Annotated in this window: 57 protein-coding genes and 3 pseudogenes (2 of these 60 running past the window's edge); 24 read left to right on the forward strand and 36 right to left on the reverse strand. The window is 71.0% G+C overall.

The features are described from left to right. On the reverse strand, window positions 1–620 hold the 5' portion of the coding sequence (locus NGB36_RS22600) for a phosphotransferase family protein (protein WP_255922230.1). The gene continues 403 nt to the left of window position 1, outside the view; only the first 620 of its 1,023 coding nucleotides appear in the window; its start codon is at window positions 618–620; its stop codon lies off the left edge, out of view. Between the two features lie 134 nt (window positions 621–754). Here NGB36_RS22600 and NGB36_RS22605 point away from each other — a divergent pair, with 134 nt between their 5' ends. Next, the gene (locus NGB36_RS22605; RefSeq protein WP_255922231.1) at window positions 755–2,065 is read left to right on the forward strand and encodes a glucarate dehydratase family protein; all 1,311 of its coding nucleotides are present in this window, start codon (window positions 755–757) and stop codon (window positions 2,063–2,065) included. Between the two features lie 76 nt (window positions 2,066–2,141). Here NGB36_RS22605 and NGB36_RS22610 read toward each other — a convergent pair whose 3' ends face one another. Together NGB36_RS22610 and NGB36_RS22615 are read right to left on the reverse strand one after the other, a co-directional pair. Continuing rightward, window positions 2,142–3,548: a GntT/GntP/DsdX family permease gene (locus NGB36_RS22610; protein WP_255922233.1), complete on the reverse strand. Its 1,407-nt coding sequence runs from the start codon at window positions 3,546–3,548 to the stop codon at window positions 2,142–2,144. Between the two features lie 112 nt (window positions 3,549–3,660). Next, the gene (locus tag NGB36_RS22615; protein WP_255922235.1) at window positions 3,661–4,173 is read right to left on the reverse strand and encodes a gluconokinase; all 513 of its coding nucleotides are present in this window, start codon (window positions 4,171–4,173) and stop codon (window positions 3,661–3,663) included. A 129-nt stretch (window positions 4,174–4,302) separates the two neighbouring features. Between NGB36_RS22615 and NGB36_RS22620 the strand changes: the two genes are divergently transcribed. Together NGB36_RS22620 and nicT are read left to right on the forward strand one after the other, a co-directional pair. Continuing rightward, entirely contained in the window at window positions 4,303–5,031 is a 729-nt protein-coding gene (locus NGB36_RS22620; RefSeq protein WP_255922236.1) for a FadR/GntR family transcriptional regulator, read from the forward strand. A gap of 100 nt (window positions 5,032–5,131) precedes the next feature. Further along, window positions 5,132–6,253, forward strand: coding sequence for a Nickel transporter NicT (gene nicT, locus NGB36_RS22625; protein ID WP_255922298.1), 1,122 nt, complete (start codon window positions 5,132–5,134; stop codon window positions 6,251–6,253). Here nicT and NGB36_RS22630 read toward each other — a convergent pair. From NGB36_RS22630 to NGB36_RS22645, 4 genes are all read right to left on the reverse strand, one after another. Next, window positions 6,247–6,786 (reverse strand): NUDIX hydrolase, encoded by a 540-nt coding sequence (locus tag NGB36_RS22630; RefSeq protein WP_255922238.1) that lies wholly within the window; start codon window positions 6,784–6,786, stop codon window positions 6,247–6,249. The two genes, nicT and NGB36_RS22630, sit on opposite strands and share 7 nt — an antisense overlap. Before the next feature lie 76 nt (window positions 6,787–6,862). Next, window positions 6,863–7,291 (reverse strand): guanyl-specific ribonuclease, encoded by a 429-nt coding sequence (locus NGB36_RS22635; protein WP_255922239.1) that lies wholly within the window; start codon window positions 7,289–7,291, stop codon window positions 6,863–6,865. 168 nt (window positions 7,292–7,459) lie between these two features. Then, window positions 7,460–8,188 carry a hypothetical protein gene (locus tag NGB36_RS22640; protein ID WP_255922299.1) on the reverse strand — a complete coding sequence of 243 codons (729 nt, stop codon included), beginning with the start codon at window positions 8,186–8,188 and terminating at the stop codon, window positions 7,460–7,462. Between the two features lie 149 nt (window positions 8,189–8,337). Beyond that, the gene (locus tag NGB36_RS22645) at window positions 8,338–8,940 is read right to left on the reverse strand and encodes a class I SAM-dependent methyltransferase (protein WP_255922300.1); all 603 of its coding nucleotides are present in this window, start codon (window positions 8,938–8,940) and stop codon (window positions 8,338–8,340) included. 96 nt (window positions 8,941–9,036) lie between these two features. On the opposite strand from NGB36_RS22645, the gene NGB36_RS22650 reads away from it, so the two are divergent. From NGB36_RS22650 to NGB36_RS22665, 4 genes are all read left to right on the forward strand, one after another. Further along, the gene (locus NGB36_RS22650) at window positions 9,037–9,375 is read left to right on the forward strand and encodes a YnfA family protein (protein WP_255922240.1); all 339 of its coding nucleotides are present in this window, start codon (window positions 9,037–9,039) and stop codon (window positions 9,373–9,375) included. Between the two features lie 125 nt (window positions 9,376–9,500). Next, window positions 9,501–9,980, forward strand: a complete 480-nt coding sequence (locus tag NGB36_RS22655; protein ID WP_255922241.1) for a roadblock/LC7 domain-containing protein — start codon at window positions 9,501–9,503, stop codon at window positions 9,978–9,980. 211 nt (window positions 9,981–10,191) lie between these two features. After that, window positions 10,192–11,046, forward strand: a complete 855-nt coding sequence (locus NGB36_RS22660; RefSeq protein ID WP_255922243.1) for a DUF6397 family protein — start codon at window positions 10,192–10,194, stop codon at window positions 11,044–11,046. 172 nt (window positions 11,047–11,218) lie between these two features. After that, a complete protein-coding gene (locus tag NGB36_RS22665; protein ID WP_255922244.1) occupies window positions 11,219–11,581 on the forward strand; it encodes a hypothetical protein in 363 nt (120 codons plus the stop codon). 18 nt (window positions 11,582–11,599) lie between these two features. Here the strand turns inward: NGB36_RS22665 and NGB36_RS22670 are convergent, their stop codons facing one another. Further along, window positions 11,600–12,466: an acyl-CoA thioesterase gene (locus tag NGB36_RS22670; protein ID WP_255922245.1), complete on the reverse strand. Its 867-nt coding sequence runs from the start codon at window positions 12,464–12,466 to the stop codon at window positions 11,600–11,602. Between the two features lie 55 nt (window positions 12,467–12,521). Continuing rightward, window positions 12,522–15,035: a DEAD/DEAH box helicase gene (locus NGB36_RS22675; RefSeq protein ID WP_255922246.1), complete on the reverse strand. Its 2,514-nt coding sequence runs from the start codon at window positions 15,033–15,035 to the stop codon at window positions 12,522–12,524. Window positions 15,036–15,168: 133 nt separating this feature from the next. Between NGB36_RS22675 and NGB36_RS22680 the strand changes: the two genes are divergently transcribed. Further along, entirely contained in the window at window positions 15,169–15,963 is a 795-nt protein-coding gene (locus tag NGB36_RS22680) for a metal-dependent hydrolase (protein ID WP_255922248.1), read from the forward strand. Between the two features lie 25 nt (window positions 15,964–15,988). On the opposite strand, the gene NGB36_RS22685 is transcribed toward NGB36_RS22680, so the two are convergent. Beyond that, window positions 15,989–16,429 (reverse strand): MarR family winged helix-turn-helix transcriptional regulator, encoded by a 441-nt coding sequence (locus NGB36_RS22685; RefSeq protein ID WP_255922250.1) that lies wholly within the window; start codon window positions 16,427–16,429, stop codon window positions 15,989–15,991. 104 nt (window positions 16,430–16,533) lie between these two features. On the opposite strand from NGB36_RS22685, the gene NGB36_RS22690 reads away from it, so the two are divergent. After that, window positions 16,534–18,375, forward strand: coding sequence for an ABC transporter ATP-binding protein (locus tag NGB36_RS22690; protein WP_255922252.1), 1,842 nt, complete (start codon window positions 16,534–16,536; stop codon window positions 18,373–18,375). A 33-nt stretch (window positions 18,376–18,408) separates the two neighbouring features. On the opposite strand, the gene NGB36_RS22695 is transcribed toward NGB36_RS22690, so the two are convergent. From NGB36_RS22695 to NGB36_RS22740, 10 genes and pseudogenes are all read right to left on the reverse strand, one after another. Beyond that, window positions 18,409–19,065, reverse strand: a complete 657-nt coding sequence (locus NGB36_RS22695; RefSeq protein WP_255922253.1) for a LutC/YkgG family protein — start codon at window positions 19,063–19,065, stop codon at window positions 18,409–18,411. Further along, the gene (locus NGB36_RS22700; protein WP_255922254.1) at window positions 19,062–20,561 is read right to left on the reverse strand and encodes a lactate utilization protein B; all 1,500 of its coding nucleotides are present in this window, start codon (window positions 20,559–20,561) and stop codon (window positions 19,062–19,064) included. The genes NGB36_RS22695 and NGB36_RS22700 overlap by 4 nt, the downstream gene beginning before the upstream one ends. Continuing rightward, on the reverse strand, window positions 20,558–21,310 hold the full coding sequence (locus tag NGB36_RS22705; RefSeq protein WP_255922255.1) for a (Fe-S)-binding protein: 753 nt from the start codon (window positions 21,308–21,310) through the stop codon (window positions 20,558–20,560). Before NGB36_RS22705 ends, NGB36_RS22700 begins: the two co-directional genes overlap by 4 nt. A gap of 90 nt (window positions 21,311–21,400) precedes the next feature. Continuing rightward, window positions 21,401–22,483, reverse strand: a complete 1,083-nt coding sequence (locus NGB36_RS22710; protein WP_255922256.1) for an NAD(P)-binding domain-containing protein — start codon at window positions 22,481–22,483, stop codon at window positions 21,401–21,403. Window positions 22,484–22,568: 85 nt separating this feature from the next. Beyond that, window positions 22,569–22,827 (reverse strand): annotated as a pseudogene (locus NGB36_RS22715) (alkanesulfonate monooxygenase); the annotation flags it as partial. 28 nt (window positions 22,828–22,855) lie between these two features. Then, a complete protein-coding gene (locus NGB36_RS22720; protein WP_255922257.1) occupies window positions 22,856–23,914 on the reverse strand; it encodes an ABC transporter substrate-binding protein in 1,059 nt (352 codons plus the stop codon). Window positions 23,915–23,957: 43 nt separating this feature from the next. After that, window positions 23,958–24,710 (reverse strand): ABC transporter ATP-binding protein, encoded by a 753-nt coding sequence (locus NGB36_RS22725; RefSeq protein WP_255922258.1) that lies wholly within the window; start codon window positions 24,708–24,710, stop codon window positions 23,958–23,960. Beyond that, window positions 24,683–25,575: pseudogene (locus NGB36_RS22730) on the reverse strand (ABC transporter permease). Before NGB36_RS22730 ends, NGB36_RS22725 begins: the two are co-directional and overlap by 28 nt. Window positions 25,576–25,972: 397 nt before the next feature. Then, window positions 25,973–26,647: an HAD family hydrolase gene (locus NGB36_RS22735; RefSeq protein WP_255922259.1), complete on the reverse strand. Its 675-nt coding sequence runs from the start codon at window positions 26,645–26,647 to the stop codon at window positions 25,973–25,975. 38 nt (window positions 26,648–26,685) lie between these two features. Continuing rightward, window positions 26,686–27,171, reverse strand: coding sequence for an Lrp/AsnC family transcriptional regulator (locus tag NGB36_RS22740; protein WP_255922260.1), 486 nt, complete (start codon window positions 27,169–27,171; stop codon window positions 26,686–26,688). 298 nt (window positions 27,172–27,469) lie between these two features. Between NGB36_RS22740 and NGB36_RS22745 the strand changes: the two are divergent. Both NGB36_RS22745 and NGB36_RS22750 read left to right on the forward strand, forming a co-directional pair. Then, a pseudogene (locus NGB36_RS22745) lies at window positions 27,470–28,168 on the forward strand (FUSC family protein); the annotation flags it as partial. Between the two features lie 117 nt (window positions 28,169–28,285). Next, complete coding sequence (locus NGB36_RS22750) at window positions 28,286–29,338, forward strand: lactonase family protein (RefSeq protein ID WP_255922261.1); 1,053 nt, start codon at window positions 28,286–28,288, stop codon at window positions 29,336–29,338. Between the two features lie 61 nt (window positions 29,339–29,399). Here NGB36_RS22750 and NGB36_RS22755 read toward each other — a convergent pair whose 3' ends face one another. The 5 genes from NGB36_RS22755 to NGB36_RS22775 form a co-directional block, all read right to left on the reverse strand. Beyond that, window positions 29,400–30,293 carry a sirohydrochlorin chelatase gene (locus tag NGB36_RS22755; protein WP_255922262.1) on the reverse strand — a complete coding sequence of 298 codons (894 nt, stop codon included), beginning with the start codon at window positions 30,291–30,293 and terminating at the stop codon, window positions 29,400–29,402. 170 nt (window positions 30,294–30,463) lie between these two features. Beyond that, a complete protein-coding gene (locus tag NGB36_RS22760) occupies window positions 30,464–31,453 on the reverse strand; it encodes an N-acetylglucosamine kinase (protein WP_255922263.1) in 990 nt (329 codons plus the stop codon). Between the two features lie 37 nt (window positions 31,454–31,490). Next, window positions 31,491–32,201: a uracil-DNA glycosylase gene (locus tag NGB36_RS22765; RefSeq protein WP_372509504.1), complete on the reverse strand. Its 711-nt coding sequence runs from the start codon at window positions 32,199–32,201 to the stop codon at window positions 31,491–31,493. Between the two features lie 12 nt (window positions 32,202–32,213). After that, a complete protein-coding gene (locus NGB36_RS22770; protein WP_255922264.1) occupies window positions 32,214–33,299 on the reverse strand; it encodes a WD40/YVTN/BNR-like repeat-containing protein in 1,086 nt (361 codons plus the stop codon). Between the two features lie 105 nt (window positions 33,300–33,404). Further along, window positions 33,405–34,499, reverse strand: a complete 1,095-nt coding sequence (locus NGB36_RS22775; RefSeq protein WP_255922266.1) for an NADH:flavin oxidoreductase/NADH oxidase — start codon at window positions 34,497–34,499, stop codon at window positions 33,405–33,407. A gap of 98 nt (window positions 34,500–34,597) precedes the next feature. Here NGB36_RS22775 and NGB36_RS22780 point away from each other — a divergent pair, with 98 nt between their 5' ends. Beyond that, the gene (locus tag NGB36_RS22780) at window positions 34,598–34,963 is read left to right on the forward strand and encodes an ArsR/SmtB family transcription factor (protein ID WP_255922267.1); all 366 of its coding nucleotides are present in this window, start codon (window positions 34,598–34,600) and stop codon (window positions 34,961–34,963) included. A gap of 18 nt (window positions 34,964–34,981) precedes the next feature. Here the strand turns inward: NGB36_RS22780 and NGB36_RS22785 are convergent, their stop codons facing one another. After that, window positions 34,982–35,596 carry a TetR/AcrR family transcriptional regulator gene (locus NGB36_RS22785; protein WP_255922268.1) on the reverse strand — a complete coding sequence of 205 codons (615 nt, stop codon included), beginning with the start codon at window positions 35,594–35,596 and terminating at the stop codon, window positions 34,982–34,984. A gap of 297 nt (window positions 35,597–35,893) precedes the next feature. On the opposite strand from NGB36_RS22785, the gene NGB36_RS22790 reads away from it, so the two are divergent. After that, complete coding sequence (locus NGB36_RS22790) at window positions 35,894–36,928, forward strand: hypothetical protein (protein ID WP_255922269.1); 1,035 nt, start codon at window positions 35,894–35,896, stop codon at window positions 36,926–36,928. Window positions 36,929–37,008: 80 nt separating this feature from the next. On the opposite strand, the gene NGB36_RS22795 is transcribed toward NGB36_RS22790, so the two are convergent. The 6 genes from NGB36_RS22795 to NGB36_RS22820 all read right to left on the reverse strand — a co-directional run bounded on the left by NGB36_RS22795 (window position 37,009) and on the right by NGB36_RS22820 (window position 41,635). Then, window positions 37,009–37,431 carry a secondary thiamine-phosphate synthase enzyme YjbQ gene (locus NGB36_RS22795; protein ID WP_255922271.1) on the reverse strand — a complete coding sequence of 141 codons (423 nt, stop codon included), beginning with the start codon at window positions 37,429–37,431 and terminating at the stop codon, window positions 37,009–37,011. 50 nt (window positions 37,432–37,481) lie between these two features. Next, the gene (locus NGB36_RS22800) at window positions 37,482–38,195 is read right to left on the reverse strand and encodes an HAD family hydrolase (RefSeq protein ID WP_255922272.1); all 714 of its coding nucleotides are present in this window, start codon (window positions 38,193–38,195) and stop codon (window positions 37,482–37,484) included. Further along, on the reverse strand, window positions 38,192–38,935 hold the full coding sequence (locus tag NGB36_RS22805; protein ID WP_255922273.1) for a phosphatase PAP2 family protein: 744 nt from the start codon (window positions 38,933–38,935) through the stop codon (window positions 38,192–38,194). Before NGB36_RS22805 ends, NGB36_RS22800 begins: the two co-directional genes overlap by 4 nt. Window positions 38,936–38,995: 60 nt before the next feature. Next, complete coding sequence (locus NGB36_RS22810) at window positions 38,996–39,937, reverse strand: M56 family metallopeptidase (RefSeq protein WP_255922274.1); 942 nt, start codon at window positions 39,935–39,937, stop codon at window positions 38,996–38,998. Window positions 39,938–40,037: 100 nt separating this feature from the next. After that, complete coding sequence (locus tag NGB36_RS22815) at window positions 40,038–40,643, reverse strand: DUF5134 domain-containing protein (protein WP_255922275.1); 606 nt, start codon at window positions 40,641–40,643, stop codon at window positions 40,038–40,040. A 101-nt stretch (window positions 40,644–40,744) separates the two neighbouring features. Continuing rightward, window positions 40,745–41,635 carry a DMT family transporter gene (locus tag NGB36_RS22820; RefSeq protein ID WP_255922276.1) on the reverse strand — a complete coding sequence of 297 codons (891 nt, stop codon included), beginning with the start codon at window positions 41,633–41,635 and terminating at the stop codon, window positions 40,745–40,747. Between NGB36_RS22820 and NGB36_RS22825 the strand changes: the two genes are divergently transcribed. After that, window positions 41,634–43,073, forward strand: coding sequence for an aminotransferase-like domain-containing protein (locus NGB36_RS22825; RefSeq protein ID WP_255922277.1), 1,440 nt, complete (start codon window positions 41,634–41,636; stop codon window positions 43,071–43,073). The two genes, NGB36_RS22820 and NGB36_RS22825, sit on opposite strands and share 2 nt — an antisense overlap. Window positions 43,074–43,084: 11 nt before the next feature. Here the strand turns inward: NGB36_RS22825 and NGB36_RS22830 are convergent, their stop codons facing one another. Beyond that, a complete protein-coding gene (locus tag NGB36_RS22830) occupies window positions 43,085–43,471 on the reverse strand; it encodes a VOC family protein (RefSeq protein ID WP_255922279.1) in 387 nt (128 codons plus the stop codon). 76 nt (window positions 43,472–43,547) lie between these two features. Here NGB36_RS22830 and NGB36_RS22835 point away from each other — a divergent pair, with 76 nt between their 5' ends. Next, the gene (locus tag NGB36_RS22835; protein WP_255922281.1) at window positions 43,548–44,084 is read left to right on the forward strand and encodes a GNAT family N-acetyltransferase; all 537 of its coding nucleotides are present in this window, start codon (window positions 43,548–43,550) and stop codon (window positions 44,082–44,084) included. 28 nt (window positions 44,085–44,112) lie between these two features. Here NGB36_RS22835 and NGB36_RS22840 read toward each other — a convergent pair whose 3' ends face one another. Beyond that, window positions 44,113–44,799 (reverse strand): glycerophosphodiester phosphodiesterase, encoded by a 687-nt coding sequence (locus NGB36_RS22840; RefSeq protein WP_255922282.1) that lies wholly within the window; start codon window positions 44,797–44,799, stop codon window positions 44,113–44,115. 280 nt (window positions 44,800–45,079) lie between these two features. Between NGB36_RS22840 and NGB36_RS22845 the strand changes: the two genes are divergently transcribed. The 4 genes from NGB36_RS22845 to NGB36_RS22860 all read left to right on the forward strand — a co-directional run bounded on the left by NGB36_RS22845 (window position 45,080) and on the right by NGB36_RS22860 (window position 49,172). Then, window positions 45,080–46,465 (forward strand): DUF6421 family protein, encoded by a 1,386-nt coding sequence (locus NGB36_RS22845; RefSeq protein WP_255922283.1) that lies wholly within the window; start codon window positions 45,080–45,082, stop codon window positions 46,463–46,465. Between the two features lie 29 nt (window positions 46,466–46,494). Next, window positions 46,495–47,253 (forward strand): SDR family oxidoreductase, encoded by a 759-nt coding sequence (locus NGB36_RS22850; RefSeq protein ID WP_255922303.1) that lies wholly within the window; start codon window positions 46,495–46,497, stop codon window positions 47,251–47,253. Beyond that, window positions 47,250–48,326: a threonine aldolase family protein gene (locus tag NGB36_RS22855; RefSeq protein WP_255922284.1), complete on the forward strand. Its 1,077-nt coding sequence runs from the start codon at window positions 47,250–47,252 to the stop codon at window positions 48,324–48,326. Before NGB36_RS22850 ends, NGB36_RS22855 begins: the two co-directional genes overlap by 4 nt. A 141-nt stretch (window positions 48,327–48,467) precedes the next feature. After that, entirely contained in the window at window positions 48,468–49,172 is a 705-nt protein-coding gene (locus tag NGB36_RS22860; RefSeq protein WP_255922304.1) for a B3/B4 domain-containing protein, read from the forward strand. A 6-nt stretch (window positions 49,173–49,178) separates the two neighbouring features. On the opposite strand, the gene NGB36_RS22865 is transcribed toward NGB36_RS22860, so the two are convergent. Next, complete coding sequence (locus tag NGB36_RS22865; RefSeq protein ID WP_255922285.1) at window positions 49,179–49,901, reverse strand: lysophospholipid acyltransferase family protein; 723 nt, start codon at window positions 49,899–49,901, stop codon at window positions 49,179–49,181. 133 nt (window positions 49,902–50,034) lie between these two features. Beyond that, window positions 50,035–50,442: a DUF4395 domain-containing protein gene (locus NGB36_RS22870; RefSeq protein WP_255922286.1), complete on the reverse strand. Its 408-nt coding sequence runs from the start codon at window positions 50,440–50,442 to the stop codon at window positions 50,035–50,037. Window positions 50,443–50,529: 87 nt separating this feature from the next. Here NGB36_RS22870 and NGB36_RS22875 point away from each other — a divergent pair, with 87 nt between their 5' ends. From NGB36_RS22875 to NGB36_RS22895, 5 genes are all read left to right on the forward strand, one after another. Then, entirely contained in the window at window positions 50,530–50,949 is a 420-nt protein-coding gene (locus NGB36_RS22875) for a thioredoxin family protein (protein ID WP_255922287.1), read from the forward strand. 199 nt (window positions 50,950–51,148) lie between these two features. Further along, window positions 51,149–51,700, forward strand: coding sequence for a flavin reductase family protein (locus tag NGB36_RS22880; protein ID WP_255922288.1), 552 nt, complete (start codon window positions 51,149–51,151; stop codon window positions 51,698–51,700). Between the two features lie 240 nt (window positions 51,701–51,940). Next, a complete protein-coding gene (locus NGB36_RS22885; protein ID WP_255922289.1) occupies window positions 51,941–52,726 on the forward strand; it encodes an electron transfer flavoprotein subunit beta/FixA family protein in 786 nt (261 codons plus the stop codon). 50 nt (window positions 52,727–52,776) lie between these two features. Next, window positions 52,777–53,739 (forward strand): electron transfer flavoprotein subunit alpha/FixB family protein, encoded by a 963-nt coding sequence (locus NGB36_RS22890; RefSeq protein ID WP_255922290.1) that lies wholly within the window; start codon window positions 52,777–52,779, stop codon window positions 53,737–53,739. A 137-nt stretch (window positions 53,740–53,876) separates the two neighbouring features. Next, a protein-coding gene (locus NGB36_RS22895; protein WP_443741612.1) for a DUF6986 family protein crosses the window boundary here: on the forward strand, window positions 53,877–54,843 show its 5' portion. The gene runs 305 nt beyond the window's last position; the window shows 967 of its 1,272 coding nt (coding positions 1–967); its start codon is at window positions 53,877–53,879; its stop codon lies beyond the right edge, outside the window.

Below are 54,843 nucleotides of genomic sequence, written 5' to 3' on the forward strand. Positions count from 1 at the left end.
CCGTGGACGACCGTCGGTGCGCCGGAGGCCGGCAGCGATGTGCCGAGCCGCTCCTGGAGGAGGTCGATGCCGGGCAGCTCCCTGCTGCGCGAGGCGGCGAGCTGCTTGGCCCAGCGGCGCAGCTGTCGTTCGAGGAACCCGTCCGGGCGTCCGAACGAGCCGAGCCCGGCCGCCTCGGGGTCGACGGCGTGCAGGTCGACGAGGGTGTCGAGGAGTGCGAGCACCACGCCGCGGGTGCGCTCCGGGCCGATCGCGGCGAGCTGTGCGGCGATGCGGTACGGCGTGCCGTCGACGTGCTCCATGACGTAGAAAGGTGCCCCGATCACGTCGGCGTCGTCGCAGAGCAGCAGTGTTTCGGGGACGGGGACAGGCGTGGGGTGCAGCGCCTTGATCACCGTGAACTCGCGGGCCATGTCGTGCGCGGTGGCGAGGACGTGGCCGAGCGGCGGCCTGCGGACCACCCAGCGTGAACTGCCGTCCGTGACGGTGTAGGTGAGGTTGGACCGGCCGCCCTCGATGAGCGTTGCCTGCAGGGGGCCGCGCACCAGGCCCGGCCGTTCCCGGTCCAGATGGGCGCGCAGCCGCTCCGGGTCGAGGCCGGGTGGGGTGTCGGTGCTCATGGACGGCTCCTCGGGGGCTCGGCGGGCTCTCCGCACCATCATGCCGACCAGTCGGTATGTCGTCCAGTGGGCGGCATTGACGCTTGGCGCGCACGCGCCTAGCCTCTGACTCTATGGGTGAACAAAATTCAGATATGCGAACAGGTGGCCTCCGGCGCGCTTCCCTCGCCATCACGGAGGTCCGGCTCACCCCGGTCCTCGTCGCGGACCCGCCACTCCTCAACGTCCAGGGTGTTCACCAGCCGTACACCCCTCGTCTGATCATCGAGGTCCTCACTGCGGACGGCATCACCGGCATCGGCGAGACCTACGGCGACACCGCCTACCTCGACCTCGCCCGCTCGCTCGCCGATGCCCTGCCCGGACATCTGGTCAGTGAGCTGAACGGGCTGTTCACCCTGGCCGACCGGGTGTGCGGTGAGCCCCAGGACGTCTCCGACGCCGTCGACGTCGGCGGACTGCGCGGCGTGCGCACCGCCGACAAGCTGCGGCTCTCGGTCGTCTCCGGCTTCGAGGTCGCCTGCCTCGATGCCCTCGGCACGTCCCTGGGCCTGCCGGTCCACGCACTGCTCGGCGGCAAGATCCGTGACCACGTCGACTACAGCGCCTACCTCTTCTACCGGTGGGCCACCCACCCCGGCGGTGCGGGCGAGCCCGACGACTGGGGCGCCGCACTCGACCCGGAGGGCGTCGTCGCCCAGGCCCGGCGCTTCGCGCGCACCTACGGGTTCTCCTCGTTCAAGCTCAAGGGCGGCGTCTTCCCGCCCGACGAGGAGATCGCCGCCGTCCGCGCGCTCGCCGAGGCGTTCCCCGGCCGTCCGCTGCGGCTGGACCCCAACGGTGCCTGGTCGGTGGAGACCTCGCTGTATGTCGCGCGCGAACTGGCGGGCGTCCTGGAGTACTTGGAGGACCCGGCGAGCGGCACCGCCCGCATGGCCGAGGTCGCCGCCGCCTGCGACACCCCGCTGGCCACCAACATGTGCGTGACCACCTTCCCGGAGATCAGGGAGGCGTTCACGACCGGTGCCGTCCAGGTGGTGCTCTCGGACCACCACTACTGGGGCGGACTGCGCAACACCCGCGAACTCGCCGCGATCTGCCGTGCATTCGGCGTCGGTCTGTCCATGCACTCCAACACGCATCTCGGCATCAGCCTCGCCGCGATGACGCATGTCGCCGCGACCGTCCCCAACCTCGACCACTCCTGCGACACGCACTACCCGTGGCAGACCGAGGACGTCATCACCGAGCGCCACACCTTCTGCGGCGGCCGTCTCGCCGTCAGCGACGCCCCCGGCCTCGGCGTCGAACTCGACCACGAGGCGCTCAAGAGGCTCCATCAGCGGTGGCTGGACGACGACGGTGCCATGCGCGACCGCGACGATGCCGCCGCGATGCTCAGGGCCGACCCGGGCTGGGGCAGTCCCGCCGTTCCTCGCTGGTGATGCCGTCGACGCGAGTGCCTCCCCCTCCGGCTTTCGGCAGGGGGAGGCACTCGCGTCGACTTGCCGCGTGCCGCGGCTACATCAGCAGCGACAGCGCGAGGATGAAGACCAGCGCCACGACCGACAGCACCGTCTCCATGAGCGACCAGCTCTTGAAGGTCTGCGGGACGTCCATCCCGAAGTACTCCTTGACCAGCCAGAAACCGGCGTCGTTGACGTGCGAGAGGAACACCGACCCGGCGCCGACGGCCAGCACCAGCAGCGCCACGTGCGTCGGGCTCATCCCCGCGGCGAGCGGCCCGACCAGACCGGCCGTGGAGATCGTGGCGACCGTCGCCGAACCGGTGGCGACACGGATGAGAACGGCGATCAGCCAGGCCAGCAGCAGCGGCGAGATGTGCCAGCCGTGCGTCAGATGGACGATCATGTTCCCGACGCCGGCGTCCACCAGCACCTGCTTGAAGCCGCCGCCCGCGCCGACGATGAAGACGATGCCGCAGATCGGGCCGAGCGACTTCTCCACCGTGGCGGAGATCTGGCCTTTGGAGAAGCCCGCGGCACGGCCGAGGGTGAACATGGCCAGCACGACCGCGGCGAGCAGCGCGATCATCGGCGTGCCGATGACGTCGAACGTCCGGTACAGCAGGCCGGCCTTGTTGGTGACGGTGACGTCGACCAGCGCCTTGGCGAGCATCAGCACCACCGGCAGCAGCACGGTGCAGATGGTCGCGGTGAAGCCGGGGCGCCTGTCCAGGTCGTCCGAGGCACGCGTCGGCGTCAGTCCCTCCGGCGGCGTGACCTTCACCCAGCGGTCGGCGAGGCGGCCGAAGAGCGGTCCGGCGATGGCCACCGAGGGAATCGCGACGAGCACACCGAGCGCCAGCGTGGTGCCGAGGTCGGCGTGGAGTGCGCTGACCGCCGCGAGCGGCCCGGGGTGCGGCGGCACCAGGCCGTGGATGGCGGAGAGACCGGCGAGCGCCGGAATGCCGACGCGCATGAGCGAGTAGTTGCCCCGCTTGGCCACCAGCAGCACCACCGGGATCAGCATCACGATGCCGATCTCGAAGAAGAGCGGAAGGCCGACGACGACGGCGACGAGCGCCATCGCCCACGGCAGCCGCCGCTCGCTGGTCCTGGCCAGGATGGTGTCGACGATCTGGTCGGCACCGCCGGAGTCGGCGAGCAGCTTGCCGAGTATCGCGCCGAGCGCGATGAGGATGCCCGTCGATGCGACTGTGGAGCCCAGGCCGGTGCTGAAACTTGTGATCGCCTTGTCCAACGGCGCCCCCGCGACGATGCCGAGCACCAGCGAGCCGATGGTCAAAGACAGGAAGGCGTGCATCCTCCAGCGCGTGATCAGCAGGACGATCACGGCGATGCCCACCAGGGCCGCGATCCCCAGCTGGGTGTTGCCTGCGCTGGTGATGGGGGGCGGGGCCGGGGCGGCGGCCGCGGCCAGCAACTCGACGCTGAGTGCAGACACGATCAATCTCCGTAGAAAGGGGGCGGCGGGAAGAGCCGGCGGGAGGGGGGCGGCCGGAAGCCGGAAGCCGGAAGCCGGAAGCCGGAAGCGGGAAGCGGGAAGCGGGAAGCGGTCAGAGGGGCAGGGCCTCGTACGCGCGCTCGGCGATCGCCTGCGGGCCGCCCTCGATCGAGACGACGGTCCCGTTCTCGTCGGCTTCGAGCGGTTCGAGCGCGTCGAACTGCGAACGGAGCAGGCCGGGCGGCATGAAGTGCTCCATGCGCGCGGCCAGCCGCGAGGAGATCAGCTCCAGCGGTCCGTCGAGGTGGACGAAGAACAGATCCGGGGCGTCGGCGCGCAGCCGGTCGCGGTAGCGGCGCCTGAGAGCCGAACAGCTCACCACCCCGCCGCGTCCGTCCCGCGCCTTGATCCATGCGCCGATCGCATCCAGCCAGGGCGCACGGTCCGCATCGTCCAGCGGGTGGCCGGCCGACATCTTGGCGATGTTCTCGGCCGGGTGGAAGTCGTCCGCCTCGGCGTACGGAACGCCCAGCCGCTGCGCCAGCAGCAGGCCTACGGTCGATTTGCCCGATCCGGACACCCCCATGACGACCACCACGGGAAGCTGCGGATCTGCCGCGGTCATGTCCTGGTACCTCCTTGTCCGAAACTGCGCCCCTCAATAAACGCCATAGGTACTACTTATTCAAGAGCTTGAGACGAAAACGTCATATGAAAGAGGTAGCGTCGCCCGGGGCCGCATAGGCTGTCGCTCATGCCGAAGCAGGGTGGGACCGCCCGAACCGCAGGTCATGACGCCGGACTCCACGCCCGCGTGCTGGACGAGCTGGGCCCGGCCATCGCCTCGGGCGTCCACCCGCCCGGCACGGTGCTGCGCATCGACGAGCTCGAACGCACCTATGGCGTCTCGCGGACCGTTGTCCGGGAGGCGGTGCGGGTCCTGGAGGCGATGCACCTGGTCGAGTCGCGCCGCCGGGTCGGCATCACCGTGCGGCGCACCGAGGAGTGGAACGTCTTCGATCCGGCCGTCATCCGCTGGCGCCTCGCCGGCGCCGACCGCCCGCGTCAGCTGCGCTCGCTGACCATGCTCCGTACCGCCGTCGAACCGGTCGCCGCGGGCCTGGCGGCCGCTGCAGCCACGCCCGCGCAGTGCCGCAGGCTCACCGTGCTCGCGGCGGACATGGCGGCCGCCGGCCGCGCCGCGGACCTCGATGAATACCTCGTCCATGACGTCGCGTTCCACCGGGTGATGCTGGAGGCATCGGGGAACGAGATGTTCGCGCGACTCGGTGACGTTGTCGCCGAGGTGCTAGCCGGGCGGACCGAGCACCATGTGATGTTCAGCGCCCCCGACCCGGAGGCGGTCACGCTGCATGTGCGCGTCGCCGACGCGGTGCGGGCGCGCGACGCCGAGGGCGCCGAGCATCTGATGCGCGAGATCTGTCTCGGCGCGCTGCGCGAGCTGGACATCCTGGCGCCCTGAAGTCGCTGTTGCGAACAATGTGCAATAGCGATTCAATACTGGGAGTACGTCGCACCAGAGCACCGCTGTACTTCTCCCAGGGGGGACCTTCACCGTGGCCATGACCCAAGCCTCGCTCTCACCGGCCGTCCGGCGACTCCGCCCGTCTCTGTCGCCGGCCGAACGCGCACAACTCGGCGGCATGGCGCTGTTCGTCCTGTTGCTGCACATCGTCGGCTTCGGGGTTCTGGCGCTCTTCGTCGTGCCCGCGCACTACCGCCTCTCCACCGGCGCATTCGGTTTCGGCACCGGTCTGACCGCGTACACCCTCGGCCTGCGCCACGCCTTCGACGCCGATCACATCGCGGCGATCGACAACACCACGCGCAAGCTGATGGCGGACGGCAGGAGGCCGCTGTCGGTGGGCTTCTGGTTCTCTCTCGGGCACTCCTCGGTGGTCTTCGGGCTCACCTTCCTGCTCGCCCTCGGCGTCAAGGCGGTCGGCCACGACCTCTCCGACGGCAACTCGCGACTGCACCAGGTCGGCGGCCTGATCGGCACCCTGGTGTCCGGCGCCTTCCTCGTCCTGATCGCGGCCATCAACCTGGCGATCCTGGTGGGCCTGGTCAAGGTCTTCCGCGCCATGCGGAGCGGCGAGTACGACGAGGCCGCCCTGGAGGAGCAGCTGAACAAGCGCGGTCTGATGAACCGCATCCTGGGCCGTGCCACCCGCGCCATCCGCAAGCCCTGGCAGATGTACCCGCTCGGCATCCTCTTCGGCCTGGGGTTCGACACCGTGACCGAGATCAGCCTGCTGGTGCTCGCCGCGGGGTCGGTCGCCTCGGGGCTGCCCTGGTACGCCATCCTCTGCCTGCCGGTCCTCTTCGCGGCAGGGATGTCGCTGCTCGACACGATCGACGGCTCGTTCATGAACTTCGCCTACGGCTGGGCCTTCTCCAAGCCGGTGCGCAAGGTGTACTACAACCTGACCATCACCGGTCTGTCGATCGCCGTCGCACTCATCATCGGCGGCATCGAGCTGATGTCGATCCTGGCGGAGGAGCTGTCGCTCACCGGGCCTTTCTGGGATGCCGTCTCCTCGGTCGACCTCAACACCGTGGGCTTCTGGATCGTCGGGCTCTTCGTCGTCACCTGGATCGCGGCGCTCGCGGTGTGGAGGTTCGGCCGCATCGAGGAGAAGTGGGACGCAGGCGTGCGTGCAGTGCGCGAACCGGCTCAGTGAACCGCGGGCCAGGTGCCGCCGCGCAGCTGCGTCAGACGCCGGAACGCCTCGACTCCGTCCGGCACCCAGGGCCACTGCGGAATCCGGGCCGCGAGCTCCGCGTCCGTGAGGAAGGTGTGCCAGGCCACCTCCTCCACCTGCGGCTGTACCGGAAGCGCGCACTCGACCTCGTAGACCCGCGACCACCAGGTGTGCTCCGGGGCCTCGTAGAGGAACTTCAGCACGGGTACGGGACGCGGTAGCCCTGTGACGCCCAGTTCCTCCTCGGCCTCGCGCAGTGCCGCGTCGTCGTAGCTCTCGCCCGCGCCGACCACTCCGCCCACGAACATGTCGTAGCGGGAGGGGAAGACGAGTTTGTCCGCGGTGCGGCGGTGGACGAAGATCCGCCCCTCGGGATCGCGGGCCAGGACGAACACGCAACGGTGGCGCAGGCGCTTGTCCATCGCCTCCCCGCGCGGGGCCTGTCCGATCACCAAGTCGGCCTCGTCCACGATGTCCAGCAGTTCGTCGGCGGAGCGTCCCTGCACATCCATGCCGCCCATCAAAGCAGAGGCGGACGCGGGCGGCACGATCCGGCCGGACCGTGCCGCCCGTCGGCAGGAGCAACGGTCAGCAGGAGAAGTCGATTGTGCTGAAGGTCGAGTAGTGGTCGGCGGTGTAGTAGTCGGTGCCGCCCTGGGCGGTGACGATGCGGCGGGCGCCGCGATTGCTCACGCCGGGCGTCACGACGGTGTAGGAGTGGTAGGAGCCGGAGGGTTCGGAGGGCAGGACGCCCTCGTAGTTCTGGAAGACCTCGCCGTCCTCGGGGTAGGGGAACGGGCCACCCTGCGCAATGAGTCGGAGCGTGTCGTCGGCCTGGCTGGGCAGCGCGCTCTTGCAGACGGTGCCGATGTCCGAGGCGACAGCGGTCGTCACCGAGGTCGGGGCGGGCGCAGCGTGGGCGTATTCGGCCAGCACGGTGGTGGGGCCGAGGGCAAGTGCTCCGGCGAGGACGATCGCGGAACCACGGGAGCGTAACGCGCGTAGAGGCATCTTCATGGCGCCAGTGTGGGCGCGGGGCGGCGCGGCAGGAATCGCCCTCGGCGAGGATTCACTTGACGTTTACCTGACAACTCCGCTCTCTGATGTACCTGTGCAGATCCTGTGGTGATGATGTGGCAGCGACACTTGAGGGTGGGGGCGGCGGCGCGGCGGCCGCCGCCCGGCTCAGTCCGACCGGACGGCCAGCTTTTCCAACGCATCGAGCAGGTACGGCAGTTCGGGGCCGCGACCGACGGGCAGCACCTCGCCCGGCTCGTCGTCCAGCAGCACGAACGCGATGTCGTCGGTGCGGGCCACCATGCTCCACCCGGGCCCGTCCGCGCGCAGTGCCCGGGCCCCGCCCTCCGCGTAGGAGGAGCGCACGCGGCCCACGGGCGGCGGGTTGTCGGCGTACGCCCGTGCCTCGGCAAGCGCCCGGCGCACCCCCTCGTGGCGCGCCGCCCCGGGCGCGGCGAAGTCCTTGGTGTCGTCCACCTGTTCACGCCACATCCGCCACTGCAACGCGATCTCGTCGGCGCCGAGGCGTCGTTGCGCCGGACCCCAGGTGCCGGTGTCGGGCGGGGCGAGGGGAGGGCCGCCGCCGTCCTCCTCCGGCGGATCGTGCGGCTCGGCGAGGCCGGGGGCGGAGACGGCCAGGTCGAGGGGCCAGCCGGGCAGCGATGCGACGATGTCGCGCTCGTCGGGCGAGAGGTCGTACGGCAGGCCGCAGTCCCATGTCGCGATGGCGACGGCGACGAGCGCGGTGTCGGCCGTGGCCACCGTCCAGCGTGCGCCGCGGCCGTCCTGGCCCAGGACGAGCCCGTATCCCTCGGGCAGTGGTTCGAGCCCCAGGGCGGCGCAGGCCGCCGGGTAGTCGTCGCCAAGCGTGCTCGGGAAACGCGCGGGGGTCAGCATGACTGCGGTGAGCACATACAGCGCGTCATCGTCCGTGGTGGACACGCGACTCCTCTTCTTCTCATTCGTGGGTGCGCGCACCTTAACCAGCAGGTAGCTGCGGCGTCGAGACCGAGGAGTGAAGAGGGGGAGTGAAGAGTTCGGCGAGGTCAGCCGGGCCTTCTGACGGCGAGGGCCAGATAACGGTCGGCGGTGTCGACGTACTCGGCCAGCTCCCACCCGGAATCGGCAAGCATCGGGCGCAGATTGGGCTCCGCGCGGACGTCGTCCGGCTGCAGGGTGTTCCCGTGGCGGGCGGCGAGCGTGGCACGGCCGATGGGGTGGAAGAGGGCGAGACGTGCGCCGGGGCGGGCGACGCGAGCGAACTCGCGCAGGGCGGCCGCGGCATCGGGCAAGTGGTGGACAAGCCCTGCGGCGAAGATCGCGTCGAGGGACGCAGAACGGACCGGCAGCCGGGCGGCGTCCGTCTCGACCAACTGAGCGTCCCGGTCACGCCCGGCCCGCACGGCGGCACGCAGCATCTCCGGGGTCAGGTCGGCTCCGATGACGACCCCGGTGGGGCCGACCGCCGCTCGGAGCGCGGGCAGCGCCCTGCCCGTACCGCACCCCGCGTCGAGCACCGTCTGCCCGGTGCTCAGGCTCATCGCGGCGACGGCGGCCTCGTAGGCGGGCGTGTCGTCGGGGTAGCGCGAATCCCAGGCGTCCGCCTTCGCGGCGAAGAACTCCCGGACACCGCGGTGATCGCTGCCCATCGGGTTCATGGGGCTCATCGGCTCATGGAGGTCATGGGGTTCATGGGGTTCATGGGGGTCAGTCTGCCCTGATTCGACGGCAGGCATGATGGGGAGATGGTCACACTGCGTTCTATCGTCCTGTTCGTCCTTGCCGCGCTGTTCGAGATCGGCGGGGCATGGTTGGTGTGGCAGTGCGTGAGGGAGCACCGCGGCTGGGTATGGGCCGGGACCGGAGTGATCGCGCTGGGCCTCTACGGGTTCATCGCCACGTTCCAGCCCGATGCGCACTTCGGGCGGATCCTCGCCGCGTACGGCGGGGTCTTCGTGGCCGGCTCGCTGCTGTGGGGAGTGGTGGCCGACGGATACCGTCCCGATCGCTTCGACATCATCGGTGCGGTGATCTGCCTGGTGGGTGTCGCGGTCATCATGTATGCGCCGCGCGGCGCCGGTTGACGGGCGGGAACGAACGCCTGGGGTCTTCCGTTCTGCTCGGCGAGGCCTAGGCTCAAAGCCGATCGAACGCCCATTGAACGCCCATTGAATGCCGGTCGAACGACGCGGACAGACGGGGGATCCCGGTGAGCAGTCGCACAGTTTCGCACGCATCCGGCGCCTCGGAAGACGATGCCGGGCTCGGCTGGTTGCTGGACGACTTGACTGACCGGGTCCAGCAGGTCATGCACGCCTTGGTGCTGTCGAACGACGGCCTGGTGACTGGAGCCAGCCGCGATTTGTCACAGGCCGACGCCGAGCATCTGGCGGCCGTCTCGTCCGGGTTCCACAGCCTCGCCAAGGGGGCCGGCCAGTACTTCTCCGTGGGTGGCGCGCGGCAGACGATGATCGAATTCGACGAAGGGTTTCTCTTCGTGACCACGGCGGGCGACGGCAGCTGCCTGGCCGTGCTGACGGGGACGGGCGCCGACGTCGGGCAGGTCGCGTACGAGATGACGCTCCTCGTCCACCGCGTGGGCGAACACCTCGGCGTGCCGGCGCGGGAGGGCGACCGCACCGTGGTGCTGCCGGAGGTCCGCGAGAGCGAGCAGCTGCACCGGCCGTAGCGTCCGGCATCGGCGCCTTGCTCGCGCGCCTTGCTCGCGCGCCTTGCTCGCGCGCCTTGCTCGTGCGCCTTGCTTGCGCGCGTTGCGCCGGACTCCGGCTGGTCCCGGTGAGTGACCGCGGCAGGAGTTATCCACAGGCCGCCCGCGATGTCGGAGGGCGGGGCTACCGTGATTACTGACAGTGATGGATCGGTGTCGGGGGAGGCACACGATGAGCACGCAGGTGATCGACGCGCCGAAGGGGCCGGGGGCGCGTGATGCGGTGGTGGGGCCGGACGAAGCCGCGGGGGAACTCTGCCTGGAACGGCGGGACATGGAGCTTGCGATGCAGCTCGGTGAGGTCCGTACGGCTGCTCGTCAGGGCGGACGGCGAATGGTGCCGCGGTCGCAGATCGCACGGCTGCGAGCGGAGGAGGGGTTTCCGTCGGCGTTGCGCGGGCGGCTGCGGCTGGTCGGCACCGTCAGCGGTGCGGAGCTGCTCGGGATCAGCAGCGTGCGCTTCACCAAGCTTGCGAAATGCGGGTGTTTCACCCCTGTGCGATGGTATGCCAACCGTTATCGGTCGGTGGTGTGGCTCTATCTGGCAAGCGAGGTGCGGTCGTTCGGTGAGACGCACACGGCGTGGCTGAGCGGGCGGTTGCCGCCGCGGTTGCTGGCTGCGCTCGCCGATGGCGAGGATCTGCGGGCGCGCGGCTGGCGTTCGCGCAGTACGGCCTGGGCGGCCGCGCAGGCCGCCGACGGTTGGCAGGAGGCCTCGGTGTGGGCCGCGCTCCTCGGCGAGGAGGCTCTGGCGCAGGTCGTGCCCGATGAGCGCGAAAGGGCTCGACTGCGGCAGTTGCGCCCGGAACTCCTGCCGGGCCGTGCAGGGCCGCCTTTCCTCCGGGAGGTGGCGGATGCCCTGCTGCTCGCCGACGGCCGCGAGGAGAGGGAGTTCGCCAGATTGTCGCTGGGGTTCGCGCTGGACAGGGCCCGGCCGGGCACGGTGCGCACAGAACACGGCGTGGCCCTGTTGCCGAACGGTGACAAACCTCGGGCAACGGTGCCGGTGACTGTGGGGTCTGTGTAAATGAACGGGCCACGACAATGCAGCGCAGTGTGCATCGGGCGGTGGAGCGTGACCGGCTCCGTCCGCCGGCCCGGCCGGTCTGTCGGCGCGGTCGACTCAGTCGACGCAACCAAAGGGGAAACGGATGATCAACCTGAACCGTCGCGTTGTGCGAGCTGCCGTCATAGCGACGGTGAGCGCTTCGGCTGTCGGTCTTGCCACCACCGCCGCTTCGGCGAAGTCCGACATCTACTTCGTGGCGGCCCCGCACAACGTGCACCTCGGCGGGGAGATCCGCCTGACGGGCAACGGCGACGACGACAACTTCACGTTCAACAGGTTCTGCATACAGCAGCGTCAGGGGCGTGGCGGCTGGCAGACCCTGCGGTGCTCGCACGGCCAGTACAACGGTGGCGGCGGGCTCAACATGTGGATACGGGCGGGGCGCCGGGGCCTGGTGCAGTTCCGCGGAGCGCTCGTCGAAGGTACCTCGCCGACGGACAAGCACCCCAAGACCCATCTCACCTCGCGGGTCTTCGAGGTCGACGTCAACTGATCGCCTGTCAGCTCAGGTTCAGCCTCCGGTCTTCCTGAACAGGCCCTCCTGCATGACGGAGACGAGCAGTCTGCCGTCCCGGCTGAAGATCTGTCCGCGTGCCAACCCCCTCGCACCGGTCGCGATCGGCGATTCCTGCTGGTAGAGGAACCACTGGTCGGCGCGGAACGGCCGGTGGAACCACATTGCGTGATCCAGCGACGCCATGTCGAATCCGCGCGGCCCCCACAGTGGCTCGACCGGCACCCGTACGGCGTCGAGCAGCATCATGTCGCTGGCGTAGGTCAGGGCGCAGGTGTGGACCAGCGGGTCGTCGCCGAGGGGGCCGACCGCTCGCATCCACACGGCACTGCGCGGCTCGGCGCCCTCGATCTCCTGCGGGGTCCAGCGCAGCCGCTCCACATACCTGATGTCGAACGGCTGCCGCCGGGCCATCCGCTCCAGCGACTCCGGCAGCGTGCCGAGATGGCCGCGGATCTCGTCGGCGAGCCTGGGCAGTTCATCGGGGGCCGGCACCTCGGGCATCGGCATCTGGTGCTCGAAGCCCGACTCGGGAAGGTGGAAGGAGGCGGTCAGGTTGAAAATCGTCCGGCCCTGCTGCACCGCGACCACCCGGCGGGTGGTGAAGGTCCTGCCGTCGCGCACCCGCTCGACCTGGTACACGATCGGCACGCCCGGGCGCCCCGGGCGCAGGAAGTACGCGTGCAGGGAGTGCACCGGCCGCTGCCCGTCCGTGCTGCGCCCGGCCGCGACCAGCGCCTGGCCCGCGACCTGCCCGCCGAAGACGCGCTGCAGGCGCTCGTCAGGGCTGTGGCCGCGGAAGATGTTCTCCTCGATCCGTTCCAGATCGAGCAGATCCACCAGCCGCTCGGCAGGATTGGTCATCGGGGCTCCCTCGTGTCGTGCTCGGGCGGTGCTCAGGAAAGGCGATCGGGGGCGGTCAGATCTGGCCGACGCCCGTGACACGGACCACCGCTCGGCCCTCCTCGTCGGACGCGGCCAGGTCGACCTCGGCCGAGATGCCCCAGTCGTGGTCGCCCTCCGGGTCGGCGAAGACCTGGCGGACCTTCCACAGACCGTGCTGCGGCTGCTCTTCGATCTGCAGCAGCTTGGGGCCGCGTGCGTCGGGGCCCGTGCCCAGGTCGTCGTATTCGTCCCAGTACGCCTCCATGGCATCCGCCCATGCGTCGGCGTCCCAGCCCGTCTCCGCGTCGAGCTCGGCCAGCTCGTCGTACTTCTCCAGCGCGGCGAGCTCCACCCGGCGGAACATCGCGTTGCGCACCAGCACCCGGAACGCCCGGGCATTGGTGGTGACCGGCTTGACCTGGTCCGCGCGGTCGGCGGCCTCGTCGGCCGTCTCCTCCTGCGGATTCGCCAGCTGCTCCCACTCGTCCAGCAGGCTGGAGTCGACCTGGCGGACCATCTCGCCCAGCCAGGCGATCAGATCCTGGAGGTCTTCGGACTTGAGGTCCCCCGGAACGGTGTGCTCCAGCGCCTTGTACGCGCTCGCCAGGTACCGCAGCACGATGCCCTCGGCGCGGGCGAGTTCGTAGAACGAGGTGAACTCGGTGAAGGCCATGGCGCGCTCGAACATGTCACGCACCACGGACTTGGGAGACAGCGGATGGTCGCCGACCCAGGGGTGGCTCTTGCGGTAGACACCGTAGGCGTGGGAGAGCAGCTCCTCGAGCGGCTTGGGGTAGGTGACGTCCTGGAGCTGTTCCATCCGCTCCTCGTACTCGATGCCGTCGGCCTTCATCCGGGCCACGGCTTCACCCCGGGCCTTGTTCTGCTGCGAGGCGAGGATCTGCCGCGGGTCGTCGAGCGTCGACTCCACCACCGAGAGCATGTCGAGCGCGTACGACGGCGACTCCGGGTCGAGGAGCTCGAACGCGGCGAGCGCGAAGGTGGACAGCGGCTGATTGAGCGCGAAGTCCGACTGGAGATCCACCGTCAGCCGCACGATGCGGCCCTCGGCATCCGGCTCCTCCAACCGCTCCACGACGCCTCCCGCCAGCAGCGACCGGAAGATCGCGATCGCCCGGCGGATGTGCTTCAGCTGGGCGCCGCGCGGCTCGTGGTTGTCCTCGAGCAACTGCCGCATCCCGTCGAAGGCGTTGCCGGGCCTGGCGATCACGGAGAGCAGCATGGCGTGCGTGACGCGGAAGCGGGAGGTGAGCGGCTCGGGGTCGGAGGCGATCAGCTTCTCGTACGTCTGCTGGGACCAGTTGACGAAGCCCTCGGGCGCCTTCTTGCGCACCACCTTGCGGCGCTTCTTGGGATCGTCCCCGGCCTTCGCCAGAGCCTTCTCGTTCTCGATCACATGCTCCGGGGCCTGGGCGACCACAAGCCCCGCGGTGTCGAAACCGGCCCGGCCGGCCCGCCCGGCGATCTGATGGAACTCCCGTGCCCGCAGCACCCGCACTCGCGAGCCGTCGTACTTGGTCAGCGCGGTGAACAGCACCGTGCGAATGGGGACATTGACGCCGACGCCGAGAGTGTCCGTGCCGCAGATCACCTTCAACAGGCCGGCCTGCGCGAGTCGCTCCACCAGTCGCCGGTACTTCGGCAGCATCCCCGCGTGGTGAACGCCGATGCCGTGCCGTACGAAGCGCGACAGATTCCGGCCGAACTTCGTGGTGAAACGGAAGTTGCCGATCAGCTCGGCGATCGCGTCCTTCTCGGCGCGTGTGCACATGTTGATGCTCATCAGCGCCTGGGCACGCTCGACCGCGGCAGCCTGGGTGAAGTGCACGATGTAGACCGGGGCTTGGTGCGTCTCCAGCAGCTCGGTGAGCGTCTCGGTCAACGGTGTCGTGCGGTATTCGTAGCTGAGCGGTACGGGGCGGGTCCCCGAGCGCACCACGGCCGTGGGACGGCCGGTACGCCGCGTCAGGTCCTCCTCGAACCGCGACATGTCCCCGAGCGTCGCCGACATCAGCACGAACTGGGCCTGCGGCAGTTCGAGGAGCGGGATCTGCCAGGCCCAGCCGCGGTCCGTCTCCGCATAGAAATGGAACTCGTCCATCACGACCTGGCCGACGTCGGCGTCCTTGCCGTCCCGCAGCGCGATGGACGCGAGGACCTCCGCTGTGCAGCAGATCACAGGCGCGTCGGGATTGACCGAGGCATCGCCGGTGAGCATGCCGACGTTCTCGGTGCCGAAGACCTTGCACAGGTCGAAGAACTTCTCCGACACCAGCGCCTTGATCGGCGCGGTGTAGAAGGTGACCTGGTCATTGGCGAGCGCCGCGAAGTGCGCACCGGCCGCCACCAGGCTCTTGCCGGAGCCGGTCGGAGTCGAAAGGATCACGTTCGCCCCGGAGACCACCTCGATCAGCGCCTCTTCCTGGGCGGGGTAGAGCGAGATCCCCCGCTCCTGCGCCCAGGCCGAGAACGTCTCGAAGAGGGCGTCGGGATCGGGGGTCGCGGGGATCTGATCGGTGAGGGTCACGCCCTCCATCTTGCCTGGCTCCCCGGGCGAAAGCGGAACCGCCCGTACGCGCGAAGATCAACCGGCGCTAGGCTGTGCCGTCACCATCGCGTCAACTCCCGCTGTACGGCGGGCCGAAGGGGGGAGCCAGGCCATGATGGGTCCGGCGCACTCACTGTCCGGAGCAGCGGCCTGGCTGGGAGTGGGGGCGGCGGCCGCGTACTTCCACCACCCCATGCCGTGGCCGACCCTCGTCGTCGGAGCGCTGCTGTGTGCCGGGGCCGCGCTCGGCCCGGACCTCGACCACAAGCCGGCGACCATCTCGCGTGCCTTCGGACCCTTGTCGCGCGGGCTCTGCGAGATCGTCGAGAAGCTCTCCCTCGGCGTCTACCACCTGACCCGGGGCAAGGGCGACCCGCACCGCAACGGCGGTCACCGCACCCTGACCCACACCTGGCCGTGGGCTGCGATGTGCGGTGCCGGGGCCTCCGCGATAGCCGTGTACGGCGGACGGTGGGGTGTGCTCGGGGTGCTGTTCGTGCACATCGTGCTGGCGATCGACGGGCTGCTGTGGTGGGAGGTCAGGGGGCACCACCACCTGCTGGTGTGGATGCTCGGTGCGGCGGGTGCCTGGTTCCTCGCCGGCGTGCTGGCCGATCCGGGCATGGGCCAGAGCTGGTTGTTCACCCAGCCCGGACAGCACTACCTGTGGATCGGCGTGCCCATCGCTCTCGGTTCGCTCGTGCACTGCATCGGGGACGCGCTCACCGTCTCCGGATGCCCGGTGCTGTGGCCCATACCGATCGGCCGAAAGCGCTGGTACCCGGTCGGCACCCCGCATTTCATGCGCTTCCACGCGGGCAGCTGGGTGGAGGTCAGGCTGCTCATGCCGCTCTTCGTGGGCCTCGGCGGGGTCGGCTTCGCGGCGGCGCTGGGCCTGCTCGGGTAACGGACGGACCCGGGAGCCCGCCCGCTCAGCAGCTACGGGACGGATCCCGGTCGAGGGCGGCGAGCAGCTCGCCCAGCTGCTCGCGCTGCTCGGGGCCGAGCGGGGCGAGCAGATCCTCGGCGGCCGCGCGGCGCGCGTCACGCAGACGTTGCAGCGCGTCACGGCCTTGCGCGGTCAGCTCAACCCGGATCACCCGGCGGTTGGCGGGGTCGGGGACGCGGCGCACCAGGCCGAACGACTCCAGCCCGTCGACGAGCGTCGTCACGGCCCGCGGCACTACATCGAGCCGTTGCGCGAGATCCACCATGCGCAGTGGCTCCTCGCTGTGCGAGACCACGCGCAGCAGCCGTGACATGGCCGGGGTGATGCCGAGCGGCTGCAGGTACTGCTTCTGCGCCCGGTGAAGTCGACGGGTCAGCCTCAACAGCTGATCGGCGAGATTCCCGGTGCTCTCAGCGACGTCCATGGCCAAAGGTTATCAGGACTTGCCTCATTGTGAGTATAGGTAACAATGAACTATGCTCGCCTACGGCCTCGCGCCGCCACGCCCCCGAACACCCGAAGGAGCTCATGAAACCCCAAGGACCCGACTGGACCCCACCGCCGAAGGACCCCGACAACCCTGCCGACGTGCGGCGCATCCTCAGGCTCTTCCGCCCCTACAGCGGTCGCCTTAGCGTCGTCCTCGTCCTCGTCGTCGCGTCCTCGCTGGTCACGGTCGCCTCGCCGTTCCTGCTGCGCGCGACCCTCGACGTCGCGATCCCGCAGGGCCGCACCGGCCTGCTGAGCCTGCTGGCCCTCGGCATGATCGCCACCGCCGTCGTCAACAGCGTTTTCAATGTGCTGCAGACGCTGATCTCCACCACCGTGGGCCAACGCGTCATGCACGACCTGCGGACCGCGGTCTACGCGCAGCTGCAGCGCATGTCGCTGTCGTTCTTCACCCGGACCCGCACCGGTGAGGTGCAGTCCCGCATCGCCAACGACATCGGCGGCATGGCCGCCACCGTCACCTCCACGGCGACATCCATCGTCTCCAACCTCACCAGCGTCATCGCCGCCATCGTCGCGATGCTCGCCCTCGACTGGCAGCTCACCGTCGTGTCGCTGCTGCTGATGCCTGTCTTCGTGTGGATCAGCCGCCGGGTCGGCCGCGAACGCAAGAAGATCACCACTGAGCGGCAGAAGCAGATGGCCGCGATGTCCTCGATCGTCACCGAGTCGCTCTCGGTCAGCGGCATCCTGCTCGGCCGCACGATGGGCCGCGCCGACTCGCTCACCAAGGACTTCCGGGGCGAGTCCGAGCGCCTGGTCGATCTCGAAGTGCGCTCCAACATGGCCGGCCGGTGGCGGATGTCGACCATCGGCATCGTCATGGCCGCCATGCCGGCCCTCATCTACTGGGCGGCCGGCATCGACCTGCACATGGGCGGGCCCAAGGTGTCGATCGGCACCCTGGTCGCCTTCGTCTCGCTGCAGCAGAGCCTGTTCCGGCCCACCGTCAGCCTGCTGCAGACCGGTGTGGACGTGCAGACCTCCATCGCCCTCTTCCAGCGCATCTTCGAATACCTCGACCTGCCGGTGGACATCACCGAGCGTGCGAACCCGGTGCGGCTGACCCGGGTGCGCGGCGACGTCCGGTTCGAGAACGTCGACTTCTCCTACCAGCCGGCCGGCGGGCAGCGCACCCTGCACGGCATCGACCTCGACGTCCCGGCGGGCGGCAGCCTCGCCATCGTCGGCGCCACCGGATCGGGCAAGAGCACCCTGAGCTATCTGGTGCCGCGGCTGTACGACGTGACGGGAGGCCGCGTCACCATCGACGGCGTCGACGTGCGCGACCTCGCCTTCGACACCCTCGCCGAGGCGGTCGGCGTGGTCTCCCAGGAGACCTATCTGTTCCATGCCTCGGTCGCGGACAACCTGCGCTTCGCCAAGCCGGACGCCACAGACGAAGAACTCGTCGCTGCCGCGAGGGCGGCCCAGATACACGACCACATCGCGGGCCTCCCCGACGGATACGAAACCCTCGTCGGCGAACGCGGCTACCGCTTCTCCGGCGGCGAGAAGCAACGTCTCGCCATCGCCCGCACCATCCTGCGCGACCCGCCCGTTCTCATCCTCGATGAGGCGACGAGCGCCCTCGACACCCGCACCGAGTACGCCGTGCAGGACGCCATTGACGCGCTCGCTGCCGGACGCACCACGATCACCATCGCCCACCGGCTCTCCACGGTCCGCGACGCCGACCAGATCGTGGTCCTCGACGCCGGCCGCATAGCCGAGCGCGGTACGCACGACGAACTGCTGGCCATGGACGGCCGCTACGCCGCCCTGGTGCGCCGCGACGCCCAGCTCACACCGGAGGACGAAGAGCAGCTCACCCCGGTCGACGCCCCCGCCGCGGGCTGACGGCGCCCACGTGGTGTGGCGGCCCCGTTCCCGTCACCCCTCGACCAGCACCACCTCCAGCGTGCGTGGCCCGTGCACGCCCTCGACCCGGTCCAGCTCGATGTCGCTCGTCGCCGACGGACCCGAGATCCAGGTCAGCGGCCGTGCCGGATCGAGCCGTTCGAGGGCCTGCGGCACCGAGTCGACCACCTGGTCGGCCAGCCGCACGACGCAGATGTGGTGGTCCGGCACGAGGGTGATCCGCCGCCGGCCCTGGTCAGGTGAGGCGTCGAGCACGATCGTGCCGGTCTCGGCGATCGCTACCGCACAGCCGGTGACCACGCTGTCCACCGAGTCCAGTTCATGGGCGGTCTGCCCGGCGGAATCCGGGATCCGTGCGACCCCGGCGGCCTCGCTCAGCCATTCCTGCGGGACACCGGGCGCCACGACGACCGTCGCCGACCCGCGCGCGGCGAGGAGGGAGGCGACGCGCACCGGCAGTTCGCCGGAGGGGCAACGATGCACCACCGCCCGGTAGTCCGCGAGGTTCTCCGCCAGCAGGTCGGCCGTCTGCCGCTCGCTGCGTTCGCCGTGCGTGCGCAGGTACGTGCGCTCCACCGGTACGTCCTGCGGCCGCTCCGTCCGTGGCACGTCGGCCAGCGCCCGCCGGATCCGGCCGAGGACGATGTCCCTGCTGCCCGCCGAACTCACTGGGTCGCCCTTCCGCCGTCCCCGCCGCGCGCCCCGCGAGTGCGCTGCCACCAGTCCCGGAAGGGCTCCGGCGGCGCCGACGGCAGATCCCGCGTGTCCGACCACGCCCTCGCCGGACCCGGCAGCCGCAGCCGTGCCGGATGCACGCTGCGGGTCCCGGACGCCAGACGCTCCCCGGCCCGCAGCGCCCGCGGATGCTCGAACGCCCACCGGGCGGCGCGCATCGCGGCGCGTTCGGCTGCGTGTCCCCTCGCCGGTTTGATGGTGACCTTGGTGCCGTGCCGCGTCGCGGGCCCGCCCTCGGCGACACGCTCCCGCAGATGCACCAGGACCTCGGGGATGTCGATGGCGACCGGGCACACCTCGTAGCAGGCCCCGCACAGCGTCGATGCGTACGGCAGCGAGGCGTCCACCTCGCTCGCGGTGCCCCGGAGCTGGGGGGTGAGGATGGCGCCGATCGGCCCCGGATAAGGCGACCCGTACGCGTGGCCGCCGGCCCGCTCGTAGACGGGGCAGACGTTGAGACAGGCCGAGCAGCGGATGCAGCGCAGCGCCTGGCGGCCGACGGTGTCGGCGAGGGTGTCGGTGCGCCCGTTGTCGAGCAGGATGAGATGGAAGGTCTGCGGGCCGTCGCCGTCGGTCGTCCCGGTCCACGTCGAGGTGTACGGGTTCATCCGCTCGGCGGTCGAGGAGCGGGGGAGCAACTGGAGGAAGACCTCGAGGTCCTGCCAGGTGGGGACCACCTTCTCGATGCCGACGACGGAGATCAGCGTCTCGGGGAGGGTCAGGCACATCCGGCCGTTGCCCTCGGACTCGACGACGACGAGCGTGCCCGTCTCGGCGACCATGAAATTGGCCCCGGAGACGGCCACCTTGGCACCGAGGAACTTCTCCCGCAGGTGGAGGCGGGCGGCCTCGGCGAGTTCGGCGGGGGAGTCGGTCAGGTCGTCGGGTGCGGGGCGCCCCCACTTGCCCATCGTGCTGCGGAAGATGTCGCGGATCTCGGAGCGGTTGCGGTGGATGGCGGGGACGAGGATGTGTGACGGGCGGTCGTCGCCGAGCTGTACGATCAGCTCGGCGAGGTCGGTCTCGTAGGCGCGGATGCCCTGCTCGGCGAGCGCCTCGTTGAGCCCGATCTCCTGGGTGGCCATCGACTTGACCTTGACGACCTCCGTCTCGCCGGTCGCCTTCACGAGCTCGGCGACGATGCGATTGGCCTCGTCGGCGTCGACCGCCCAGTGCACCTGCCCGCCGGCGGCTGTGACGGCGGCCTCCAACTGCTCCAGGTAGTGGTCGAGATGGCGCAGCGTGTGGTCCTTGATGGCGGCACCTGCGGCGCGCAACTGTGCCCAGTCGCCCAGTTCCGCGACCGCGCGGGCGCGCTTGGCGCGGATGGTGTGGGTCGCGTGGCGCAGGTTCCCCCGCAACTGCCGGTCACGGGTGGAGGCTTCGGCGGCCTTCGGAAACGCAGGTGCTCCACGGTACGTACCGCTCACGACGCGGACCCTTCCGTACGGGCCAGGATCTCCGCGAGGTGCATCACCCGCACCCCTGAGCCCTGGCGGGAGATGGTGCCGCCGATGTGCATCAGGCAGGAGTTGTCCGCGGCGCACAGCACCTCGGCGCCGGAATCGACCGCGGCCCGCACCTTGTCCGACCCCATCGCAGCGGAGACCGCCGGATTCTTCACCGAGAAGGTGCCCCCGAAGCCGCAGCACTCCTCCGCTCCCGGCAACTCGACGAGGTCGAGCCCCTTGACGGCGCGCAGCAGCCGCGTCGGGCGGTCGCCGACCCGGAGCAGACGCAGGCTGTGACAGGTCGGGTGGTAGGCCACCGTGTGCGGGAAGTACGCGCCGACGTCCTCGACGCCGAGCACATCGACCAGGAACTCGGAGAGTTCGTAGACCTTGGGGACGACACGAGCGGCCTGTTCGGCGAGAGCATCGCCCCTGCCCTCGGCCGCTGCCCGCTCGCCGATCCTCGGGTAGACCTCGCGGACCATGGCCGCACACGAGCCGGACGGGGTGACCACGGCGTCGTAACCGGCGAAGACCGAGGCGAAGCGCACGGCCAACGGCTCGGCCTGATGCCGGTAACCGGTGTTGTACTGCATCTGGCCGCAACAGGTCTGACCGGGCGGGAAGTCGACCGCGACACCGAGCCGTTCCAGGAGGCCGACCACTGCCCGGCCGGCGTCCGGGAACAGCGCGTCGTTGACGCACGTGATGAAGAGCGCCACCCGCACGGTGCCTCCTGACGTCGGTGATCGTGCCGGGGGTTCATCTTGCCGTACGCGCTCGGCAGTGTGAAGCCAGACATCCGATGTCTGGGTCCGTCAGGCCGCCCCGTGGGCCGCCAGCAACCCGGTGATCTCCCGCACGGCAGCGCGCCCGGCGCGGTTGGCACCGATCGTGCTGGCCGACCCGCCGTAACCGATCAGATGGATCCGAGGATCCTTCACCACGCTGGTGCCGTCGAGCCGGATGCCGCCACCCGGCTCACGCAGCCGCAGCGGCGCCAGATGGTCGAGTGCGGCGCGGAAACCGGTCGCCCAAAGGATCACATCCGCCTCGACCCGACGGCCGTCGTCCCACACCACACCCTGCGGTGTGATGCGGTCGAAGACCGGCAGCCGGTCGAGCACTCCGAGCGCTCGCGCCTCCTCCACGGCGCGCGTCACCGGAAGACCCGTCACGCTGACCACGCTTCGCGGCGGCAAGCCGCGCCGTACCCGGTCCTCGACGAGCGAAACGGCGTGGCGGCCGCGCTCCTGGTCGAACGGGCCGTCGACGAAGACCGGCGGGCGGCGAGTCACCCACGTCGTGTGCGCGCCCGCCGCTGCCAGCTCCATCAGATGCTGGGTTCCCGAGGCACCGCCGCCGACCACCACCACTCGCAGCCCCGCGAACTCCTCCGGGCCGCGGTACTGGGCGGTGTGCAACTGACGGCCATGGAAGGAGCTCTGCCCCGGGTAGTGCGGCCAGTACGGTCGGTCCCAGGTGCCGGTCGCATTGACCAGGGCGCGCGCCGACCAGGTGCCCGCGCCGCTCTCCACGAGCAACCGGCCGTCCGGGCCGTCCCGCACCGCCGAGACATCGACCGGGCGTCGCACCCGCAGGTCGAAGGCGCGTTCGTACGTGGCGAAGTACTCGCCCACCACCTCCGACGCCGGGCGGCCTTCGTCCGCGCCGACGAGCGGACGGCCCGGCAGGTCGTGGACGCGATGCGCCTTGCCGTACGTCAGAGTCGGCCAGCGGAACTGCCAGGCGCCGCCGGGCGCCGGCGAGTGATCGAGCACCACGAAATCCGTGCCCGCCCGCAGACCGGCCCGGGTGAGGAAGTACGCAGCCGACAGCCCGGCCTGGCCGGCCCCGACGACCGCCACCTCGGTCTCTTGGGCCCCGCTGAAGTAGTTCACATTTCCACTAACGCGCCGGATGTCCCAGCGCTTCCCGTGCGCGGTCGTCGTCCGCCGGACGGAGCGGAAGGACGGACGCACCGGAGCGCTCGGTGTGCTGCGAGAGCGCCACCGTGGTGAGCCAGGCGTTCTCGCACCAGGCGCCGGTCGGGGTGGGCACGGCCTCGAAGCCCGGCTGCTCGGCGGCCTTGGCGATCTGCGTGAGGTAGTCGATGTGGCGCGCGCACCCCGCCGACAGGGGTGATGCGCGAGTGCTTGATCCCGCTGTCGGTGTAGGCATGACGGTCGACGAGGGTCCGGCCGTCACCGCCGGTGGGCAGGAACCAGTGAAGGTGTATGGACATGGCGGGCTTTTCAGGAGGTACAGGCCTTTCAGGAGGTACGGGGTGCGGTCGTCGACGGCGGCAGGCCGGCGTTGAAGCGCTTGTCCACGAAGTCGGCGAAGGCGATGCCGTGCGGGATCAGCTTCAACGCGGCGAAGGCGTCTGCGATCTGCTGTTCCGAGGCGATGGCGGAGCTGTCCACGGCGACCGGCACCGTGGTCGCCTCCGACTGCTTCACCGCGGCGAGTGCGACGCCGTAGGAGAGACCCGTGTCCTTCGCCCAGACCCTGGCCCACTGCTCGGGGTGGGCGTCGGCCCACAGCTGTGCCTTGTGCAGCCGCTTGAGGTAGTCGGCGATCGCCGCGGCCTTCGCCTTGTCGGCGAGCGCCGAGGGCGAGGCGACCTGGAAGTTGAGGCCGACGCCGGGCAATCCCTGACCCGTGGCCAGGATCCGGGCATGGTCGGCCTGCTCCACCTGTGTGGTGTACGGGTCCCAGGTGGCCCAGGCGTCGACGGCGTGCCGGCTGAACGCGGCGAGGGCATCGGCCGGCTGCAGGTAGTCGAACGTGACGTCCGATGGCTTCAGCCCCGCCTTCGCCAGCGCGGCGACGAGGGTGTAGTTCGACGAGCTTCCCTGCGCCACCGCGATCGACTTGCCCTTCAGGTCGGCCACCGATGTCAACGTCGACCCCTGGGGGACGACGATCGCGTCGCCGGCCTCGGACTGGCGTGAGGAAGCCACGACAGTGATCGCGGAGTTGGAGGCCGCGGCGAAGACCGGCGGGGTGTTGCCGACCCCACCGATGTCCACGGCCTTGGCATTCACCGCCTCGAGCAGCGGCGGTCCCGACGTGAACGTCGACCAACCGATCTTGTACGGCAGGTTCTTCAGCTCACCCGCGGCCTCCAGAACGGCCTGGGAGCCGCCCTTCTGGTCGCCGACGTCGAGCGTGGTGCTGCCGGAGCCCACGGTCCGGCTGCCGCCGCCGAGTCCGGCTCCGGCCGAGGAGTCGTCGGCGGAGGAGGTGCCGGCGGAGGAGGTGCCGGCGCAGGCGGCGGCGAGCAGGGCGAGCGGGATCAGCAGTGCACCAGCGGCACGTATTCTCATGGCAGTTCGACTTTCTTTGAACGTACGGCGAAGGGACGGGACATCAGGCGGCCTCGGAGGGCGCGGGGGCCTTGACGCCTAGGCGGTCGAGGAGGTGGGCGCGCAGCCGGACGAACCCGGGTGCTCCCACGTCACGCGGCCGGTCCAGGCCGACCTCCGCCTCATGGGCGATCACCCCGTCCTCCATGACCAGCACCCGGTCGGCGAGCAGCAGCGCCTCTTCGACGTCGTGGGTGACGAGCAGCACCGCGCAGCCGCGCCGCTGCCAGACCTCCCCGACGAGCTGCTGCGCCCTGATCCGGGTGAGGGCGTCGAGCGCCCCGAACGGCTCGTCGAGCAGCAGCAGATCGGGTGTTCGGACCAATGCCCGGGCCAGTGACGCGCGTTGGGCCTCGCCGCCGGAGAGCGTCTTCGGCCATGCGTCGCTCCGGTGCTCCAGACCGACCTCGGTGAGGGCCTGTACGGCCTCCGCGCGCTCGGGCCGGCCCGGCAGCCCCAGCAGCACATTGCGCCACACCCTCTTCCACGGCATGAGGCGCGGCGACTGGAACGCCACCGCGCGGCGCTGCGGGACCAGCACCGCGCCGTCGATCTCCCGGTCCAGTCCGGCCAGGATCCGCAGCAGGGTGCTCTTGCCGCAGCCGCTGCGGCCCAGCAGGGCCACGAACTCGCCCGGCCGGACGGTCAGGTCCAGGCCGTCGATGACCGCTCGCCCCTCGAAGGAGCGCCTGAGCCCATCGATCCGTACCGCGGAGCCGGCGTCGTCCGTCACTTCCCGGTGAATGTCGGTCGCCATTGAAGCAGCAGCCTTTCGAGGAGACGGGCGATCAGATCGGCGGCAAGGCCGAGAAAGGCGTAGACCACCAGGCAGACGACGATCACGTCGGTGCGGAAGAACTCACGCGCCTGGTCCATGAGGAAGCCGATGCCGTTGTCGGCGTTGACGGTCTCGCCGAAGACCAGTGCGAGCCATGCGGTCGCCAGCGCGTAGCGCAGACCGGTCATTGCGCCCGGCAGCGCACCGGGCAGCAGCACGTGGCGGATCAGGCCCCAGCGGCCCAGCCCGAGCGATGTCCCCGCTTCGATCAACTGCGCGTCCACGCCTCGGATCCCGGCATACACGTTGAGGTAGAGGTGGAAGGCGACGCCGAGCGCGATGAGAGTGATCTTGGGGTCTCGCCGATCCCCAGCCAGATGATGAAGAGCGGGATCATGCCGACGAACGGCACTGCACGCAGCATCTGAACGGCCGCGTCGATCAGGTCCTCGCCCAGCCGGGAGAGGCCGGAGAGCAGCCCGAGTCCGGTGCCGGTCACCGTGCCGAAAACCAGGCCGACGGCGACACGTTGGAGCGAGACCAGCATGGCCGACGGCAGTGTGCCGTCGGAGATCAGGATGCCTGCGGTCCGCGCGATGGTGCCGGGTGAGGCGAGGATGTCGGGTGCCAGGACGCCGGTGGAGCTGAGAACCTGCCACAGGACCAGCAGCAGAAGGGGGCCGGAGGTGCGGCGCAGCCAGCGCGGTACGGAACGGCTGCGGGCCGTGGTGGAGACGATGCGCTGCAGTGCCGGGCCGCCGGCGGGATCGGCAGCTGTTGTGCGCGGCCGCTCATCAGGTGATGAAATGACGGATATTTCGGGTGGCGCATCGCCGATGCTCATGGAGGGCTCCGCGTCGGGGGGAGGTGCGTCGGGGGAACGCTTCAGGCGAGTACGCACGGACGGACCACATGGATCACTGCGGGCTGCCGCAGGTGCGCACGCGCATCAGGAGGCGGTGAATGACGGTGAAAAACGGGGAAGGCGCGAAGAAAAGTCGAAAAGGCGTCAGCGACCGCGGCGACACTCGGAGGAGGCCACCCGCAGCAGGTCGATGTGACCGCGCGTGGTGAGCAGGGCTGAACGCAACATGCCGTCGAACGTAGCGAGTGGTCCATCGCCCGGTCAACGGCAATCTCGCCACGCGGACACCGTCCGGGCGCCGTCCGGGCGCCGTCCGGGCGCCGTCCGGGCGCCGCGCGGGCTGCGCCCGGGCTGCGCCCGGGCTGCGCACGGGAACTCAGCCGCGGATGATCCAGTCGTACGCGACGCGCGCGTCGAACTCCCGCTGGCCGCCCGCGAAGACCAGCCCGACCGGCGCGAACGCCGGATCGTCCGCGTGCTCAGGGAGGTACGGGATCGCAATGCAGCGCATACCGGCCCGCTGGGCCGCGGCGGCGCCCGGTGGCGCGTCCTCCACGACGACGCAGTCCGCGGGGTCCGCGCCGAGCCGCCTCGCGGCCTCCAGGAAGACGTCCGGCTCCGGCTTGCCCCGCTCGACCTCTTCGGCCGAGACCACCGTGCCGATCAACGCGTCAAGGCCGGTGGCCGCCAGGACCGCCTCGATCGTCTCCCGCGACGAACCGGAGGCCACGGCCAGCGGGTGCCCTGCCGCGTGCAGCGACTCGGCGAACACCTTCATCTCCGGGAACACCTCGGTGCACGCGCGCGCCAACTCCAGATAGAGCCGGTTCTTGGAGTCCAGCAGCTCCTCCACCGGCGGCGAGAGCTTGTACTCCTCGCGCAGCGACTCCAACGTCTCCTTGGTGCTGATCCCGACGTAACGGGCGTGGTAGCCCCAGGTGTAGTCGTGCACCCCGTGCGCGGCGAGCAGCCGCCGCATCGCTTCGTAGTAGTTGGGCTCGCTGTCCACGAGCGTGCCGTCGAGGTCGAAGATGACAGCCGGGGTGGTCATGCCTTCAAGCATGCCAAGGAGCCGGCGCCCGGAGGCGATCACCTCACCGGAGCCGCCGCCGTTCGCCCCACCCACTCCACCAGAGGCAGCAACCGATGGGGAACGCGCTCGCGCAGCACCACCTCGGTACGGGTGCGGACCACCCCCGGCATCCGGATCACCCGCTGGATCACGTCCTCCAGATGGGTGTTGTCGCGCGCCGCGACCCGGGTCAGCAGATCGCCGGCGCCGGTGATCGAGAAGACCTCGATGATCTGCGGGACGGCGGTCAGCCGCTCGCCCACATCGTCCAGACGGCCCTGCGTGACCTCGATGTGCACATACGCCGTCACCGGGTGGCCGAGCGCGGCCGGGGAGAGCCTCGGCCCGTAGTCGGTGATCACTCCGTCGCGCTCGAGACGGTCGAGCCGCGCCTGCAGCGTGCCGCGCGCGATCCCAAGGATGCGGGCGTACTCGCGCACGCTGGTGCGCGGTTGCTCCAGCAGCAGCCGCAGGATCCGGGCGTCCAGCTCGTCCACAGCCATGGGCCAGCGGCCTCCATTCGGCGCACAGAAACGAGTCTTTACTGTACCAATGGCGCAGCAAATAGAGCGACGGTTGAGTGGATGGGCGTGCGAATGCTTTGCTCTGTATGCCGATGGCATTACCGAAGGCGTTGCGCCGGGCTGCCTCGGGACGGCAAAGGAGCCGCCCACGCCCTCCCCGCAGCGCCTTTCCGTTTCCAGGGGGACCTCACCGTTGAAGCTGAAGAGGACGATCGTCGCGCCCGACCCGGGGCGCACGCGACTGCGCGCAGCTCTGCGTGCCGTGCTCGGCGTCACCGCTGCCGTCACTGCGGGGTTGCTCGGCGTCCTCCACCCCGGGCTGCTCGTGCTGCGCCTGGAGGAGACGGCCGTCGGCGCACTCGGCGCGGCGATCGCCGTCGCCCTGGTGCTGCCCCTCACCACGCACGCGGCGACGGACGCCTGGATCCGGCGCACTCTGCACGCCGTGCACAGCGCGACCACCGCCGCCGTGCTTCACCTCGGCGACAGGTCGTCGTCCACGGACGCCCGAGGGACGGCAACGGCGTTCGAGACGCACGTCGGTGAGCTCGATCTGCTGCTCGGCCGGGTACGGGCGGCCGTCGCACCGCTCGTGCACCCGCTCAGCCCGCTGCGCGGCCGCAAGGAGCGGGCCCGCAGCGTGCTCGTGCTCCTCGACGACTGCGCACGGCAGGTGCGCGGACTCGCCGAGGTGGTTGCCGACCCGCGCGCCTCGCACGACGACCGGCTGCTCGCCGCTTGCCGCAGGGTCGAATCGGCGGTGCTGCGGCTGATGGACCCGCACGCCGACGCGAGCGCCGCAAGCCCGGCGAGTCCTGCGCACGAGTCCGAGCCTCTCCCGGCCCCCGCCGAGAACACCGTCCACCTCGTCCCGGGCGCCGAACGGGCACTGGCCCATCTGCACGGCCTGGAGCGCGCGCTCATCGAGCTGCACGCCCCGCTGCGCAGCGCGGCGCCCGCCTCCCTCGCCGCCTGACCTTCGCCCAGGTCCTGCCAGGTCGTGCCCGCCGTCCCCGCGTCCGTCCGCCTCGCACAGGCGGCCTGCGGGTACTAGCGTCAGGCCGGACGAGATCTGCGGAAGACGGGAGCCGTGGTGGCCGGCACGGGAAGGGCGCAGCGCGCGTACATCGGATCGTTCACCTCGGCTGGCGGGAACGGCATCACCACGGTGGCCCACGACCCGCAGACCGGGGCGCTCACCGAGGTGAACCGGACGGGGACGGTGCCCGACCCGTCGTTCCTCGCGCTGTCACCGGACGCCGCCGTGCTCTACGCGGTCAGCGAGCAGCCCGAGGGCGGGGCGGCCGCCATCTCCCTCCAGGACCCCGACGCGCCCCGCCCCATCGGCGCCACGGTCCATGTCCAGGGCGGCGCGCCCACCCATCTGTGCGTGATCGACGGCTACCTGCTCACCGCCAACTACACCTCGGGCAGCATCAGCGTGCTGCCCATCGGGCCCGACGGCGGCGTCGGCGAACCCAGCCAGGTGCTGACCCACGAGGGGCGTGGCCCGCATCCGGAGCGTCAGGAAGGCCCGCACGCCCACGCCGTGGTGCCGGATCCCTCGGGACGGTGGATCCTCGGCGCCGACCTCGGCACCGACACGGTGCGCGTCTACGCCCTCGACACGGCGACCGGCATACTGCGCATCCACGGCGAGGCCGCGTTGCGTCCGGGCACCGGCCCGCGCCATCTGGCCTTCCACCCGCGCGGTCACCGCGCCTACGTCGTCAACGAACTGCGCTCCAGCGTCACCGTATTCGCCTGGAATGCCGGCACGGGAACGCTGACCCCGATCGGCTCGGCGGCGACCGTGTCGCTTGACTCCAGTGATGAGCCCAACTTCCCGTCGGAGGTGGTGGTCTCACCCGACGGACGCTACGTGTGGGTCGCCAACAGGGGCCACGACTGCATCGCCGTCCTCGATCTCGACGCGGAGGGCGACCACCTGGAGCTCGCCGGCACCACGCCGTGCGGAGGGAACTGGCCGCGTCACCTCACGCTCGACCCCTCCGGCAGCCGCCTCTACGTGGCCAACGAGCGGTCGGGGGACGTGACCTGGTTCGACGTGGACCCGGAGACGGGGATCCCGCTGCTCGCCGGATCGGTCCCCGTCCCGGCCGCTTCGTGCGTCGTGTTCGCCTGACGTCGCATCGCCGCGCCGTCGTCCTGGTCCGCGGGGCGGGGGGAGCCGCCCCGGCACGGAGTCAGCGCAGTGGGGCCCCTTGGGGCTGCTGAGGCGCGATGCCGAGTGCCGCGGTGTAGCGGTTGAGGACGAGGCGGCCGACCGCCGGGTAGGAGCCCAGCGCTTCCGCGGCCGCACAGCCGGCGTCCTCGGCAGCGGCCGCAAGCAGCCCGTCGCCGAGTTCGGGGCCGATCAGACACGGCGCGAGCGCCAGCCTTCCGGAGCCCGATGCGCGCAACTGCTCTGCGGTGTGCGCGATCGCGCCGTCCACATCGATACCGGCGGCCAGCACCGGCACGGCGAGCCGGGCGGCGAGCAGCAGTCCCGTGACGCCGGCGGCCTGCACGGCCTCCTCACCGCCGACGGTGGCCAGGATGATGCCGTCGGCCGCGGTCGCGACGGTGAACAGCCGCGCACGGTCCGCCCGGGCGAGACCCGTCTCGGACAGGCGTACGTGCAGCGCCTCGGCGAGCAGCGGGTGCGGACCGAGGACGTCGGTCAGCTCGAAGGCCGCTCCGCACTCCGCGGCCGCTTGCCGGATCCGGCCCAGCACCGACGCCTCAGGCCCGGCGAGGAGCGGCACGACCACCGCGGCAGGGACGCCCTCCGGGCGCTCCCGAACGGCGGCCCTCCCCAACTCGGCCTGGAGCGACGGGTATTCGGAGCTCACATCGTCACCGGTACCGTCGAGATACCCGATACGGGCGTTGAGTCCGGGCAGCTCCGAGCCTGCGATGCTGAGCACCTCCTCCACCAGCGCACGAACGGCGGGGGAGGGGGCGCCGGGAACGGCGAGGACCAGGGCCGGTGCGTCCTCAGGCGCGGCCAGAGGCTCCGGGCGCCGGTGCCGACCGGGCTGTCGGGGACGCGGCATTCGTACGGGCAGGCCGGGTGCGGGGCCAGTGGCAGAGCTCATGGCGACGCATGCTAACGGTTCCGCACGGGTCCTGGCCTGGCCGGGTGGCGGGGTGGGGTGGGGTGCCCGGGTCTGGCGGGATTACTGGCGTGATCTCCGGAAATCTCCTGCGAAATCAGCTGACATGGGGCGGCGAATGCGCGACGAGCGAACACTGTCAGCGAACGGCGTCAGTGAAGGGTGAGCAGCGCAGGATCCACCGGCAGCGGGAGTGCGCCACCGGCGAGTTCCTCGGCGATGCGCACCGCGCCGTGCAGCGGGTCGCCCTCGGGGGCGGTCAGGCGGACGCCCGGCAGATACTTCTTCGCCTGATGCCGGAGCGGAGCCAGCAACGGCTCGCCCATCCTGAACAGCCCTCCGGTGAGGGCCACTTCACCACCGTGATCGCGCCGCACGGCAGCCGCTGCCTGCAGGATGTGCCGGGCAGCCGTGCGCAGGATGTCCGCGGCCACCGGATCCGCATCCGCGCAGCGGGCGACTTCCGGGGCGAACGAGGCGAGCACGGCAGCGCGGTCGTTGCGCGGATACAGCTTCCCCGGCAGTTCGGCGGGCGGCCCGAACACGGCCTTGACGCGTGCCAGCAGCGGACTCGATCCGCCCTCGCGCCCGTCATGAGCGCGCATTGCCGCCTCCAGACCGCAACGCCCGATCCATGCGCCGCCACCGCAGTCGCCGAGCAGGTGTCCCCATCCGTCGGCGCGCAGCCAGCCGCTGTCACCGAGGCCGGTGCCGATCGCTACCATTCCGGTGCCCGCGGCGACGACGGCACCGGGCCGCATGCCGAGCGCTCCCACGTACGCCGTCACGGCATCGGCGGCGAGCGCGAGCCGCCCGGGAGGCACGCCGAACGCGGTGTGCAGTGCCGCCGGCAGCCGCTCCCGCAACGCTGTGCCCAGCGATGCCATTCCGGCGGCTCCGATCGCCGCCGCGCTGAGGCGATCGGCCCCCGTGTCGGCCATGGCGGCCTCGACGGCGGGGCGGAGCAGCGCCAGCAGGTGGTCGGCGTCGATGCCGCCCGCGCCGGTGCGCACCGGCGCGTCGGCGGCTGTGGCGGCGATCTCCCGGACCGTCGCGTCGCCGTAGAGCCGGACGAGTACGAAGCGCAGCCCCGAGCCGCCCGAATCGACCCCCAGGACCCAGCCGGGCGTACGCGGTGTCACGCGGGGCAGATTACCGGAGCCGGCGCCCGCCGGCCGGTCAGGGAAGACGCCAGTCCACGGGCTCCGCGCCCTGCTGCGCGAGCAGCTCATTGGTGCGGCTGAACGGCCGGGAACCGAAGAAGCCACGGTCGGCCGACATGGGGGAGGGGTGCGACGACTCGATGGCGGGCAGCGCGCCGAGCAGCGGGCGCAGGTTGCGCGCGTCCCGTCCCCACAGTACGGACACCAGAGGCTTACCCCGTGCCGTCAGTGCCCGGATCGCCTGTTCCGTGACCTCCTCCCAGCCCTTGCCCCGGTGCGCCGCGGGCCTGCGCGGGGCCGTGGTCAATGCCCTGTTGAGGAGCAGCACCCCGTGGCGCGTCCACGGTGTCAAGTCGCCATTGGACGGCGGGGGGAACCCCAGATCGGTGCTGTACTCGCGGAAGATGTTGACCAGACTGCCAGGCAGCGGGCGTACCTCGGGCGCGACCGAGAAGCTCAGCCCTACGGCATGGCCGGGTGTGGGGTAGGGGTCCTGGCCGACGATGAGAACCCGCACATCGTCGAAGGGCTGCTGGAAGGCGCGCAGCACATTCGGTCCCGACGGCAGGTACGTGCGGCCCGCGGCGATTTCCGCACGCAGGAAATCGCCCATGGCGCCGATTCTCCCAGCCACCGGCTCCAGCGCCTTCGCCCAGCCCGCTTCGACGATCTCGTTCAAGGGTCGTGCCACGGTCGGCCACTCTACTGGCTTACCGGGCACGCCCATTCACACGTCCATTCAACTGGTCACCGCGGCCCGCACGCACAGCACGTCCGGCAGATGCGAGGCGATCAACTGCCACGAATCGCCGTCATCCGCGCTCGCATAGACCTCCCCGTTGCGGTTGCCGAAATACACGCCCGCCGGATCGTTGTCGTCCAGGCACAGCGCGTCGCGCAGTACTGCGCCGTAGTGTTCGCTCGCCGGAAGCCCCGCGGACAGCTTCTGCCAGCTCTTCCCCGCGTCCTCCGTACGGTAGACACGGCAGTGCTTGCCCGCCGGGAAGCGGTCGGAGTCGGCCTGGAGCGGGAAGACGTATGCCACACCGCCGCGCCGCGGATGCGTGGCCACCGGGAAACCGAAGTCGGCGGGCAGCCCCTCGGCGATCGACGTCCAGCTGCGGCCCGCGTTGTCGCTGCGGTAGACACCGCCGTGGTTCTGCAGGAACAGCCGGTCGGGATCCTCGGAGTCCTGCGCCACCTTGTGCACGCACTGTCCGAACTGCGGGTATCGCTCGGGCAGGAAGGTGGTCTGCACGCCGGTGTTGAACGGCGCCCAGCTCTTCCCGCCGTCGAGGGTGCGGTAGACGCCACCGGTGGAGACGGCGATCGTCACTGCATCGGCGTCCCGCGGATCGGTCACCACGGTGTGCACCGCCTGTCCGCCGAACCCCGCGGCCCACTGCTCCCGCTGCGGGTGCTCCCACAGCGCCCGTACCAGGGAGAAGGTCTCGCCCCCGTCCTCGGAGCGGAACAGCGCGCCCGGTTCCGTGCCCGCGTAGACCACGTCGGGCGCCTCGGCCCCGGCGGGCTTCAGCTGCCAGACCCGTTCCAGCGACGCGTCGGTGTCGCGCGGGAACTTCACCGCCGGGCGCTGCGGCTCGTGCCACGTCGAGCCCAAGTCGTCCGAGCGGAACACCGACGGACCCCAGTGCGAGCTGTCGGCGCCGACGAGCAGCCTCGGCACTGCGCGCCGGGTGTCGATCCCGATCGCGTAGACCGCCTGCATCGGAAAGCGCGGGCCGCTGAACTCCCACTTGCCGCCGTGTCCGCGTCCCAGGAACAGCCCCTTATTGGTGCCGACCCCGAGCACCACCTCTGCCATGGCGCATCACCACCTCCGAGATGCCGGAGGACCAGGGAGGGCCTCCGCACCACAGAGTCTGCACCGCTCCACTGACAATGACCCGCTGCGTGCAGTCGTCCCAGGTCAGAGCGTGGCGCGCGCGTACTGCGGCGGCACGGCCGCGTCGTGCCCCAGCTCCCGCGCGGCGCGCCGTGCCCAGTACGGGTCCCGCAAGAGCTCCCGTCCGAGCAGCACCGCGTCCGCTTCGCCGCGTTCGAGGATCTCCTCGGCCTGCCGGGGCTCGGTGATCAGGCCCACCGCCGCCACCGGCAGATCCGTCTCCGCCTTGACCTGCGCCGCGAAGGGCACCTGGTATCCGGGGCCGGCGGGGATCCGCACATCGGCGGCGTTGCCGCCGCTGGAGACGTCCAGCAGGTCCACGCCGTGCACCAGTAGCTCCTTGGCGAGCCGCACGGTGTCCTCGGCGGTCCAGCCGCCGTCCCTCCCGTTCTCCGCGAACCAGTCCGTCGCCGAGACCCGGAAGAGGACGGGGAGATCGTCGGGCCACTGGGCACGCACGGCGTCCACGACGTCGAGCGCGAAGCGGATCCGGTTCTCGAAGCTGCCGCCGTACGCGTCGGTGCGGTGGTTGCTGTGCGGGGAGAGGAACTCGTGGACGAGGTAGCCGTGCGCCCCGTGCACCTCGGCCACCTGGAAGCCGGCGTCCCGCGCACGCCGCGCGGCGGCCGCGAACTGCTCCACGATCCCGGTGATCTGATTAGGCGTCAGCTGATGCGGCTGCGGGGAGCGATCGTCGAACGGGACCGGGCTCGGCGCCAGAGGCCGCCACCCGCCCGCCTCCTCGCTCACCGCTCCGCCGCCGAGCCACGGCGGCTGGGTCGAGGCCTTGCGCCCGCTGTGCGCCAACTGGATCCCGGCCACCGCCCCCTGGTCCCTGATGAACCGGGTGATCCGGCCGAAGGCCTGCTGCTGCCGCTCGTTCCAGATGCCGAGATCCGCCCGGCTGATGCGACCCTCGGGTGCGACCGCGGTCGCCTCGGTGAGGATCAGCCCCGTGCCGCCGACCGCGCGCGAGGCCAGGTGCGCGAAGTGCCAGTCGTCCGGGACACCGGTCCCGGGGCCCTCCGTGGCGGCCGAGTACTGGCACATGGGCGCCATCCAGATCCGGTTGGGAATCGTCAACGACCGCAGGGTGAGGGGCTCGAACAGGGCGCTCATGGCACTCTCCTCCGATGGGAGCCGGACGAACGGGCTCCTACGGTAAGGCTCGTAGTACGCCATCTGTCAAACTACGAGAGTGCTCGTACCATGGGTCCATGCCGTCCCCCGAAGCGAGCACACCGCCCCTCGCCCCCGGCCGGGCCCTGGACCATCCGGGCCGCGACGCGATCCGCCTCGAAGGTGTGCTCCACGCGCTCTCCGACCCCATGCGGCTGCGCGTGGTCCGCGTGCTCGCCGAGCGCGAGGCGACCTGCTCCGACGTCGAACTGCCGGTAAGCAAGTCGACCTGCACCCACCACTTCCGCGTGCTGCGCGAGGCCGGAGTCATCTCACAGGTCTACCGGGGCACGGCCAAGGTGAACTGCCTGCGCCGCGACGACCTGGACGCGCTCTTCCCCGGACTGCTCGACTCCGTGCTCGCCGCCGCGAGCGAGCAGGACCAGCGCGCCGGCGCTCCCTGAGGCCGGCCGGGCCCGCCGTCAACTCCTGGGCGGCGGCTCGTCGTTCGGCGGGCAGCCCGACTCCCATGCCAGCCCGTACCGTTGGAAGAGCTCGGCCCGCAGGCTGGACAGGGGCATCGGTGCACCCGGCAGCAGCAGCGCCACCACCGCGCCCATCAGCAGAGCCCGCAGCAGCCGGTAGTCCTGGCCCGGGTCGGCCGCGCCCCAGCGTGCGATGGTGTCCTCCAGCAGCGCGGCCAGCTTCTGCTGCTCGGGGCACTGGATGAACCCCTCGTGCTGCAGGATGAGCGCCATGTGCGTGCGCATCACCGTCGTATGCGTCCGGGTGAGGCCCAGCACCGCGTCGATCGCGCGGGCGAGCCGTTCGTCGCCGTCGTCGGTGCGCGGCTCCCGATCCAGCGCGGCGGCGAGCGTCAGATGCATCAGGCGGTGCACCGCCGACTGGACGAGCTGACGCTTGCCCGGGAAGTAGTACGAGACCAGCCCGCGAGCGGCCCCGGCGCGATCCGCGACGTCGGCCAAGGTCGTGGCCTCGTAGCCGCGCTCGCCCACGAGTTCGACCGTCGCCTGCAGCAGTCGCTCGCGGGACCGGCGGCGCAATTCTTCATTGACCGATGCGCTTCGCGGGGACATGCTGTAACTCCTGCGTTGACTGGCTCAGGGCCAATATACTCAGGGCGGTAAGCGGCCGCCGCAGTGCGGTCGGCCACGGGGGCGCGGCGCGGTACCGGGCGACACGGGGGATCGTCCGGTGTCGGCGTCGCCATCCGGCGTCGGGGCCGCCGCGGGGGAGCGGCCCCGGCACCCACGACCGCCCGCACGGTGCGGCGCCCCTCGTGCGGACACGCCCCGGAAGCGGGAGACTGGGCGCGCACGAAGCCCGACGTGCCCCCGGGCGGCCCGAGCGCCCGGCAGCGCGAGGAGCGGCAGATGCCCTGGTACCCCGGATCCGGCGATCGTCACCCCCTTGCTCCGGCACGCCCCGCTGCCCGCCCGGTCGGCAGAAGGGCCGTCCTGCTCGGTGCCGCAGGGACCGTCCTCGGGGCCGCGGGATGTTCGGGCGGCAGTACTTCACCGCGCACGACGAGCAGTCCCGCGCCGTCGCCGCACACGACCTCACCGGCTACCGCCGCACTGCCGCGCACAACACGCTGGCGCCCCGACGGCAATGACATCGACGGCGATGTCAAACTGCGCGCCGTCCAGCTGATCGAGGTCATCGGTACCTGGTCCGCCGGGCAGGGCGGCGCAGCGCGGGCCGGCGCCCGCGTCGCCGCGCTGGGCCTGCCCTCCGGACTCGTCCAGCAGGCCGGCCCGCTGCTCCCCACCGCCGACCAGGCCGCGCTGCAGGTCATCGAGGCGCAGTACGGAGGCATCCTCGCCGATTCCGCCAGCGTTCTGGTGGTGTGCCGACAGTGGACGGCAAACGGCTCCTCGGTGGTGGCAGGCGGGACGACCGTCGATGTACGCCTGAGCCGGGCGCAGCCGCGGTGGACGGTGACGGCGCTGCACCCCGCACGCCCCGGTTCCGCGGCGGCGTCGCTGCCGGGCGACGCGCACCGCGTGCTCGCGCATTCCCGCATCGAACTCCCGCCCGACGCCGTCGCCGACGTCCGCAGCGGCACCATCCACGAGAGCGTGCTGCGGGCGATTCTCCAACTGGCGGGCGCATACCGGATGTACGTCAGCGTCATCCGCTCCGGGCATCCCATCGACGTGTTCGGCACCACCCGGCCCAGCGACCATCCGCGCGGCCGGGCCTTCGACGTGTGGCAGATCAACGGGCACGCGGTCGTCGACGCGGCGACCTCGCGCAGCCTGATCGAGACCTTCATGCGGGACGCGGCCGCGGCCGGGTCGTACAACGTCGGCGGCCCCGTCCTGCTCTCCGGCGGTGCCACGCCCGACCAGTTCTTCTCCGACGACACGCACCACGACCACGTGCACATCGGGTTCTCCAGCTGATCGGGTTCTCCAGCTGAGCTGAGCTGAGCTGAGCTGAGCTGAGCCGACCGGTCGCGGTCCGCCGGCCGTTTCGGGGGCCCTCACCCGAGGAACGACAGCCGTACCGTGCGGCGCGGGTTGTCCTTGTTGGTGTCGACGAGCACGACCGACTGCCAGGTGCCGAGGTCGAGCGAACCGCCGATCACGGGAAGCGTCGCATGCGGCGCGACGAAGGCCGGGAGGACGTGGTCGCGGCCGTGCCCGGGACTGCCGTGCCGGTGCTGCCAGCGGTCGTCCGCGGGCAGCAGATTGTGCAGCGTGGCGATCAGGTCGTGATCACTGCCCGAGCCCGTCTCGATGATCGCGACCCCGGCCGTCGCATGCGGCACGAAGACGTTGAGCAGACCGTCGCGCCCCTGCGCCGCCCGCGTCAGGAACGCCTCGCAGCGCTCGGTGATGTCGACGGCCGCCTCCCGGGCCCCGGTGGTCAGCTCGAATGTGTCGGTGACGAACGTGTCGGCCATGGACCCATGATCGCCGATGCGGCCGCGTACCGCTCCACCGTCCGCCGCACTCAGCCGACCAGTTCCAGGACCGGCCGCAGCGCGTCCGGACGCTCGTCGACGGGCAGATGGTCCACGGCGTGGAAGGCACACCCCAGTTCGGTGGCGGCGCCGTCGGCGCGCCGGTCGTCGCCGACCATCAGCAGGTTCTCCGGCGACTGGCCGAGCCGGTCGCAGGCGAGGCGGAAGATCCGCGGATCGGGCTTTTGGATGTGGTGCTCGAAACTGAGCACCACGGAGTCGACGAAGCTGTCCACGCCGTGCGCACGCAGCACAGGCCGCAGATCCCACCCGATGTTGCTCAGGACCGCCACGCCGGCGCCCCGCTCGTGCAGTGTGGCGAGCACCTCCACCGTGTCGGGGTACGGGTCCCAGGCAGCAGGTGACATGTGGCGTTCGTACAGCACGTCGTACAGCTCGGGCCACGGCAGCTCGGCCCGGTGCGCGAGCCCCACGTAGGCGGCGCGGTGACGCGTGGCATCCACGTCCCGGAGCTCCCACAGCCGCTCGAGGTGCGGTGGGATGAACTCAGGCGACCTGCTTCCGGGCAGCGCACCAGCCCGGTCGAGGCGGTCGGCGTAGCGGGCGATCTCGTCCTCGGACGCCGAGATCCCGGCCTCGGCCAGCGCGGCACGCAGCCACCGTCCGGCCGGTTCCACCCGGAAGAGCGTGCCGGAGAAGTCGAAGATGCAACCTTTGAAGTGCCCGGGGGCAGCTGTCGTCATGCTCGCGATCCTGCCCGTTGCGACAAGTCCTGCTCAACCGCCTTCCAGGGCTCGATCACCGCAGCCGACGCCGTCACCACCGCTGCGCCGAGCAGCCACCCTGCGAGGACGTCCGAGGGCCAGTGCACCCCCAGATACAGCCTGGTGAAGCCGACGCCCGTGGCGGACACGGCGCCGATGGCAACTGCTGCCGTCCACCACTGCCCCCGTACTCCGTACAGCCGCATCAGCCAGAGCAACGTCACACAGGCCGTCGCCGCCGCGACGGCGTGGCCCGACGGGAAGGACGCGGCGGTGGCCGAGTCCACCGGATGCGGCCAGTGCGGGCGGGCGCGGCCGACGGCCGCCTTCGCCCCTGTCTCCAGCGCCCATCCGGCGGCGCAGGCGATCAGCGTCCATGTTGCGCGCCGGCGGTGCCCCCGCCCGAGCAGCAGGGCAGCGGCAGCGACTGTCAGCAGCCGCATGGTCGTCGGGCCCCACACCCAGTCGGTCAGGACGAGGTTCAGCCGCGTCACGGACGGATGGGCGCGTGCGAAGCCGTGCAGAGCGGCATCGGTGCGACCGTCGAGGGGCAGCAGTGGCGGCCGCCCCGGCGTCACCAGGACGAGGACGAGAAGCACGAGAAAACCGCAGGCGAGTGCGGCCGTCCACCACAGGCAGCGGAGCCGGGTGGCACCGCCGGCCGGAGGCGGCGGGGCGGGCGGCGGCGCGGTGGTGTCGGGGGGCGTGTCGGCGGGCACGGACGCCGATGCTACGGGGCCGCGCCGGCCGACACGCTCAGGCCCGGGAAGGGACACGGCCTACGTCAGCGCGCCGATGCCAGGACCGAAGGCCACCAGCAGCGGGACGACGGGCACCAGCAGCGCCATCGCCGTCAGTCCCATCCGGTGCCCCCGCGTCAGACGTGGTGCAGGGTCGAGCAGTCGGTGGACGCGGCCCGGCAGTTGGGCCAGCGGCGTCGGACACGGCCCGAACACGCCGCGGTCCTCATTGAGTTCGACCAGGGCCAGGGCCGTGGTCAACCGGCCGAAGCGCCGGGATGCCACGTCGTCCGCCGCCAACTCCACCAGGCGGTGCACCTGATGACGGAACCCCGCGAAGACGGGCACCTGCGGGAACCCCGCGGCCAGCGCATAGGCGAAGGCCAGCAGCCAGTCGTGGCGTGCACGGGCGTGGCCTTGTTCGTGTGCGAGTACCGCGTCGAGCTGCCTGCCCTGCAGCCTGCGCAGGGCGGCGGTCGTGACGACCAGCTGCGGCCGGGAGCCGGCAAGCCACCACGCCTCGGCCCGTTCGCTCTCCAGCACCACCAGACGCTCGCCGCCCTCGGCGGGCAGCTCGCCGAGCAGCCGCGGGGATCGCACGAGCAGCTCGGCGCGCCGCCGGCGGTGCCGCGCGCGGGCGCCGCGCACCTCGCGCGTCAGCATCGCGGCCGTCCATGCGCCGCCGCACGCGAGCAGCACGGCCAGGACGCCCGCCCAGCGGCCGTACGCGGCCAGTCCGTATGCGTCCACGACGCCGCGCGGTGCGAGCGCGAAGACATGCCCGCGGACCACGGCCCATGCTGCCGACGCGCACAGTGCCATCGCGGAGACACAGCACAGCAGGACGCCGACGATCACGCACTGCCATACCCACAGCGCCAGCACGGGCTCGCGGTCGGGCCAGTCGGCTCGGGCCAGCAGACGTGGTGCCAGCGCCGCCGTCAGTGCGCCGAGTACCAGCAGCACGAACGGAACCGTCATGGCGCAAAGATTAAGGCCCCCCACTACCGATGGGTACGTCACCTTCGGGGAAGGTGACGTACGCCTCATCCGCGCGGCCGTCTCGCCGTCACCGTCACTGTCACATCGTCAGCAGCATCGTGAACATCCCGATGCCCAGCGACAGACGGCACGCCGCGGCGAGCTCCGGTGCCTCCAGCAGGGATCCGGCTCGGGGCCCGGTGACCGTGACCGGGGCGCGCCCGGCAGCGGGGAGCATGCGTATGCCGGTGGCGAGGGCATACACCGCGAAATAGCACAGCAGCACACCCGTGAGCACCGGTATGCCCGTCGGCGCTCCGGCTTGGCTGCCCATACCGGGCGCACCGGCCATGCCCGCCATCCCGGATCCGCCGCCCGTGCCCATCGCGAGCGCCGTGTAGGCCATCGCCGCGGCCTCCACGGCGTGGTGGAAGCGGTGCCGCTCGTCACGGGCCAGCACGGCGAAGCGCAACGCCATTGCGCCGAAGGCCACCACGAACAGCGGCGGACCCCAAGGGTGCTGGTCCAGCACCGGCGCGGGCACCGCCATAAGCCCCATGCCGAGACCCATCACCCCCTCGTCCCGCGCGGTGCGCCGCTCGCCCGGCGCGGCCGCGCACCCCGCCCTCATGCGCAGCAGACACGAGAGCCCGGTGGCAGAACCGGTCACCACGAGCAACCAGCCGACGAGCGGCGGTCCGTGCATGACCCCTCCCCGGTCCGTACCGACACAGGGGAGATGCCCGGAGCGGACGGCGCACACGCGGCGCATGGTGGTGCGGGAGGGCGCGCCAGGGTGGCGTTGCCTCAGACGCGCTGGGTGACAGCGACGCATACGAGCACCGCGACCGCCGTCAACGGCGTGGCGGCACCCAGGCGTTCGCCCAGCAGCAGCGCCGACCAGACCAGCGTCAGCAGCGGCTGGGCGAGCTGCAGCTGGCTTGCGCGGGCCACACCGATCGCCGCCATGCCCCTGTACCACACCATCAACCCGCCGAACTGCGAGACGGCCGCAAGATAGACCAGGCCGAGCACGGACAGGCCGCCGGGCCTGGAGGGCTCGACGCCGAGTGCCAGGGCCGCGGCCGGCCCGGTGAGCGGCAGCGCCGCCACCAGCGCCCAGCCGATCACCTGCCAGCCGGGCATCGTCCGGGCGAGTCTGCCGCCTGCGACGTATCCCGCGGCGCAGATCAGCAGCGATGCGAAGAGCAGCAGGTCACCGCCGGTCGGTGCGCCGTGGCTCTGGGAGAGGGCGAAGACGATCACCACGACCGTTCCCGAGCACGCAGCGATCCAGAAGAGGCGGGGATGCCGGGTGTGCGTCACAACGGAGGCGATCGCAGCGGTCGCCAGCGGCAGCGCGCCGACGACCACGGCGGCGTGCGAGGTCGAGGTGGTCTGCAGGGCAAGCGTGGTCAGCAGCGGATAGCCCAGCACGACACCCGAGGCCACCACGGCGATGGCCGGCCATTGGCGCCGGTCGGGCAGCGGGGCCCGCGCGGCGAGCAGGCACGGCCCCGCTATCGCGGCGGCGAGGGCGGCGCGGACGGTGACGGTGGTCCACGGCCCGAAACCGCCGAGCGCCCAGTGTGTCGCCGGAAAGGTGAACGAGAAGATCGCCACGGCGAGGGCGGCGAGCAGTGTGCCGCCGCTCACCGCTACCGGGCTGTGGTGGATAGCGCTATTATCAACTTTCATGAATGACGGTAGCAGTTCGGGAACCGTCGCCGATACTCTGCGGCGGGAGCTAAAGCGCTACTCTCCGGGGGAGAAGCTCCCGTCGAGCCGTGCACTCGTCGAGCGCTTCGGCGTCAGCCCGGTCACCGTCTCGCGTGCGCTATCCGCGCTCGCCGCCGAAGGCCTGGTCGTCACCCGTCCCGGATCCGGCACCTACCGCGCCGAACGCCGCACGGACGAGCCGCGCGCGCTGCGTGCCGCCGACACCTCCTGGCAGCAGATCGCCCTCAGCGCCGAGGCCCACGGGGACGCCGCCCCGCGCGTGGTCGACGCCTCCGGTGTCCTCGCCACGCTCTCCGCGCCACCGCCCGGCGTCATCGCCCTCAACGCCGGCTATCTGCATCCCTCACTCCAACCCGAGCAGGCGCTCGCCGCAGCACTCGGCCGTGCGGCCCGCCGCCCCGGTGCCTGGGAGCGGCCTCCGCTCGAAGGGATCATCGAGTTGCGCGCCTGGTTCGCCCGGGAAGCGGGCGGGGTCGCACCGGCGCAGGTGCTGATCACCGCAGGTGGCCAGGCCGCACTCACCACGGCGCTGCACGCGCTCGCCGCCCCCGGCTCGCCGGTGCTCGTCGAATCACCCACCTATCCGGGCGCCCTCGCCGTGGCCCGCGCGGCAGGGCTGCGGCCGGTCCCGGTCCCTGTGGACGCCGACGGTGTGCGGACCGATCTGCTCGCCGCCGCGTTCGAGGCGACCGGGGCAAGGATCTTCTTCTGCCAGCCGCTCTTCCAGAACCCGACCGGTGCGGTGCTCTGCGCGGAGCGTCGCCGGGAGGTGACTCGGATCGCCCGTGCCGCCGGGGCGTTCGTCGTCGAGGACGACTTCGCCCGCCGTCTCGGCCATGGCGGACCGTTGCCGCCCCCGATGATCGCCGACGACATCGACGGCACCGTCGTCCACGTCACCTCCCTCACCAAACCCACCTCCCCCAGCCTGCGGATCGGCGCGCTGATCGCCCGCGGGCCGGTGTCGGAGCGGTTGCGGGCCATCCAGGTGGTCGACAGCTTCTTCGTACCGCGCCCGCTGCAGGAGGCCACCCTCGAACTCGTCGGTTCGCCCGCATGGCAGCGCCATCTGCGCACCGTCGCCGCGGGGCTGCGCGAGCGGCGTGACGCGATGCTCTCCGCACTCGCCGGCGAGCTGCCGCACCTCGTCCCGGCGCGAGTGCCCGCGGGCGGCTACCACCTGTGGCTCCCGCTCCCCGACGGCACGGACGAACTGGCGCTCGCCGCCACGGCTCTCAGACACGGCGTCGCCGTGGCACCCGGCCGCCCCTACTTCGCGGCCGAGGCTCCGGCGCCGTACCTGCGGGTGAGCTTCGCCGACACCACCGGCGCGGAGGAGATCACCGAGGGTGTGCGCAGGCTCGCGACTGCCTGCGCGGAGACGGGCGTCGCCTGACGAGGCGTGAGTCATGGCCGGTAACGGATGGGATGGTCCTGCGGGACCTCCACGACGCAGATCTGCACGCCGTCCGGGTCGCTGATCCACATCTCGATCAGCCCCCACGGCTCCTGCCGCGGCTCCCGCACCACCTCGACACCGCGTGCGCTGAGCTCCTCATGCGCCTCCCGTACGTCGGGGACCTGGAGCCACAGCCGCATGCCCGGCGCCGGTGGATGATCCGAGCTTCCCGAGAGCTCCAGATGGCCGCCGCCGAGGAAGAACACCGTGCCGCGCTCCGGTCCCTGCCCGAACTCGCGGTAGATCGCCAGCCCGAGGATGTCGCGGTAGAAGGCACGGGACCGCTCCAGGTCGGTCGGCCGCAGCAGGATCCGGCTGCTCAGTACGTTGACCATGCGGCGGACGATACTTGTCGGGTTAGTCTCGGAGCGGCACCACGCCTGGACCCGCCGGGGAAGGAACCACTCACGCATGAGCACCGCCGAGCAGCCCGTCTTCCGAACCGCCACCGAGGCCGACGTGCCCACGCTCGTCACCCTCATCGAGTCGGCGTACCGCGGTGACGCCAGCCGCACAGGATGGACCACGGAGGCCGATCTGCTCGACGGGCAGCGCACCGATCCCGACGGCGTCGCCGCGGTCATCCGGGACGCGGACAGCCGCATAGTGGCGGTCGAGGACGGCACTGGGCTGATCGCCTGCTGCCAGCTGGAACGCCGCGACGGACATGCCTACTTCGGGATGTTCGCGGTGAGCCCGGCGCGCCAGGGCGGCGGACTGGGGAAGTCGGTCCTTTCGGAGGCGGAGCGTTTCGCCCGCGACGAGTGGGGCGCCGGTGAGATGCACATGACGGTGATTTCCGCACGCGACGACCTCATCGCCTGGTACGAGCGCCGCGGCTACCGCCGCACCGGGCAGTACACCCCGTTCCCCTACGGCGACGAGCGGTTCGGGCTGCCGCGCCGCGACGACCTGCGGTTCGAGCTGCTGGTCAAGAAGCTCGGCTGAGCCCGCGCCGAGCCCGCACCGAGCCCGCTCAACCCCCGGCGGCCGCCACTGCGTGCTTGATCTCCGGCATGTCGGTGGCGGCGCCGTCGAGCCCGAGCGCGTGGGCGAGCGCCAGCTCGCGCGGCGTGTTGACGGTCCAGGCCATGACGGCGATGCCCGCCCCCTGGCAGCGCTCCACGACCTCCAGGCTGATCTTGCGCAGTTCGAGGCTGACCAGCCGGGCTCCGACCGCCTGCGCCCGCTCGACGAAGTCCGGGCCGGTGCGCCCGGCCACCAGGACCGTCCGGACCCCGGGCAGCAGTTCCCTGATCTCCAGCAGCGCGGCGTCGTGGAAGGAGAGCACCGAGACCCGCTCCAGCAGCCGGCGCCGTTGCAGCACGCGTGCGAGCACCCGGGCCGCCGCCACGTCCTTGATCTCGGCCTGGATCGGGCGGCTCACCGCATCGACGACCTCCTCGAAGACCGGGATCCGCTCGCCGCGGCCGGCGTCGAGTTCACGCAGCTCGGCGAGGGTGAGATCGGCGATGGCCCCGGTGCCGTCGGTGGTGCGGTCGACGGTGGCGTCGTGCATGACCACGAGCTCGCCGTCCTTGCTCAGGTGCAGGTCGAGCTCGATTCCGTCGAGCCCCTCGCGGTCGGCCCGGATGAAGGATCTCAGGGTGTTCTCCGGCTCGACGCCCATGACGCCGCGGTGGCCGATGGTGAAGAAAGTCAACGTGCTCGCGCCTTTCGTGCTCAGGCCTCCGCCCGCCCTGTGGCCCGCGACGGCTCAACGATCACCCTAGCCACCCGCGACGACGATCTGCCGAACTACCGGTGGCCGTGAGGTGTCGACCCGCCAGAGGTGAGAAATCTCCTTGGGATCGGGTATGTAACAGGAGAAATCCCCGCGAACACCAGCTGTCGCCGGAGGATTATTCGAATCCTCCCCTTGAACCGCACAACCCAGCGCCCTTACCGTGTCTGGCGCAAAGATCTTCTGTGGAGGACGGGTCATGAGGGAAGATTTCCTGTCGGTCGCGGCGAGCGGCGACGAAGGTATCGTGCGACAGCCCGCCTGGGCAGTGCTCAAGGAGGCGGTCGAGGCGATACGGGTCTGGCAGTCGAAGGACGGTTCCATCGACTTCTCCGCCCAGGGCGCTCCGGAGCCCGCCGAGGCGGAGCGGGAGCTCTCGCGCGCGGTCGGCGCGGTCCAGGAACTGGCGCCGCTGCTGCCGCACGACGCCGCGTACCACGAGGCCCTCGTGGCGGACCTGCGCCGTTGGGGCGCGGATGGATTCGGCGTCCCCGACTTCCTCGACTCGTTGCTGGCATTCCAGCCCGCGGCCGACCGCCGCGACGGCCTGGAGCACCTCGTCGTCTTCGCGATGTACACCCAGAACGGCAATCCGGACCGCAACCTGGAGGCCGTCGCGCTGCGTGTGGTGTGGCCGGAGTGGCTGGCGGAGCTCGAGCACACCCGCTACGACAACCCGATGTTCGTGCCGATCACTTTCGAGGACTTCACCAGCGGCTACGACACCAACTCCGCTGTTCTCTTCCCCGAGACGGTCGCCGTCCGCGAGGTGCCGGAACGGTTCAGCTGGGGTGCCATCTTCTGCGACCGCGAGGCCGCCCGCTTCCGCCGGGTGACGGAGGCCGCCGTCACCACCCTCGGCCTGGCGCTCCCCGAGCGCGCCGCGGAGCTCGTCGCCGACCAGGAGCTCGCCCAGCAGACGTTCGTGCTCTGGGACATGATCCACGACCGCACCCACAGTCACGGCGACCTGCCGTTCGACCCGTTCATGATCAAGCAGCGCCAGCCGTTCTGGATGTACGGCCTCGAAGAGCTCCGCTGCGACCTCACCGCCTTCAAGGAGGCGGTCAAGCTGGAGGCGGACGGCTACGAGCAGGGCACCCTCGTCCAGTACGCCGTCCTGTTCGACCGGCTCTTCCGCTTCCCCGTCACCGGCGAGCGGGTCCGCAACTACGACGGCCTCGGCGGTCAGCTCCTCTTCGCCTACCTGCACCAGCACGACGTGCTGCGCTGGACGGACAACACCCTGCACATCGACTGGCAGCGCGCCCCTCAGGTCACCAACCAGCTGTGTGCGGAGATCGAGAAGCTCTACCGGGACGGCATCGACCGGCCCAAGCTCGTCCACTGGTTCGCCGCCTACGAGCTGGTCTCCACCTATCTCGCGCCGCACCCCGGCTCGGTGTGGGCCAAGGGCCCCGACGCCCTCGACCTCTCGCTGCCGCCGCGCAAACTCGTCGACGACGTGCTGCCGGACGAGTTTCCGCTCAGCATGTTCTATGAGGCGCTCGCGAAGAAGCTGCGCGATGTGATCGCTTCGACGAAGGGCATCACTGCCGACGACGCGGTGCGGGTGGCCGCGTGACGCGCGCGACCGGGCAGGAGGCGAAGGCGATGACCACTGGGAACAACACGAGGCCGCTGAGCGGCGCGGTGATCGCGGTGGCGGGTGCCGGCGGCCCGGCGGGCAAGGCCACGCTGTGCCGTCTCGCCCAGGCGGGAGTGCACGTCGTGGCCGCGGACGCCCAGCCGGAACGGCTCGCCGAAGCCGTCGACGCCGCCCGCTACCAGGCCGGGGGCGGCGACATCACCGGGGACGTCATCGACCTGCTCGACATCGACGCCACCCGGGAGTGGGCCGCCCGCACCGAGAAGCAGTTCGGCCGCATCGACGGCCTGATCCACCTCGTCGGCGGCTGGCGCGGCTCGGCCACTTTCCCCGAGACCGACCTGGGGGACTGGACCGTCCTCAACGACCTGCTGGTGCGCACTGTCCAGCACACCTCGCTCGCGTTCCACGACCCCTTGCTGCGCAGCGCGTTCGGGCGCTACGTGCTGATCAGCCAGTCCGGCGCGACCAAGCCCACCGCGGGCAACGCCGCCTACGCGGCCGCCAAGGCGGCGGCCGAGGCATGGACGCTCGCGCTTGCGGACTCCTTCCGCAAGGCCGGCGGGGAGACGGGACCGACCGCCGCGGCTACGATCATCGTCGTCAAGGCGCTGGTGCACGACGAGATGCGGGCGCAGCGCCCCAACGCGAAATTCGCCGGTTTCACGGATGTCGGCGAGCTGGCGGACAGCATCGCCGGCGTGTGGACCCGGCCTGCCGACGAAGTGAACGGAAACCGCTTGTGGCTCACTCCCCGACCGTGAACGGCCATCCCGCGACCGAAGCCGTGCGACGCCACGACCCCGGGGTGCGAGGCTTCGCCAGCGACAACTACGCGGGCGCGCACCCGGAGGTGCTCGCGGCGCTGGCGCTCGCCAACGGCGGCCACCAGGTCGCCTACGGCGAGGACGAGTACACCGCGCACCTGCAGGACGTCTTCCGCCGTCACTTCGGCCCCCGCGCCGAGGTGTACCCGGTGTTCAACGGCACCGGCGCCAACGTCACCGCGCTGCAGGCGCTCACCGAACGGTGGGGCGCGGTGATCTGCGCCGCATCCGCCCACATCAACGTGGACGAGTGCGGCGCGCCCGAACGCATCGGCGGGCTCAAGCTGCTCGCGATCCCGACGCCCGACGGCAAGCTCACCCCCGAGCTGATCGACCGGGAGGCGTGGGGATTCGACGACGAGCACCGCGCCCAGCCACAGGTCGTCTCCATCACCCAGAGCACCGAACTGGGCACCTGCTACACGCCGGAGGAGGTCCGGGCGATCTGCGAGCGCGCCCATGAGCGGGGCATGGCCGTCCATCTCGACGGCGCGCGGATCGCCAACGCCGCCGCGACGCTGGGTGTGCCGCTGGCCGAGTTCACCACCGAGGCCGGGGTCGACGTCCTCAGCTTCGGCGGGACCAAGAACGGGCTGCTGCTCGGCGAGTGCGTCGTCGTGCTCGATCCGCAGCGGGTGCGTGCGATGAAGCATCTGCGCAAGCTGTCGATGCAGCTGGCCTCCAAGATGCGTTTCATCTCGGTGCAGTTCGAGGCGCTGCTCGCCGGGGATCTGTGGCTGCGCAGCGCACGGCACGCCAATGCCATGGCGACGCGCCTCGCCGACGCCGTCCGCGGGATCGACGGCGTCACGCTGCTGTACCCGGTACAGGCCAACGGGGTCTTCGCGACGCTGCCGCGTGACGTCACCGATCGGCTGCAGAAGCGTTTCCGGTTCTATGTGTGGGACGAGGCGACCGGCGCCGTGCGCTGGATGTGCTCGTTCGACACGACGGAGGAGGACGTGGACGCCTTCGCCGCCGCGATCGCCGAGGAGATGGCGGCGCGGTAGGACGTACGTGCGCATCAATCGCCGCGGGTCGGCGGGTACGGTCACGCCATGGAGCCGTTCCGCGAGACCGCCGACACCGCCGGCCCCGGCGACGTGCTCTGCGCCGTGGTGACACCCGAGCCCCCGCACCGAAGGCTTCCGATGACGTCCGCACCACCTTTGACCCTCACCGTCGCGGATGACGTCCGCGCCCTCGCACCGCACTTCACCCACCTTGCGGTCGAGGCCCGTGGCCTGAGCGGCGGTCCGAGCGACGAGCGCAGTTCGGTTCTGCTCGACGACGCGGTACGCCGGCTCTCGGCGCGCCTCGGCGGTCGCCCGCCGCACGAGCACCCGCACATCGCTGCCTGGCGCGCCGCCTACTCGGCCTTCGGCGCCAAGCCGTCCCGCACCCGCAACTCCGCCGAGGCGCTCGCCCGCCGCGCACTCGCCGACGGCGCGCTGCCTCGGATCAACCTCCTCGTCGACGTCTACAACGCCGTCAGCGTGGCGCATCTCGTTCCGGTCGGCGGTGAGGACGCCGACCGCATCCAGGGCGGCATGCGGCTGGTGCGGGCCGTCGGCGACGAGCCGTTCGAGACCGCCGCCGGGGGCGAGCCGGCGGTCGAGCACCCGGAGCCCGGCGAGGTGGTCTGGCTGGACGACGCCGGGGTGACCTGCCGGCGCTGGAACTGGCGGCAGGGGGTGCGCACCCGCCTCACCAAGGAGTCCACGCGTGCCCTCTTCCTGCTGGAACGCCTCGATCCGATGCCGCTCGACGACCTGCGGGCGGCCGGTGCCGAACTCGCCGAGCAGCTGTCCCGGTTGAGCCCCGGCGCCGAGATCGTCGTCCGGGACCCCGCGTGACGCGGCCTAGGCCAGTGCCTCGGCCTGTTCCGGGGTCGGTGCGGTGCCGCCCAGGTGCGCGGGCAGCCACCAGCTGTCGTCGGGGCCGCTCGGGCGTACCGGATACGCACGCGCGGCGGCGTCGAGCAACTCCTGTACGCGGCCGCGCAGTCGATCGGTGAGCGACTCCGCGTCCTCGTGCGGTTCTGCCGCCAGGGGCTCGCCGACGCGCATCGTGATGGGGAAGTGATGGCGGCCGAGCCGTCGCGGATGACCCTTGGTCCACATCCGCTGTGTGCCCCACAGAGCCATCGGCAGCAGCGGCACGCCGGCGTCCTGGGCGAGCCGTGCCGCGCCGGTCTTGAACGCCTTGAGCGTGAAGGAGCGTGAGATCGTCGCCTCGGGGAAGACCCCGACGATCTCGCCCGCCCGCAGCGCGCGCAGCGCGTGCTCGTAGGCGGCGACACCGCGCGACCGGTCCACGGGGATGTGCTTCATCGCGCGCATCAACGGCCCCGACACCTTGTGCCGGAAGACGGACTCCTTGGCCATGAAGCGCACCAGCCGCTTCGCCGGGCGCGCGGCGAGTCCGCAGAAGACGAAGTCCAGGTAGCTGATGTGGTTGCTCACCAGCAAGGCTCCACCGCGGTGCGGCACATGCTCGGTGCCGGCCATGTCGAAGCGCAGGCCCTGCACACGGAACATGGTGCGGGCGATGCCGATGACCGGGGGATAGACGAGTTCGGCCACGTGGGGGGACACCTTCCAGATGGCTGGGTGCGAAAGTTACCAGGCCGTAGGTTGCGGCCGTCGCAGGATGGTCCCTCGACAACGTGTTAACCGCCAGATCCCGCGCCGGCATCGGCACGAGATTCTTCTCACGTCATCCCATGGCACGCCGCAGCAGCAGATACGTCTCGCACCCCAGGCAGTAACCGAAGGCGGCGTTGAGGAAGGCTGCGGCGAGCGCACACGCGGTCGCCGCAGGCCCGAGCCACGACGGCCCGATGGCGTAGCCGGTCACTCCGATCACCGTGAAGACGAGTCCGACCCCCTGCGCGAAGCGGGGAGGTGCGGGGTCCTCCGTCGCGGTCGGCGGTCCGAGCCTGGGCCGCACCAGCGCGCGGAACACCACCCCGTACGGCGAACGTTGCACACCGAGCACCGTACCGAGAGCGAACACCAGTGCCTGGACGGCAAGGAGCCAACCGCTGCCGGTGATCAGCGCGACCGCGAGGACGACGGTGGTGAGAGCCGCGCCGAACCGCGGCCCGCGGACATCGATGGTCATGCGCTCCATCATGGCCGAGCGGGCCGCCGCGGGCGCTCCGGGAATCATTGCGGTCCTATGAATGCTGCACCCGACCGGGAGGCGAAGATGACAGGACTCGTGGTGTGCGTCGCCGTGTTCGCCGCGGCCGGGATCTTCGGCCTGGTGCACCGGCGGACCGACGGGAGGACACGAGTGCGCAGCAAGGACGACGGCACGCGGCTGACGGCAGCCGAGATCGGCGGTGCGCTCGGTGAGCGGGCCACGTTGGTGCAGTTCTCGAGTGCCTTCTGCGCGCCGTGCCGTGCCACGCGACGCACCCTCGCCGAGGTCGCCGAGATGGTCGACGGCGTTGTGCACGTGGAGATCGACGCCGAGGCCCATCTCGATCTCGTCCGTCGTCTTTCGATCCTGAAGACCCCCACCGTGCTGGTGCTCGACCGCAACGGCGCGGTCCGCCGCCGGGCCGCGGGTCAGCCGCGCAAGGCGGATGTCATCGCCGCCGTCGGAGCGGCGGTGGACCAGTGATCCCCGTCCCACATGCCGGTCCGCCCTTGACGTGGTGCAACCGGAATCGTCAGTCTGACGTTATGTCGCATGAGCTCCTTCTGTACGGGCGGACGGATGTCGACCTCGGTCGGCACGCCAGCGCGCGCTGTCCGGACGGCCGTTGACCACCCCTGACGCCCGTTCAGTTCCGGCCCGACCGTTACAGAAGGACAACTCCATGACTGCGTCGACCGATCTCGGCCGCCCCTCGCATCTGGCCGCTTCCCGATCGGGCGCCCCCGATCTCGCCGAGGCTGCCTTCGACAGCACCGTCTTCCGCTCGGTCTTCCGCCGCCACGCGGCGGGCGTCGCCGTGATCACCGCGGCGGGCGCCGGACCGGTCGGGTTCACGGCCACCTCGCTGACCTCGGTGGCGGCCGAGCCGCCGCTGCTCTCGTTCGGCATCAGCACCGGCTCCTCCAGCTGGCCGACGCTCACCGAGGCCACACACGTCGGTGTCCACATACTCGGCGAGCACCAGGAGGAGCTGGCGGCGACCTTTGCGCGCAGCGGCGCCGACCGCTTCGGTAGGCCCACCTCATGGCGTACCGGCCCGCACGGCGTGCCGGTGCTTGACGGCGTTTCCGCCTGGCTCGTGTGCCGGATCGCGGCCCGGGTGCCCGCCGGTGACCACCGCATCGTCGTCGCCGAGGCGGTTGCCGGCGATCCCGAGGGTCCCGGTCGCCCGCTCCTCTACCACGAGGGCCGCTTCAACGCCCTGAGACACTGAGCCCGTGCCGGGATCTCTCGGCGGTGTCCGCAGGCGTCGGGAACGTCACAGTTCACGAGCCTTGCGGACCGGGCACGGGTTCTGTCTACTGGCGAGTAATATTTCTGTCGGGGCGTCCCGGCGGTGCTTCGGCTCCGCCTTGGCGCTCCGGCCGGGGAACCGCCCCCGAAGGCGCCTATGCTGCCTTCACCGGGCAGTTACTGGGTGGGCCCGCAAACCCGATGCAGTAGGAGAGCAGGCGTGAGCTTGAGGATCGTTGTCTGTGTGAAGTACGTGCCCGACGCCACGGGCGACCGTCACTTCGCCGAGGACCTGACCACTGACCGCGATGCCGTGGACGGCCTGCTGTCGGAGCTCGACGAGTACGCGGTGGAACAGGCGCTGCAGATCTCCGAGGCCGCCGACGACGCGGAGATCACCGTGCTGACCGTCGGTCCGGAGGACGCGAAGGACGCGCTGCGCAAGGCGCTGTCGATGGGCGCCGACAAGGCCGTCCACGTCGAGGACGACGCGCTGCACGGCACCGACATCCTGGGTACGTCGCTGGTGCTGGCCAAGGCGATCGAGCACGTCGGCTACGACCTGGTCGTCTGCGGCATGGCGTCCACCGACGGCACCGCCGGCGTCGTCCCGGCGATCCTCGCCGAGCGCCTGTCCGTGCCGCAGGTCACGCTGCTGTCCGAGGTCAAGGTCGAGGACGGCACAGTGACCGGCCGCCGCGACGGTGACGCGGCGAGCGAGCAGCTTCAGGCGTCGCTGCCGGCCGTGGTGTCGGTGACCGACCAGTCCGGCGAGGCCCGTTACCCGTCGTTCAAGGGCATCATGGCCGCCAAGAAGAAGCCGGTGGAGTCGCTCGACCTGTCCGACCTGGGCATCGAGGCGGCCGAGGTGGGTCTGGCGGGCGCCTGGAGCGCGGTCGACGAGGCCAACGAACGCCCGGCCCGCACCGCCGGGACGATCGTCAAGGACGAGGGCGAGGGCGGCAAGCAGCTCGCAGCCTTCCTCGCGGAGCGCAAGTTCATCTGAGCCGCCGCCCCTGTCACGCCGTCAGAACCTCGCAGGAGAGATGAATTCCCATGGGTGAAGTCCTCGTCTACGTCGACCATGTGGACGGCGCCGTCCGCAAGCCGACCCTCGAACTGCTGACCCTGGCCCGCCGCATCGGCGAGCCCGTCGCCGTCCACCTGGGCGCCGGCGCCGACACTGCCGCCCCGGTGCTCGCCGAGCACGGCGCGACCCGGGTGCTGGCCGCCGACGCGTCCGAGTTCGCCGACTACCTCGTCGTGCCGAAGGTGGACGCGCTGGAGCAGGCCGTCACGTCCGTGAACCCGGTCGCCGTCCTGGTGCCGTCCTCCGCCGAGGGCAAGGAGATCGCGGCCCGCCTCGCGGTGCGCATCGGCTCCGGCATCATCACCGACGCCATCGACCTGGAGGCCGGCACCGAGGGCCCGGTCGCAACCCAGTCGGTGTTCGCCGCCGCGTTCACCACCAAGTCGCACATCACCAAGGGCACCCCGGTGATCACCGTCAAGCCGAACTCGGCCACCCCCGAGGCCGCACCCGCGGCGGGCACCGTCGAGCAGTTCGCAGTGACCTTCAGCGAGGGCGCCACCGGCACCAAGGTCGTGGCGCGCACCCCGCGCGAGTCCACCGGCCGCCCGGAGCTGACCGAGGCCGCGATGGTGGTCTCCGGCGGCCGCGGTGTGGGTGCCGCGGAGAACTTCAACATCATCGAGGCGCTGGCCGACTCGCTCGGCGCGGCCGTCGGCGCCTCGCGCGCCGCCGTCGACGCCGGCTGGTACCCGCACAGCAACCAGGTGGGCCAGACCGGCAAGCAGGTCTCCCCGCAGCTGTACATCGCCTCCGGCATCTCCGGAGCGATCCAGCACCGGGCGGGCATGCAGACGTCCAAGACCATCGTGGCCATCAACAAGGACGCCGAAGCCCCGATCTTCGACCTCGTCGATTACGGCGTCGTCGGCGACCTCTTCGAGGTCGTCCCGCAGCTCACCGAGGAGATCAAGGTCCGCAAGGGCTGAGCCGTCACCTGCTGAGCCGTCACATGGAGTGGTCCCTGCACGCCCCGGGCGTACAGGGACCACTTCCGTGTTGACCTGGCGGTACGGCCCGGCTAGCTTCACTTCAACGGTTTGTTGAAAGCTCGGGAGTGTGGCAGATGGCGCAGGGTGAGAGGGCCGGCATGTCGCTGTCGGACGCGGTACGGGAGAGCGTCGGTGCGTCGCTGGCCGGCGTCGATGCCGAGCTGGCGCGGCGCTACCCGGGGGACCCCGGCACGCGGCAGCCGGTGCACACCGTCTACGTACCGGGAGACGTCTTCGAAGCGGGCACCGTCCGCTCCTGGGGCGACCAGGCCCTTGCCGCGCTCGACGAGCACGCCCCCGACGCAGCGGCGTTCGCCCGTGTCCTGGAGCTTCCCGAGCAGCTCGCCGCGGATGTCTACGAACGCGTCCGCGCCAAGCTGCGGCGCGAGCCCATCGAAGATCTGCGGATCGACTTCGAGGACGGTTACGGCCCGCGCCCCGACGACGAGGAGGACGCCGCAGCCGCGCGCGCCGCCCGGCTCGTCGCCCGGACCGTTGCCGACGGCACCGCACCGCCCTGCATCGGCATCCGGATGAAGTGCATGGAGGCCGCCGTCCGCGACCGCGGCATCCGCACGCTCGACATCTTCCTCACCGGACTCATGGAGGCCGGCGGCCTGCCCGAGGGGCTCGTGCTGACCCTCCCCAAGGTGACCTTCCCCGAGCAGGTCTCGGCCATGGTCAGGCTCTGCGAGGAGTTCGAGAAGGCCCGCGGCCTCGGGCAGGGCCGGATCGGCTTCGAGATCCAGATCGAGACCACCCAGGCGATCCTCGGCCCCGACGGCAGGGCCACGGTCGCCCGGCTGATCGACGCCGCCGAGGGCCGCGCCACCGGCCTGCACTACGGAACCTTCGACTACAGCGCCTCGTGCGGCGTCAGCGCCGCGTACCAGTCCATGGACCACCCGGTGGCCGACCACGCCAAGGCCGTCATGCAGGTCGCGGCCGCGGGCACAGGCGTACGCCTGTCGGACGGCTCCACGAATGTGCTGCCGGTCGGCCCGACCTCCCAGGTCCACGACGCCTGGCGGCTCCACTACG

The sequence above is a fragment of the Streptomyces humicola genome (assembly GCF_024436035.1).
GTDB lineage: Bacteria > Actinomycetota > Actinomycetes > Streptomycetales > Streptomycetaceae > Streptantibioticus_B > Streptantibioticus_B humicola.

What these genes read in the sequence shown, in the direction of transcription:
- NGB36_RS22605 (WP_255922231.1), top strand. Translation starts at nt 755, where the DNA reads ATGCGAACAGGTGGCCTCCGGCGCGCTTCCCTCGCCATCACGGAGGTC.
- NGB36_RS22615 (WP_255922235.1), bottom strand. Translation starts at nt 4,173, where the DNA reads ATGACCGCGGCAGATCCGCAGCTTCCCGTGGTGGTCGTCATGGGGGTG.
- NGB36_RS22620 (WP_255922236.1), top strand. Translation starts at nt 4,303, where the DNA reads ATGCCGAAGCAGGGTGGGACCGCCCGAACCGCAGGTCATGACGCCGGA.
- nicT (WP_255922298.1), top strand. Translation starts at nt 5,132, where the DNA reads ATGACCCAAGCCTCGCTCTCACCGGCCGTCCGGCGACTCCGCCCGTCT.
- NGB36_RS22630 (WP_255922238.1), bottom strand. Translation starts at nt 6,786, where the DNA reads ATGGATGTGCAGGGACGCTCCGCCGACGAACTGCTGGACATCGTGGAC.
- NGB36_RS22635 (WP_255922239.1), bottom strand. Translation starts at nt 7,291, where the DNA reads ATGAAGATGCCTCTACGCGCGTTACGCTCCCGTGGTTCCGCGATCGTC.
- NGB36_RS22640 (WP_255922299.1), bottom strand. Translation starts at nt 8,188, where the DNA reads ATGCTGACCCCCGCGCGTTTCCCGAGCACGCTTGGCGACGACTACCCG.
- NGB36_RS22645 (WP_255922300.1), bottom strand. Translation starts at nt 8,940, where the DNA reads ATGGGCAGCGATCACCGCGGTGTCCGGGAGTTCTTCGCCGCGAAGGCG.
- NGB36_RS22650 (WP_255922240.1), top strand. Translation starts at nt 9,037, where the DNA reads ATGGTCACACTGCGTTCTATCGTCCTGTTCGTCCTTGCCGCGCTGTTC.
- NGB36_RS22660 (WP_255922243.1), top strand. Translation starts at nt 10,192, where the DNA reads ATGAGCACGCAGGTGATCGACGCGCCGAAGGGGCCGGGGGCGCGTGAT.
- NGB36_RS22670 (WP_255922245.1), bottom strand. Translation starts at nt 12,466, where the DNA reads ATGACCAATCCTGCCGAGCGGCTGGTGGATCTGCTCGATCTGGAACGG.
- NGB36_RS22680 (WP_255922248.1), top strand. Translation starts at nt 15,169, where the DNA reads ATGATGGGTCCGGCGCACTCACTGTCCGGAGCAGCGGCCTGGCTGGGA.
- NGB36_RS22685 (WP_255922250.1), bottom strand. Translation starts at nt 16,429, where the DNA reads ATGGACGTCGCTGAGAGCACCGGGAATCTCGCCGATCAGCTGTTGAGG.
- NGB36_RS22690 (WP_255922252.1), top strand. Translation starts at nt 16,534, where the DNA reads ATGAAACCCCAAGGACCCGACTGGACCCCACCGCCGAAGGACCCCGAC.
- NGB36_RS22720 (WP_255922257.1), bottom strand. Translation starts at nt 23,914, where the DNA reads ATGAGAATACGTGCCGCTGGTGCACTGCTGATCCCGCTCGCCCTGCTC.
- NGB36_RS22725 (WP_255922258.1), bottom strand. Translation starts at nt 24,710, where the DNA reads ATGGCGACCGACATTCACCGGGAAGTGACGGACGACGCCGGCTCCGCG.
- NGB36_RS22735 (WP_255922259.1), bottom strand. Translation starts at nt 26,647, where the DNA reads ATGACCACCCCGGCTGTCATCTTCGACCTCGACGGCACGCTCGTGGAC.
- NGB36_RS22740 (WP_255922260.1), bottom strand. Translation starts at nt 27,171, where the DNA reads ATGGCTGTGGACGAGCTGGACGCCCGGATCCTGCGGCTGCTGCTGGAG.
- NGB36_RS22755 (WP_255922262.1), bottom strand. Translation starts at nt 30,293, where the DNA reads ATGAGCTCTGCCACTGGCCCCGCACCCGGCCTGCCCGTACGAATGCCG.
- NGB36_RS22765 (WP_372509504.1), bottom strand. Translation starts at nt 32,201, where the DNA reads ATGGGCGTGCCCGGTAAGCCAGTAGAGTGGCCGACCGTGGCACGACCC.
- NGB36_RS22770 (WP_255922264.1), bottom strand. Translation starts at nt 33,299, where the DNA reads ATGGCAGAGGTGGTGCTCGGGGTCGGCACCAATAAGGGGCTGTTCCTG.
- NGB36_RS22775 (WP_255922266.1), bottom strand. Translation starts at nt 34,499, where the DNA reads ATGAGCGCCCTGTTCGAGCCCCTCACCCTGCGGTCGTTGACGATTCCC.
- NGB36_RS22780 (WP_255922267.1), top strand. Translation starts at nt 34,598, where the DNA reads ATGCCGTCCCCCGAAGCGAGCACACCGCCCCTCGCCCCCGGCCGGGCC.
- NGB36_RS22785 (WP_255922268.1), bottom strand. Translation starts at nt 35,596, where the DNA reads ATGTCCCCGCGAAGCGCATCGGTCAATGAAGAATTGCGCCGCCGGTCC.
- NGB36_RS22790 (WP_255922269.1), top strand. Translation starts at nt 35,894, where the DNA reads ATGCCCTGGTACCCCGGATCCGGCGATCGTCACCCCCTTGCTCCGGCA.
- NGB36_RS22795 (WP_255922271.1), bottom strand. Translation starts at nt 37,431, where the DNA reads ATGGCCGACACGTTCGTCACCGACACATTCGAGCTGACCACCGGGGCC.
- NGB36_RS22800 (WP_255922272.1), bottom strand. Translation starts at nt 38,195, where the DNA reads ATGACGACAGCTGCCCCCGGGCACTTCAAAGGTTGCATCTTCGACTTC.
- NGB36_RS22810 (WP_255922274.1), bottom strand. Translation starts at nt 39,937, where the DNA reads ATGACGGTTCCGTTCGTGCTGCTGGTACTCGGCGCACTGACGGCGGCG.
- NGB36_RS22815 (WP_255922275.1), bottom strand. Translation starts at nt 40,643, where the DNA reads ATGCACGGACCGCCGCTCGTCGGCTGGTTGCTCGTGGTGACCGGTTCT.
- NGB36_RS22825 (WP_255922277.1), top strand. Translation starts at nt 41,634, where the DNA reads ATGAATGACGGTAGCAGTTCGGGAACCGTCGCCGATACTCTGCGGCGG.
- NGB36_RS22820 (WP_255922276.1), bottom strand. Translation starts at nt 41,635, where the DNA reads ATGAAAGTTGATAATAGCGCTATCCACCACAGCCCGGTAGCGGTGAGC.
- NGB36_RS22830 (WP_255922279.1), bottom strand. Translation starts at nt 43,471, where the DNA reads ATGGTCAACGTACTGAGCAGCCGGATCCTGCTGCGGCCGACCGACCTG.
- NGB36_RS22835 (WP_255922281.1), top strand. Translation starts at nt 43,548, where the DNA reads ATGAGCACCGCCGAGCAGCCCGTCTTCCGAACCGCCACCGAGGCCGAC.
- NGB36_RS22845 (WP_255922283.1), top strand. Translation starts at nt 45,080, where the DNA reads ATGAGGGAAGATTTCCTGTCGGTCGCGGCGAGCGGCGACGAAGGTATC.
- NGB36_RS22850 (WP_255922303.1), top strand. Translation starts at nt 46,495, where the DNA reads ATGACCACTGGGAACAACACGAGGCCGCTGAGCGGCGCGGTGATCGCG.
- NGB36_RS22860 (WP_255922304.1), top strand. Translation starts at nt 48,468, where the DNA reads ATGACGTCCGCACCACCTTTGACCCTCACCGTCGCGGATGACGTCCGC.
- NGB36_RS22870 (WP_255922286.1), bottom strand. Translation starts at nt 50,442, where the DNA reads ATGACCATCGATGTCCGCGGGCCGCGGTTCGGCGCGGCTCTCACCACC.
- NGB36_RS22875 (WP_255922287.1), top strand. Translation starts at nt 50,530, where the DNA reads ATGACAGGACTCGTGGTGTGCGTCGCCGTGTTCGCCGCGGCCGGGATC.
- NGB36_RS22880 (WP_255922288.1), top strand. Translation starts at nt 51,149, where the DNA reads ATGACTGCGTCGACCGATCTCGGCCGCCCCTCGCATCTGGCCGCTTCC.
- NGB36_RS22890 (WP_255922290.1), top strand. Translation starts at nt 52,777, where the DNA reads ATGGGTGAAGTCCTCGTCTACGTCGACCATGTGGACGGCGCCGTCCGC.